This is a genomic window from Paenibacillus sp. sgz302164 (assembly GCF_056120505.1).
Map to the genome: position 1 here is coordinate 1 of NZ_JBVYOL010000008.1, position 57,671 is coordinate 57,671.

General features: G+C 53.9%; 51 protein-coding genes, 2 pseudogenes and 1 riboswitch (1 of these 54 running past the window's edge). Of the genes and pseudogenes, 40 read left to right on the forward strand and 13 right to left on the reverse strand.

The window, feature by feature from the left end; genetic code table 11:
• The 4 genes from AC0LWT_RS14625 to AC0LWT_RS14640 all read left to right on the forward strand — a co-directional run.
• Positions 1-222, forward strand: a 222-nt coding sequence (locus tag AC0LWT_RS14625) for a thiamine phosphate synthase (RefSeq protein WP_474681997.1), incomplete at its 5' end; no start/stop codon positions are given.
• A complete protein-coding gene (gene thiC, locus AC0LWT_RS14630; RefSeq protein WP_474681998.1) occupies positions 219-1,994 on the forward strand; it encodes a phosphomethylpyrimidine synthase ThiC in 1,776 nt (591 codons plus the stop codon). The genes AC0LWT_RS14625 and thiC, both read left to right, overlap by 4 nt.
• Positions 1,995-2,276: 282 nt before the next feature.
• Positions 2,277-2,879 (forward strand): ArsR/SmtB family transcription factor, encoded by a 603-nt coding sequence (locus AC0LWT_RS14635; RefSeq protein WP_474681999.1) that lies wholly within the window; start codon positions 2,277-2,279, stop codon positions 2,877-2,879.
• Between the two features lie 2 nt (positions 2,880-2,881).
• The gene (locus AC0LWT_RS14640) at positions 2,882-4,000 is read left to right on the forward strand and encodes an aminopeptidase (RefSeq protein ID WP_474682000.1); all 1,119 of its coding nucleotides are present in this window, start codon (positions 2,882-2,884) and stop codon (positions 3,998-4,000) included.
• Between the two features lie 278 nt (positions 4,001-4,278).
• On the opposite strand, the gene AC0LWT_RS14645 is transcribed toward AC0LWT_RS14640, so the two are convergent.
• Together AC0LWT_RS14645 and thrS are read right to left on the reverse strand one after the other, a co-directional pair.
• Positions 4,279-4,584, reverse strand: a complete 306-nt coding sequence (locus AC0LWT_RS14645; RefSeq protein ID WP_474682001.1) for a hypothetical protein — start codon at positions 4,582-4,584, stop codon at positions 4,279-4,281.
• Between the two features lie 470 nt (positions 4,585-5,054).
• Complete coding sequence (gene thrS, locus AC0LWT_RS14650) at positions 5,055-6,968, reverse strand: threonine--tRNA ligase (protein WP_474682002.1); 1,914 nt, start codon at positions 6,966-6,968, stop codon at positions 5,055-5,057.
• A 623-nt stretch (positions 6,969-7,591) separates the two neighbouring features.
• Between thrS and AC0LWT_RS14655 the strand changes: the two genes are divergently transcribed.
• The 4 genes and pseudogenes from AC0LWT_RS14655 to AC0LWT_RS14670 all read left to right on the forward strand — a co-directional run bounded on the left by AC0LWT_RS14655 (position 7,592) and on the right by AC0LWT_RS14670 (position 11,912).
• A complete protein-coding gene (locus tag AC0LWT_RS14655; protein WP_474682003.1) occupies positions 7,592-9,271 on the forward strand; it encodes a type 2 periplasmic-binding domain-containing protein in 1,680 nt (559 codons plus the stop codon).
• A gap of 84 nt (positions 9,272-9,355) precedes the next feature.
• The gene (locus tag AC0LWT_RS14660) at positions 9,356-10,321 is read left to right on the forward strand and encodes an ABC transporter permease (protein WP_474682004.1); all 966 of its coding nucleotides are present in this window, start codon (positions 9,356-9,358) and stop codon (positions 10,319-10,321) included.
• 21 nt (positions 10,322-10,342) lie between these two features.
• Positions 10,343-11,263 (forward strand): carbohydrate ABC transporter permease, encoded by a 921-nt coding sequence (locus tag AC0LWT_RS14665; RefSeq protein WP_474682005.1) that lies wholly within the window; start codon positions 10,343-10,345, stop codon positions 11,261-11,263.
• 18 nt (positions 11,264-11,281) lie between these two features.
• Positions 11,282-11,912: pseudogene (locus AC0LWT_RS14670) on the forward strand (SGNH/GDSL hydrolase family protein).
• Between the two features lie 94 nt (positions 11,913-12,006).
• On the opposite strand, the gene AC0LWT_RS14675 reads toward AC0LWT_RS14670, so the two are convergent.
• Together AC0LWT_RS14675 and AC0LWT_RS14680 are read right to left on the reverse strand one after the other, a co-directional pair.
• Positions 12,007-12,396: a hypothetical protein gene (locus tag AC0LWT_RS14675; protein WP_474682006.1), complete on the reverse strand. Its 390-nt coding sequence runs from the start codon at positions 12,394-12,396 to the stop codon at positions 12,007-12,009.
• A 154-nt stretch (positions 12,397-12,550) separates the two neighbouring features.
• Positions 12,551-12,892: a winged helix-turn-helix transcriptional regulator gene (locus tag AC0LWT_RS14680; protein WP_474682267.1), complete on the reverse strand. Its 342-nt coding sequence runs from the start codon at positions 12,890-12,892 to the stop codon at positions 12,551-12,553.
• A gap of 160 nt (positions 12,893-13,052) precedes the next feature.
• Between AC0LWT_RS14680 and AC0LWT_RS14685 the strand changes: the two genes are divergently transcribed.
• From AC0LWT_RS14685 to AC0LWT_RS14700, 4 genes are all read left to right on the forward strand, one after another.
• Entirely contained in the window at positions 13,053-14,222 is a 1,170-nt protein-coding gene (locus AC0LWT_RS14685) for an MFS transporter (RefSeq protein ID WP_474682007.1), read from the forward strand.
• Positions 14,223-14,766: 544 nt separating this feature from the next.
• Positions 14,767-16,566, forward strand: a complete 1,800-nt coding sequence (locus AC0LWT_RS14690; RefSeq protein ID WP_474682008.1) for a sensor histidine kinase — start codon at positions 14,767-14,769, stop codon at positions 16,564-16,566.
• Entirely contained in the window at positions 16,559-17,290 is a 732-nt protein-coding gene (locus AC0LWT_RS14695; protein ID WP_474682009.1) for a response regulator transcription factor, read from the forward strand. Before AC0LWT_RS14690 ends, AC0LWT_RS14695 begins: the two co-directional genes overlap by 8 nt.
• A gap of 34 nt (positions 17,291-17,324) precedes the next feature.
• Positions 17,325-18,956: an extracellular solute-binding protein gene (locus tag AC0LWT_RS14700; RefSeq protein WP_474682010.1), complete on the forward strand. Its 1,632-nt coding sequence runs from the start codon at positions 17,325-17,327 to the stop codon at positions 18,954-18,956.
• Between the two features lie 85 nt (positions 18,957-19,041).
• Here the strand turns inward: AC0LWT_RS14700 and AC0LWT_RS14705 are convergent, their stop codons facing one another.
• A complete protein-coding gene (locus tag AC0LWT_RS14705) occupies positions 19,042-19,893 on the reverse strand; it encodes a helix-turn-helix domain-containing protein (RefSeq protein WP_474682011.1) in 852 nt (283 codons plus the stop codon).
• Positions 19,894-20,049: 156 nt separating this feature from the next.
• On the opposite strand from AC0LWT_RS14705, the gene AC0LWT_RS14710 reads away from it, so the two are divergent.
• Positions 20,050-20,904, forward strand: coding sequence for a sugar phosphate isomerase/epimerase family protein (locus AC0LWT_RS14710; RefSeq protein ID WP_474682012.1), 855 nt, complete (start codon positions 20,050-20,052; stop codon positions 20,902-20,904).
• A 218-nt stretch (positions 20,905-21,122) separates the two neighbouring features.
• Complete coding sequence (locus AC0LWT_RS14715; protein WP_474682013.1) at positions 21,123-22,127, forward strand: AI-2E family transporter; 1,005 nt, start codon at positions 21,123-21,125, stop codon at positions 22,125-22,127.
• Between the two features lie 157 nt (positions 22,128-22,284).
• Here AC0LWT_RS14715 and AC0LWT_RS14720 read toward each other — a convergent pair whose 3' ends face one another.
• On the reverse strand, positions 22,285-23,091 hold the full coding sequence (locus AC0LWT_RS14720; protein ID WP_474682014.1) for a hypothetical protein: 807 nt from the start codon (positions 23,089-23,091) through the stop codon (positions 22,285-22,287).
• Positions 23,092-23,285: 194 nt separating this feature from the next.
• Between AC0LWT_RS14720 and AC0LWT_RS14725 the strand changes: the two genes are divergently transcribed.
• The 6 genes from AC0LWT_RS14725 to AC0LWT_RS14750 all read left to right on the forward strand — a co-directional run bounded on the left by AC0LWT_RS14725 (position 23,286) and on the right by AC0LWT_RS14750 (position 29,721).
• Positions 23,286-23,636, forward strand: a complete 351-nt coding sequence (locus AC0LWT_RS14725; RefSeq protein WP_474682015.1) for a hypothetical protein — start codon at positions 23,286-23,288, stop codon at positions 23,634-23,636.
• 271 nt (positions 23,637-23,907) lie between these two features.
• Positions 23,908-24,342, forward strand: coding sequence for a MarR family winged helix-turn-helix transcriptional regulator (locus AC0LWT_RS14730; protein WP_474682268.1), 435 nt, complete (start codon positions 23,908-23,910; stop codon positions 24,340-24,342).
• On the forward strand, positions 24,339-24,998 hold the full coding sequence (locus AC0LWT_RS14735; RefSeq protein WP_474682016.1) for an HlyD family secretion protein: 660 nt from the start codon (positions 24,339-24,341) through the stop codon (positions 24,996-24,998). Before AC0LWT_RS14730 ends, AC0LWT_RS14735 begins: the two co-directional genes overlap by 4 nt.
• A gap of 11 nt (positions 24,999-25,009) precedes the next feature.
• A complete protein-coding gene (locus tag AC0LWT_RS14740) occupies positions 25,010-26,326 on the forward strand; it encodes an efflux RND transporter periplasmic adaptor subunit (RefSeq protein ID WP_474682017.1) in 1,317 nt (438 codons plus the stop codon).
• A gap of 14 nt (positions 26,327-26,340) precedes the next feature.
• Positions 26,341-27,951, forward strand: a complete 1,611-nt coding sequence (locus AC0LWT_RS14745; RefSeq protein WP_474682018.1) for a DHA2 family efflux MFS transporter permease subunit — start codon at positions 26,341-26,343, stop codon at positions 27,949-27,951.
• Positions 27,952-27,981: 30 nt separating this feature from the next.
• Positions 27,982-29,721 (forward strand): hypothetical protein, encoded by a 1,740-nt coding sequence (locus AC0LWT_RS14750; protein WP_474682019.1) that lies wholly within the window; start codon positions 27,982-27,984, stop codon positions 29,719-29,721.
• Positions 29,722-30,114: 393 nt separating this feature from the next.
• Here AC0LWT_RS14750 and AC0LWT_RS14755 read toward each other — a convergent pair whose 3' ends face one another.
• Positions 30,115-30,285 (reverse strand): hypothetical protein, encoded by a 171-nt coding sequence (locus AC0LWT_RS14755; protein ID WP_474682020.1) that lies wholly within the window; start codon positions 30,283-30,285, stop codon positions 30,115-30,117.
• A 466-nt stretch (positions 30,286-30,751) separates the two neighbouring features.
• Between AC0LWT_RS14755 and AC0LWT_RS14760 the strand changes: the two genes are divergently transcribed.
• The gene (locus tag AC0LWT_RS14760) at positions 30,752-31,762 is read left to right on the forward strand and encodes an LLM class flavin-dependent oxidoreductase (RefSeq protein WP_474682021.1); all 1,011 of its coding nucleotides are present in this window, start codon (positions 30,752-30,754) and stop codon (positions 31,760-31,762) included.
• A gap of 155 nt (positions 31,763-31,917) precedes the next feature.
• On the opposite strand, the pseudogene AC0LWT_RS38965 reads toward AC0LWT_RS14760, so the two are convergent.
• Together AC0LWT_RS38965 and AC0LWT_RS14770 are read right to left on the reverse strand one after the other, a co-directional pair.
• Positions 31,918-32,013: pseudogene (locus tag AC0LWT_RS38965) on the reverse strand (hypothetical protein); the annotation flags it as partial.
• Position 32,014: 1 nt separating this feature from the next.
• Entirely contained in the window at positions 32,015-32,326 is a 312-nt protein-coding gene (locus AC0LWT_RS14770) for a hypothetical protein (protein ID WP_474682023.1), read from the reverse strand.
• A 154-nt stretch (positions 32,327-32,480) separates the two neighbouring features.
• On the opposite strand from AC0LWT_RS14770, the gene infC reads away from it, so the two are divergent.
• The 8 genes from infC (at position 32,481) to bcbE (ending at position 42,410) form a co-directional block, all read left to right on the forward strand.
• Entirely contained in the window at positions 32,481-32,966 is a 486-nt protein-coding gene (gene infC / locus AC0LWT_RS14775) for a translation initiation factor IF-3 (RefSeq protein ID WP_474682024.1), read from the forward strand.
• A 191-nt stretch (positions 32,967-33,157) separates the two neighbouring features.
• Positions 33,158-34,666 carry an MDR family MFS transporter gene (locus AC0LWT_RS14780; RefSeq protein ID WP_474682025.1) on the forward strand — a complete coding sequence of 503 codons (1,509 nt, stop codon included), beginning with the start codon at positions 33,158-33,160 and terminating at the stop codon, positions 34,664-34,666.
• A gap of 324 nt (positions 34,667-34,990) precedes the next feature.
• Positions 34,991-35,083: riboswitch (cyclic di-GMP riboswitch) on the forward strand.
• Between the two features lie 86 nt (positions 35,084-35,169).
• Positions 35,170-37,542 (forward strand): EAL domain-containing protein, encoded by a 2,373-nt coding sequence (locus AC0LWT_RS14785; RefSeq protein ID WP_474682026.1) that lies wholly within the window; start codon positions 35,170-35,172, stop codon positions 37,540-37,542.
• Positions 37,543-37,663: 121 nt separating this feature from the next.
• Positions 37,664-38,158, forward strand: coding sequence for a hypothetical protein (locus AC0LWT_RS14790; protein ID WP_474682027.1), 495 nt, complete (start codon positions 37,664-37,666; stop codon positions 38,156-38,158).
• Between the two features lie 6 nt (positions 38,159-38,164).
• The gene (locus AC0LWT_RS14795) at positions 38,165-38,683 is read left to right on the forward strand and encodes a hypothetical protein (RefSeq protein ID WP_474682028.1); all 519 of its coding nucleotides are present in this window, start codon (positions 38,165-38,167) and stop codon (positions 38,681-38,683) included.
• A 113-nt stretch (positions 38,684-38,796) separates the two neighbouring features.
• Positions 38,797-39,732 (forward strand): MBL fold metallo-hydrolase, encoded by a 936-nt coding sequence (locus AC0LWT_RS14800; protein WP_474682029.1) that lies wholly within the window; start codon positions 38,797-38,799, stop codon positions 39,730-39,732.
• A 43-nt stretch (positions 39,733-39,775) separates the two neighbouring features.
• Positions 39,776-41,023 (forward strand): M48 family metallopeptidase, encoded by a 1,248-nt coding sequence (locus AC0LWT_RS14805; protein ID WP_474682030.1) that lies wholly within the window; start codon positions 39,776-39,778, stop codon positions 41,021-41,023.
• Between the two features lie 115 nt (positions 41,024-41,138).
• Positions 41,139-42,410 (forward strand): bacillibactin exporter BcbE, encoded by a 1,272-nt coding sequence (bcbE, locus tag AC0LWT_RS14810; protein ID WP_474682031.1) that lies wholly within the window; start codon positions 41,139-41,141, stop codon positions 42,408-42,410.
• Between the two features lie 904 nt (positions 42,411-43,314).
• On the opposite strand, the gene AC0LWT_RS14815 is transcribed toward bcbE, so the two are convergent.
• The 4 genes from AC0LWT_RS14815 to AC0LWT_RS14830 form a co-directional block, all read right to left on the reverse strand.
• Positions 43,315-44,457, reverse strand: a complete 1,143-nt coding sequence (locus AC0LWT_RS14815) for a virulence factor (RefSeq protein ID WP_474682032.1) — start codon at positions 44,455-44,457, stop codon at positions 43,315-43,317.
• 90 nt (positions 44,458-44,547) lie between these two features.
• Positions 44,548-45,135, reverse strand: a complete 588-nt coding sequence (locus AC0LWT_RS14820; protein WP_474682033.1) for a guanylate kinase — start codon at positions 45,133-45,135, stop codon at positions 44,548-44,550.
• 162 nt (positions 45,136-45,297) lie between these two features.
• Positions 45,298-47,940, reverse strand: coding sequence for a DEAD/DEAH box helicase (locus AC0LWT_RS14825; protein WP_474682034.1), 2,643 nt, complete (start codon positions 47,938-47,940; stop codon positions 45,298-45,300).
• A 113-nt stretch (positions 47,941-48,053) separates the two neighbouring features.
• Positions 48,054-48,749, reverse strand: coding sequence for a YhcN/YlaJ family sporulation lipoprotein (locus tag AC0LWT_RS14830; protein WP_474682035.1), 696 nt, complete (start codon positions 48,747-48,749; stop codon positions 48,054-48,056).
• 291 nt (positions 48,750-49,040) lie between these two features.
• Between AC0LWT_RS14830 and coxB the strand changes: the two genes are divergently transcribed.
• The 11 genes from coxB to AC0LWT_RS14885 all read left to right on the forward strand — a co-directional run.
• On the forward strand, positions 49,041-50,057 hold the full coding sequence (coxB, locus tag AC0LWT_RS14835) for a cytochrome c oxidase subunit II (RefSeq protein ID WP_474682036.1): 1,017 nt from the start codon (positions 49,041-49,043) through the stop codon (positions 50,055-50,057).
• 30 nt (positions 50,058-50,087) lie between these two features.
• Positions 50,088-51,956, forward strand: a complete 1,869-nt coding sequence (gene ctaD / locus AC0LWT_RS14840) for a cytochrome c oxidase subunit I (RefSeq protein ID WP_474682037.1) — start codon at positions 50,088-50,090, stop codon at positions 51,954-51,956.
• Positions 51,953-52,567 (forward strand): cytochrome (ubi)quinol oxidase subunit III, encoded by a 615-nt coding sequence (locus AC0LWT_RS14845; protein WP_474682038.1) that lies wholly within the window; start codon positions 51,953-51,955, stop codon positions 52,565-52,567. The genes ctaD and AC0LWT_RS14845 overlap by 4 nt, the downstream gene beginning before the upstream one ends.
• Before the next feature lies 1 nt (position 52,568).
• Positions 52,569-52,886: a cytochrome C oxidase subunit IV family protein gene (locus tag AC0LWT_RS14850; RefSeq protein ID WP_474682039.1), complete on the forward strand. Its 318-nt coding sequence runs from the start codon at positions 52,569-52,571 to the stop codon at positions 52,884-52,886.
• A 109-nt stretch (positions 52,887-52,995) separates the two neighbouring features.
• Positions 52,996-53,856, forward strand: a complete 861-nt coding sequence (locus AC0LWT_RS14855) for a cytochrome c oxidase assembly protein (protein ID WP_474682040.1) — start codon at positions 52,996-52,998, stop codon at positions 53,854-53,856.
• Between the two features lie 18 nt (positions 53,857-53,874).
• Complete coding sequence (locus AC0LWT_RS14860; protein ID WP_474682041.1) at positions 53,875-54,330, forward strand: DUF420 domain-containing protein; 456 nt, start codon at positions 53,875-53,877, stop codon at positions 54,328-54,330.
• 101 nt (positions 54,331-54,431) lie between these two features.
• Positions 54,432-54,794, forward strand: a complete 363-nt coding sequence (locus AC0LWT_RS14865; protein ID WP_474682042.1) for a group I truncated hemoglobin — start codon at positions 54,432-54,434, stop codon at positions 54,792-54,794.
• A gap of 169 nt (positions 54,795-54,963) precedes the next feature.
• Positions 54,964-55,698 carry a hypothetical protein gene (locus AC0LWT_RS14870; protein ID WP_474682043.1) on the forward strand — a complete coding sequence of 245 codons (735 nt, stop codon included), beginning with the start codon at positions 54,964-54,966 and terminating at the stop codon, positions 55,696-55,698.
• Positions 55,691-56,113, forward strand: a complete 423-nt coding sequence (locus AC0LWT_RS14875) for a GntR family transcriptional regulator (protein ID WP_474682044.1) — start codon at positions 55,691-55,693, stop codon at positions 56,111-56,113. The genes AC0LWT_RS14870 and AC0LWT_RS14875 overlap by 8 nt, the downstream gene beginning before the upstream one ends.
• Positions 56,110-57,036 (forward strand): ABC transporter ATP-binding protein, encoded by a 927-nt coding sequence (locus AC0LWT_RS14880; RefSeq protein ID WP_474682045.1) that lies wholly within the window; start codon positions 56,110-56,112, stop codon positions 57,034-57,036. The genes AC0LWT_RS14875 and AC0LWT_RS14880 overlap by 4 nt, the downstream gene beginning before the upstream one ends.
• Positions 57,033-57,671, forward strand: the 5' portion of a protein-coding gene (locus AC0LWT_RS14885) for an ABC transporter ATP-binding protein (protein WP_474682046.1). 267 nt of this gene lie beyond the right edge of the window; only the first 639 of its 906 coding nucleotides appear in the window; the start codon lies at positions 57,033-57,035; its stop codon lies off the right edge, out of view. Before AC0LWT_RS14880 ends, AC0LWT_RS14885 begins: the two co-directional genes overlap by 4 nt.

Genomic DNA, 57,671 nt, shown 5'->3' on the forward strand with positions numbered 1-57,671 from the left:
CGTGCGGTCATGGGGCCCGCAGAGCTGGTGCGGATGCGCGAGGGCGGCATCCGGCTGCCGCTTGTCGGTATCGGCGGGATCGATGCCGCAGGCGCCGCGGCCGTCCTCCGCGGAGGCGCGGACGGCGTTGCGGTCGTGAGCGCGATCACCCAAGCGCGCTCGCCCAAGGAAGCTGCCGCAGAGCTGCTTGCGGCAATCAAAAACTGGAGGGATCGGCCATGACGGCAAACGGAACCAAAACTATTCAAATATCTGCTTTTCCGGGCAGCAGTAAAGTATACGTGCAGGGCTCTAGACCCGATATCCGGGTGCCGATGAGGGAAATCGCGCTCGGAGCTTCCACGAATATGTTCGGGGAAGCAGAGGCGAACGAGCCGGTCCGCGTCTACGATACGAGCGGTCCGTATACCGATGCCGAGCAGCAGATCGACATTCGCCGGGGGCTGCCGGCGGGTCGTCTGCCCTGGATCGAAGAGCGCAGGGACGTGGAAGCTTACATCGGCCGTGAGGTCAAGCCTGAAGACAACGGTCTTTCCGCGGAGAGCGCGAAGGGAGCGGCGGAAGTGTTTCCGGGCCTGCATCGCAGGCCGCTGCGGGCCAAATCCGGCTGCAATGTGACCCAGATGCACTACGCCCGCAAAGGCATCATAACGCCGGAGATGGAGTACATCGCCATCCGCGAGAACGTCAAGCCGGAATTCGTCCGCGACGAAGTGGCCAGGGGCCGGGCGATCATTCCTTCCAATATCAATCACCCGGAGAGCGAGCCGATGATTATCGGGCGCAATTTTTTAGTGAAAATTAATGCTAACATCGGAAACTCTGCGGTCGCGTCCTCCATTGAAGAAGAAGTGGAGAAAATGACTTGGGCGACAAGGTGGGGCGCCGACACGATCATGGATTTGTCCACCGGCAAAAATATTCATACGACCCGCGAATGGATCATTCGCAACTCGCCGGTTCCCGTAGGCACGGTGCCGCTGTACCAGGCGCTGGAAAAAGTGAACGGCAAGGCCGAAGATCTGACGTGGGAAGTGTACCGCGACACGCTGATCGAGCAGGCGGAGCAGGGCGTCAGCTATTTTACGATCCACGCAGGGGTGCTGCTGCGCTACATCCCGATGACGGCAAAGCGCGTGACCGGGATCGTCTCGCGCGGCGGATCGATTATGGCTGCCTGGTGTCTGGCTCATCACAAGGAAAACTTCCTCTATACGCATTTCGAGGATATTTGCGAAATTATGAAAGCTTACGACGTCGCATTCTCGCTGGGCGACGGTCTGCGCCCCGGATCGATCGCCGATGCGAACGACGAGGCGCAGTTTGCCGAGCTCGAAACGCTGGGCGAGCTGACGGAGATCGCCTGGAGGCATGACGTCCAGGTGATGATCGAAGGACCGGGGCACGTGCCGATGCACCAGATCAAAGAGAACATGGACCGCCAGCTTGAAGTGTGCAAGGAAGCGCCGTTCTACACGCTGGGGCCGCTGACGACGGACATCGCGCCGGGCTACGACCACATCACCTCCGCCATCGGGGCGGCGATGATCGGCTGGTTCGGCACCGCGATGCTGTGCTATGTGACGCCGAAAGAGCACCTCGGCCTGCCGAACAAGAACGATGTGCGCGAAGGCGTCATCGCGTACAAAATCGCCGCGCACGCCGCAGATCTGGCCAAAGGCCATCCGGGTGCGCAGGATCGCGACAACGCGCTGTCGAAGGCGCGCTTTGAATTTCGCTGGCGTGACCAGTTCGGCCTGTCGCTCGATCCCGAACGCGCGGCCGAGTACCACGACGAGACGCTCCCCGCCGAGGGCGCGAAGACCGCGCATTTTTGCTCTATGTGCGGCCCGAAATTTTGCAGCATGAAAATTACCCAGGATATTCGCTCGTACGCCCATGCCAGGGGCCTCGAAGAGGAGACGGCGCTGAGCAGCGGCATGGAGGAAAAAGCGCAGCAATTCCGCGAAGCCGGGAGCCGGATATACGGTTAGCCGCAGATCGCGGGCACGTTGTTTCAGCCGGTATGAAGGGCCGGATAATTGGCATAAGGAGAAGGGACGTTCGTGTCATGGATGACAGAAACGTCCCTTTTTGCTACCATAAAGAAAGAAACTTGACTCCATGAATTTGGTGAAGCGCTTCCAAACTATTTTTGATTTATAGGCCTTTTCGTCGATTGACAATGCTTTTGCTGCGCATTATGATACGGTTAAAAAGATTTGACCGTTGTCTAATAAATGATTTTCAGAAGATAGAGAGGGGTCGAATCACACATGCTGCCGATTTATATTATTGAAGATCTTGAACAATTAAAAACAGTGAGCGATCCGCTGCGCGCGAAAGTGCTGCTGTTTTTGATCGAGAAAGCCTACACGGGGCAGCAGCTTGCCAAGCTGCTGGAGATGGCGCGCGCGAAGGTGCATTATCATTTGAACGAACTGGAGAAGCACGGTTTTATTTCCGTCGTCCGGACAGAGCTCAAAAACGGCATCGTGCAAAAGTTTTACCGTGCCGTCGCCCGGGGCTTTGTACCTAGTGAAGAGCTGCTTCCGTACGTCTCCGAAGTGGAGAACTACTACCGCGAAGCGACGCTTGGCGTCCTTGGCCGCGCAAGGCTGAGAGCGATCCAGGCGCCGGAGGAGGCGTTCCAGATTCCTTCGCCCGACCGCAAGCAATGGCCGCGAATGGCGACTCAGCTTGAGGTGAAGATGAGCAAGGAAAAGTTCGCCGCGTGGCTGAGCAAATTCCGTTCTATGATCTATGAGCTTGATCAGCATCAGGAAGAGAACGGCGAGTGGTTTTATTTGACGACGGTCGGTTTCCAGATCAACGAGCCGTCTTTTGAAATTGAGCCCCAAGAGGAAAAGGAGAAATAGAGATGCTGGATCCCAGACTAACAAGGCTTGCGGATGTGCTGGTGAATTATTCGGTTAAAGCGCAGCCCGGCGAAAACGTTTTGATTGAGGCTTACGGGATAGACGCCATATTTGTAAAAGAACTGGTGAAAAAGGTTCACGAAGCGGGCGCGCATCCTTATGTCAACCTGCGGGACCATACCGTGATGCGGCAGCTGATTATGGACAGCACGGAAGCGCAGATGGCGCAATGGGCGGAAGCGGACGCTTTTCAAATGAAGCAGATGCAGGGCTACATCGGGGTGCGCGGCGGCGCCAACATGTACGAAATGTCCGCCGGCATTCCGGCTGACCGGATGAAGCTGTACAACTCGATTTATTATCAGCGGGTGCATTTCGATGTCCGGGTGAAGGATACGAGATGGGTCGTGCTGCGCTATCCGACTCCTTCGATGGCACAGCTTGCCGGGATGAGTACGGAGGCGTTTGAGAACTTCTACTTCGACGTGTGCACGATGGACTACGGCAAAATGTCCAAGGCGATGGACGCGCTCAAAAATTTGATGGACCGCACGGACAAGGTTCGTCTCGTCGGCCCGGGTACGGATCTTACGTTCTCGATCAAAGGGATCGGCGCGGTCAAATGCGACGGCGGGCTGAACATCCCGGACGGCGAAGTGTATTCGGCGCCCGTGCGCGAGTCGGTGAACGGCGTGATCTCGTACAATACGCCAACCCCGCATGACGGCTTTACGTTCGAGAACATCCGCTTTGAGTTCGAGAACGGCAAAATCGTGAAGGCGACGTCGAACGATACCGTCCGCATCAACGAAGTTCTGGACATCGACGAGGGCGCGCGGTATGTCGGCGAATTCGCCATCGGCGTCAACCCGTACATCCAGCACCCTATGAAGGATACGCTGTTCGACGAGAAAATCGACGGCAGCTTCCACTTCACGCCGGGGAACTGCTATGACGATGCTTACAACGGCAACAAGTCCTCGCTGCATTGGGACATCGTGTGCATCCAGCGCCCCGAATACGGCGGCGGCGAAATCTGGTTCGACGACGTGTTGATCCGTAAGGACGGCGTTTTCGTGCTGCCGGAGCTGCTGCAATTGAACCCCGAGAATTTGAAATAAGACAGCTGGCAGCCAGTAGTGCAAGGCGTCTTAAAATAAACTCAAATGCGGTAAAGAGACTGTCCCAAAAGCGTTCGAATAGTACGGGAACAGCGCAAAAATCGAGCAAAAGGACCTCAAATTCCACTACCGGGTGGAGGGTGAGGTCCTTTCTTTAGGTCAAAGCAAAGTAGGATATAGAAAATCATCAATTGATTTTTGGAACAACCCTTTTCTGGGGCAGCTCCTTTTTGGGACAACCCCTTTTTGTCGTTTGGGGGACTAGACTTCGAAGGACCTTAAAGGCCTTTGACAGCACGACCATTCGAAAGGCGGTCTGGGGCGGCTCGGAGTGGTTCGGGATGGCTCGGCAGCTTGTAAAACCTGCAAAAGTGCAGGCTTTTTGGACGGAACCGGCCCGTTTCAAGGAAAAGCCTGCAAATGTGCAGGAATTTCCCGCCGATGATGGGTTTGAGGCCCCATTCGGCCGGAAAACCTGCACTTTTGCAGGCATTTTTCGAAGCATGCGCATTACGGCGCAAAAAGATGTATTTTTGCAGGCTTTTTGCACTCTGCGCATTGGCAGGGCTACCTGGCCCCAGCATAGGCCCAGCCGTCCCAACTGGTATGATGCCCAACAGGTCAAGCGGCTCCGGCGGGCCCAGCATGTATAGTTGGCCCAGGGGTTCCAGCGCTGACCGGTGTGCAAAGCTACACTAGCGGGCACGACGGGTACAGCAGGCCAAGCGGCTCCGGCAAGCCCAGTATGCACAGTGGCCCAGAGGTACTAATGCTGTCCAGCCGGCTCCCAGCATCCCCAGCCGTTCCGCGGCCAAACGTCCCCAGCGTGCCAAACTGGCACAGTCGGCCCAGACGTCCCAGCGTGCACTACGGGGCCCAGCGTGGCCCAAGGCCTTAACGGCCCCAGCCAGCCCCAGCGGCCCCCAACCACCGCGCGCGAACCCGCGGGGGCGCGCAGCATGGCGGCGGTCGCCCCCCTACGCTCCTCGCCCCGGGCAAAAGGGCGGCTGCGCTTTTGCCCGACGTTCACGAGCGGCCCCCGGAGTATCCCGAATTATTTCCGCATGCGAATCTCTTCGATCATTAGCCCTACGATTTCATCGATGCTGTGGCTGCCAAGGTCGCCTTCGTTCCGTTTTCTTACGGAAACTTGGCCGGATTGTTTCTCGTTCTCGCCGACGACGAGCATATAAGGCACTTTTTCCAGCTGCGCCTGGCGGATTTTGTAGCCGAGCTTCTCGCTGCGGCCGTCGACCTCGATCCGAATACCCGCAGCCTGGAACTGTTCCTTGACATGGTTGGCATAGTCCCAATCATTCTCGGATACGGGCACCAGCTTGGCCTGAACCGGAGCCAGCCAAAGCGGAAACGCCCCGGCAAAATGCTCCGTAATAATGCCCATGAACCGGTCGATGGAGCCGTACACGGCGCGGTGAATTACGACCGGGCGGTGCTTTTGGTTGTTGTCGCCGACGTATGTGAGATCGAATTTCTCCGGCATTTGGAAATCCAGCTGAATCGTGCCGCACTGCCAGCTCCGCTTGAGCGCGTCGAGAATGTGAAAATCGATTTTCGGCCCGTAGAAGGCCCCGTCGCCCTCATTGATGCGGTAGGCGATGCCGCGGCGGTCCAGCACATTTTGCAGGGACTGCTCCGCCTGCGCCCACAGCTCCTCGGAGCCCATGGAGTCTTCGGGTCTTGTCGAAAGCTCGATTGTGTAATCGAAGCCGAACACTTGATACGCCTGATCGATGAGCGCGATGACCGCGCCGATCTCGTCTTCGATCTGGTCGGGGCGGACAAACAGATGGGCGTCATCCTGGCAAAAAGTACGGACCCGCATCATGCCGTTCAGCGCCCCGGAAAATTCATGCCTGTGCACTTGACCGAATTCGGCCATGCGGATCGGCAGCTCCCGGTAGGAGCGCAGACCGTTTTTGAAAATAAGCATATGTCCGGGGCAGTTCATCGGCTTCAGTGCGAACCGCGACTCATCGACGTCGGTGAAATACATGTTGTCTTTGTAGTGATCCCAATGGCCGGATTGCTCCCACATCCGGTTGTTCATCATGAGCGGTGTGCGGACTTCATCGTAGCCGTGCTGCCTGAGCAGTTCGCGCGAGAAGTTTTCCAGCTCTGTACGAACGACCATGCCTTTGGGCAAAAAGAACGGCATTCCCGGCGCTTCCTCGGAGAACATGAACAGGTCAAGCTCTTTGCCCAGCTTCCGGTGATCACGTTTGCGGGCTTCCTCCAGCATGTGCAGGTGGTTCTCGAGTTCCGACTTTTTCAAAAAAGCCGTGCCGTAAATGCGCTGCAGCATCTTGTTGCCGGAATCTCCGCGCCAGTAAGCGCCGGCTACGCTCAGCAGCTTGAAAGCTTTGATTCGGCCCGTCGACGGCAGGTGCGGGCCGCGGCACAAATCGACGAACTCGCCTTGCTCGTACAGGCTGATCACCGATTCCTCCGGCAGGTCGCGAATCAGCTCCAGCTTCAGAGGATCGTCAAGCGCCTCGAACACGGCTTGCGCCTCGGAGCGGCTGACCACGCGGCGGACGATAGCCAAGTCTTCCTGGATGATGGCTTGCATTTGCTTTTCGATAGCGGCCAAGTCGTCAACCGAAATCGGCTCGGGAAGATCGACATCGTAGTAAAAGCCGTCTTCGATGACGGGGCCGATACCAAGCTTCACCGACGCTTGGCCGTAAAGCCGCTTTAGGGCTTGAGCCAGCAAATGGGCTGTGCTGTGCCGGTGAATGTACCGCCCGCCCGGGCTATCGAGTGTCACGATCTCAACCTGGCTGTCGCTGAGAATGGGTTCGCTCAAGTCGACGAGCTTTCCGTCTACCTTGCCGGCTATGGCGTTTTTCATCAAGCCAGAGCCGATCGATGCCGCCACTTGCCGGACGGTGGTTCCCGCTGCATACCTCCGAATTGTTCCGTCTGCCAATACTGCCTTGATTTCCATGAAAAACGCCTCCATCTCCCTCATTTTTTACCACATAAGAATGTATAAGTTCTTTACAGCGCTAAAGCGCGCAGAACAGCATTCTTATTGGCGAATAAACCTACCTCTGAACGCGGTCGCTCATCTTCGAAAAGACCTCGATAGAGGTTTATCTCATATCAAATCGAACGCAAAAAAACGCCTCTATCCCGGAAGGGACGAGTGCGTTCAGCTCGTGGTTCCACCCTAATTCGACCTGCAGCCGCGGCATCGCCGGGCGGTTCGCCACAGCATGCGGATGCAAGGTCCTCATTTGGAATCCGGTAACGGGGATCAATCGGTGTCGCCTACTGCCGCAGCACGGAGAAGCGGGTTCGGCGCCACAGCTGCAAAGGGGTAATTCCGATCCGGTCTCCGAAGAAGCTCGCAGCGAATGCTTCTCTCTCTGGGCGGTCCGTGAAGGAAATCGTGTCTTTGGTCTTGGCCTTATATGTTGCTTGATTCAAAACTATAAATGAATGCATGCGGAAAAGTCAAGAGGAAATCCATTAGATCTTTCCGGTATTGTTCTTAGCATTGTCGGGTTTTTGGTTCGCCCGCCCCCCTTTATACTTAAGGAGCCATTACAAAAGGGAGGTATTGATTTGAAAAAGAGAAAAGCGCTTACAACGATCGTAGCGGCTTCCTTGTCGCTCACTATGCTCAGCGCGTGCGGGAGCCAGCCGGAACCGGCGGCGACGCAGCCCAATTCAACGGACGGCAAGCAGACCGCGCAGTCGGCAGCCGGTAAAAAAGACCCGGTAACGTTTACTTATTTTCTTAACGCTCCCGGGGATAACGTGCCGGAGCATACGAAGCTGGGCGATATGATTACGGAGAAAACGGGCGTAACGATCAAATACGAGCGTCTTGTCGGCGAGATCGAGCAGAAGCTCGGGGTGATGATCGCCGGGGGCGATTATCCGGATTTGATCTACGCCGGCGATAAAATGTTCAAGCTGATCGATGCGAAAGCGCTGATCCCGCTGGAAGATCTGATCGAGAAGCACGCCCCGAACATCAAAAAGATTTACGGCCCTTACTGGGAACGCATCAAAGCGGCGGACGGCCACATTTATGCGCTGCCTTACGCGGCCCCGACCGGCAAGCCGAACAAATGGGTGAACGCGGCGTTCTGGGTGCAGAAGGAAGTGCTCAAGGATGCGGGTTATCCGAAAATCACCACGTTCGACCAGTATGTAGACCTGCTGCGCAATTACGCTAAAAAGTATCCGAAAATCGACGGAGCGGACACGATTCCGTTTGAAATTTTGACCTACGATTTCCGCAATTTCACGCTCACGACCGCGATGCAGTTCCTGGCCGGAGGGCCGAACGATTCACGGGCGATGGTGAACCCGGATACGAACGGGCTGACGTTCTACCAGACGGACGAGAACATCACGAAGAAATATTATTCCAAGCTTAACGATATGTACAACGAAGGCTTGGTCGATAAAGAAGCATTCGTGATGAACTACGACCAATATTTGGCCAAACTGTCGAGTGGACGCGTGCTCGGGATGTTCGACCAATCGTGGCAGTTCCAGGATGCGACGGCCGCTTTGAAGCAGCAGGGCAAGCTGGACCGCATGTACGCTCCGCTGCAGCTGACGTTCGACGACAGCATCAAAGGCGACTATCTCGATACGCCGACGATGAACTACGGCTTCGGCTTCGGGATTTCGATCAACTGCAAAGACCCTGTCCGCGCCATCGAGTTTGCCGACTTCATGGCCAGCGACGAGATGCAAACGCTTAAAAACTGGGGCGTAAAAGACGAGGACTACAAAGTCAACGACAAAGGCCGCTTTTACCGGACCCAGGAGCAGCGCGATTTCTTCAAGGTCAAAGAAAACTTCAAGAACTGGAGCGGAGAGGTGCTGTATTTCTGGCCGGGCTCATCGGGCACGCTGCCGGACGGCAACAACTACGATCCGGGCTTTCAGCCGGAGGAGATCGCTGCGGATTATACGGATACGGATAAGGCGATTCTCAAATCCTACGGCGTTCAGACGTACGCGGACCTGTTCAATCCGCCGAATTTGAAGCGGAAATATTTCCCGATTTGGAGCATCGAGCTTTCCGACAAGGCCAAGGTGTTTGATCAAAAATTAAACGACATTAACAAAAAATTTCCGCCGCAAATGGTCGTCGCCAAGTCCAAGGCCGATTTTGACAAAAGCTGGAGCGACTACGTAGGCACGGTGAACAAGCTGGATGTCAAGGGTTGGATGGACGAATTGACGCAAAAGGTGAAGGATCGCCAGGAAAAGTGGAAATAAGGGATTGAAAAGTTCGGCGCAGGGCCAGGCCGCTCGGGGCATCCCTGCGCCGATTCGCATTTTGTCAGGAGGGGAAGGGAACACATGGATGTAGTTACCGAACGCACTGCAGGCAAGCCCAAGGCGGACAAAGCCGGCAAGGCCGGAACGGTCTGGAAAAGAATAAAGCAGCAAAAATTGCTGCTGCTGATGTCCGTGCCTTTTGTCGCCTACGTCATCCTGTTCAACTATGTGCCGATCTGGGGATGGCTGATGGCGTTCCAGAATTACAAGCTGGGCAGCTCTATTTTGCACAACGAGTGGACGGGGTTGGATCATTTCCGGGAATTGTTTCAGGATGAGGCTTTCTTCCGCATTATCCGCAATACGCTGGCGATGAGCGTCATTAATCTCGTATTCGGCTTCGTCAGCTCGATCGCTCTGGCTCTTATGCTGAACGAGGTGCGGCAAGCTTTTTTCAAGAGGATCGTGCAGACGGTCAGCTATCTTCCGCATTTTATTTCGTGGGTCGTTGCGGCGAACCTGATCATTACCATGCTTTCTCTGGACGGCATCGTCAATGGGCTTCTGCTGAAGCTGCATATCATTCGGGAGCCGATTCTGCTGCTGTCCCAGCCGCACGCGTTCTGGTGGATCATCGGAGCTTCCAACGTATGGAAGGAAGTGGGCTGGAGCGCCATCATTTATTTGGCTGCGATGTCCATGATCGATCCGGCGCTGTACGAGGCTGCGAGCATGGACGGGGCCGGCCGTTTCCGCAAAATGTGGAGCATTACGCTGCCCGGGATCCGGCCGATTATCGTCATTTTGCTGATTATGAGCATCGGGCACATTCTGGATGCCGGATTCGAGCAGCAGTACTTGATGCAAAACAGCATGGTGACGGATTACGCGGAAACGATCGATATTTTCGTCCTGAAATACGGCATTAATTTATCCCGTTATTCGTTCGCTACAGCGGCGGGGATTTTCAAAACTGTGATCAGCATCGTTTTGCTGATGGCCGCGAACCAGGCCGCAAAGCGGTTGGGCCAGGAGAGGCTTTATTAATTTTTGTGGAGAGGTGCGACTATGAATCCAGCGATGGCAAGCCTGAAAAAAAGAGGATTCGGAGACATCCTCTTCGATATGGTGAATGCGCTGCTTCTGCTCTGCATTCTGGTAGTCACTTTGTATCCGTTCGTCAATACGGCTGCGGTGTCGCTCAATCAGGCGACGGATACGACGCTCGGCAGCACGTTCTTGTGGCCGCGCAAATTTACGCTTTACAATTACGAGTCGATTTTTAAAGATAATACGATCTACCACGCCTTTCTCATCTCCGTGCTGCGCACCGTAATCGGAACGGTTACAAGCGTCTTTTGTACGGCGATGCTCGCGTATACGATCAGCCGCAAAGATTTTGTGCTGCGCCGGGCGATTTCCATGATTTTTGTGTTCACGATGTATTTCAGCGGCGGTCTGATTCCAGTCTACATGCTGATGAAAAATTTGCAGCTGACCAATTCGTTCTGGGTGTACATCGTGCCGGGGCTCGTCGGAGCCTTCAACCTGATCGTCATCCGCTCGTTTATCGAAGGGCTGCCGGAAAGCCTGGTCGAGTCGGCCAAAATGGACGGAGCGAACGACTTCACGGTGTTCATCCGCATCATCCTTCCGCTCAGTATGCCGGCTATCGCTACCGTCGCCCTGTTCGTCGCGGTCGGGCAGTGGAACAGCTGGTTCGATACGTTTTTGTACAATTCGTCCAAAATCAACCTGTCCACGCTGCAGTACGAGCTGATGAAAAAGCTGCAGTCCGCGAATCTGAGCATCGGCGGGTCGGCGACGTCCGCGTTCGCCAACAGCAAAAACGCCTCCGCCAACATGGTGACGCCGACTTCGGTCCGCGCCGCCATTACGATGCTTGCGACGGTGCCGATTCTCGTCGTGTATCCGTTTTTGCAAAAATATTTTGTCAAGGGGCTCACGCTTGGCGGGGTAAAAGAGTAGAAAAGGAGAGGTTGGCATATGCTGCAAATGAAAAATAACGGTACCGTCCTCTTTCAGGGGGACAGCATTACGGACTGCGGCAGGGACCGCAGCGACGGGGCGAGCTTGGGTCACGGCTATGCGTATTTGGTAGCCGCCGAGTTCCGCAGGAAATACCCGGACAAGCAAATATCGATTCTGAACCGGGGAATAGGAGGGGATCGCGTCGTCGATCTGGAGAAGCGGTGGGAAGCGGATTGCCTGCGCCTCAATCCTTCGTGGGATATCCGTATTGATCGGCATCAACGATACGTGGAGACGATACGACCGGCAGGAGCCGACTGCTGCCGAAGCTTACTACGAGGGCTACCGGAGGCTGCTGGCCCGCGCTAAAGAGCATACGGACGCCGAAATCGTCCTTCTGGAGCCGTTCGTGCTGCCGCATCCGAAGGACCGCAAACAGTGGAGGGAGGACCTCGATCCCAAAATTCAAGCGGTCCGCGAATTGGCTAGGGAGTTCCGCACCAGCTACGTTCCGCTGGACGGCCTGTTCGCCGCAGCCTGCGCCAAGACAGCGCCCGCATATTGGGCGGAGGACGGCGTCCATCCGACTTTGGCCGGGCACGCGCTGATCGCGGACGCATGGATGCGGACGATGGAGCGCGGCTAGGAGTCTGTCCGATGACCCACGTAGAAGGTTAATGCACAAAAGTAACTCCGTCGGACAGACTCCCTGGAGTCTGTCCGATGACCCACGTAGAAGGTTAATGCACAAAAATAACTCCGTCGGACAGACTCCTAGATGGAAGAAGCCGCTTAAGAGCGGCCGGCTGGTTGTTGACAGACCCACAGGCCAGAGCCTGTGGTCGACCGACCGCCGTCATGCAGTGCAACACCGCGCGCTGGGAGCTGCGCGCGGTGCGAATAGTCCGCCTGGCCGGGCGGTGCGGTGCGAAGAAAACCTGCAAAAATACATCTTTTTGTCGGTGATACAGCGGTCGCGAGACAATTCCTGCAATTGTGCAGGCTTTTTGCCGAGCGCAGGGCCTCAGATTCATTTTCATCGAAAATTCCTGCACTTTCGCAGGCTTTTCGCCAAAATGAGCCTTTTTTTCAGAAAAAGCCTGCACTTTCGCAGGCTTTTCCTTTGCCAAGCAACCTCAAGCCCCCCCTCCCCCACTGTACAGCACAAACTACTTGCTGGGACAGGCGCGGGGTTGGGGAGCACGTCTGCGCACCCTCTCCAGCTCCTCAAACCATGTTGGAGCGCTGTCACTTTCTCGGGCTATCTGCCTGCTGTTCTTATTTTTAAGGGCGGCCGGCTTTTTCTGTTTTTCCTGCATTTCCCCATTTTAATGCCCACTTTTCCATTTCTTTTAATGCCGATTGGAAGTCCCTCCCTTTTTCCGTGAGAGAGTATTCTACGGTTACAGGTACGGTTGGGAACACTTCCCGCCGGACGATGCCGTTATGTTCCAGGTGGCGCAGTGCATCCGTCAGAGACTGGGTTTTGATGACGGCTACTTTTCGCTGCAGCTGTTTAAAGCGTGCCGGGCCTTTGCATAGTTCATCGATGATCATGAATGCCCATTTGGCGCCAAGTATTCGCAGTACGTCGCAGATTGGGGTGCTTTCCGCAGGTTCCTCCATCAACTCGTTCAAGCGATCATCCCCTTACAAAAAGTTAGTTAGTCAAAATATCAGGACTATATCCAAATACTTTGCCTTCTTACATTATGATAGCGGCATTATTATAATGTCAATAAAAGCGGAGCCATACCAAAAGTATTGGCGGAGAGGACTGATAACCATGAATCGGATGTACATTTATCTTCTTACGTTAGGCGTGTTTTTGACAGCGACTTCAGAGTTGGTCGTGGCCGGAATTCTGGGTGTCATTGCCGCCGATATGCGCATTTCCATCGCCCAAGCCGGGCAATTCGTAACCGCATATTCGCTGGCGTTTGCGATAGGCACCCCTATTCTCGTTACTCTCACAGCACGGATGGGGCGCAAAAGAGTGCTGGCAAGCGCCCTGATTATTTTTATCGCCGGGTGCCTGGTTTCTTTCGCAAGCTCGCACTATTTGATCCTGATGATTTCCCGAATCATTCTTGGCTTGAGCTCGGGCATGTACCTCGTTGTGACGTTCGGCTCGGTTGCCAAATTGGTTCCTCCCGAAAAAATCGGCGGCGCAATCGGCACGGTTGTTCTTGGCTTCAGCAGCGCCATGGTGTTGGGCGTACCGCTGGGCATCGCTATTGCCAACTGGATGAATTGGCAGGTCATTTTCGTTATCCTGGGTGCTGCCAGCTTGCTCGTTCTGATCGGAATCGTCCGCCTGCTTCCCGAGATTGAAGGGGATGCTCCGGTATCGTTCAAGCAGCAATTTGCCATACTGGGAAATTCCGTTATCGTCAGCGGGCTGCTTTTCGTCTTTTTCAGGGAAACGGGGGGCTCGGTCATGTTTACGTATTTAACTCCGTTTTTGCAAACCGTCTTCCACATGAAAATGTCCGGCATTGGCCTGTTGATGCTGACTTTGGGCATTGTCGGCGCGATCGGCTCGCGGCTTGGCGGGTATGGAGTCGATAAGTGGGGGGCCGTTCGGGTAATTTCTTGCGGTCTAGCCGTTCATGTCGCAGCCCTCGCTTTGCTGCCTGTGTTTGCGGCGTCGCAGGCTGTCGGACTCTTTTTGATAACCGTTATGATGACCGCCATGTTTGTGACCGGGCCAGCGATTCAAACCTATTTTATTCAACAGGCTCCGCAGTCGTCCAATTTCGTGCTCAGCCTGAATACGTCGGTCATTCATCTCGGTTTGGCGAGCGGAGCGGGGGCGGGAGGACTGCTGGCCGATTCCGCTTCCACGGTTTTATACCATCCCTGGGCCGCCGGTTTTATGATAGCGCTGGGACTTGTGATTGCCGCCGTTTCGTTTTCATTGAGCAGAAGGAACAGTAGTGCAAAAATGGCATAAAGCTGGCCGGACTATCCGGGCTGCCCGGGAAACTCGGTAATCAGTTATCCGTCCGAAGGCGGTAAAGCCGCCTGCGAAGTAGCTTGGCCGCCCGCAAAGCCTGCAAAAGTGCAGGCTTTTTCGATGGAAACGGCCCGTTCTGGCTAAAAACCTGCGAAAGTACAGGAATTTCCGCTGAAAGTGAATCTGAGTCCATATAATCGGTGAAAAGCCTGCACTTTTGCAGGAATTGTTCGTGGCCAGCGTTCAAGGACAGAAATTCCTGTATTTTTGCAGGTTTTCTTTGTGCAGCCAACCAGATTCCGGCTATTGCCTTTGACTTGGGGGGCAAAAGTCTGCGAATGCACAGATCCCAGCGCACGCAGAAGCATCGCATGACGGCGGTCAGCGCACGGCGTTTTTATCCTGTCGAGCCTGCCGAATAGTTAACAGCAGAAAATGGTGTTATTCAGCACTTCGTTATGCTAAAATTAGCATAATGCAATAATTCATACATGAATTATTATTGAATATTTGAAAGCGGATTCAGAAGGCGTGGGGTTGCGTGATCAGACGGTCGTTGATGCTTAGATGGAATAACATCCGCTTGCGGAACAAGCTTTTGATTTTGTATTTTGTCGCCGTGTTTGTCCCCGTCATTTTTACGAATGCGGCTTTTTACGGGATTACGGCCGAAAATGTGAAAGCGCAAAAAGTGTCCGATTTGCAGCGTGCGCTGGAAAAAAACAGGGACAGCTTCCGCAAAGTCATGGACGGTATTATCGGGATCACCTCGGTGTTGTACACGGACAGTGTGCTTAGCGACGCGCTAGATAAGCGTTATGCAAACACGAACGAGATGCTCACCGCCTACAACTCAATTATGAACAACTCGTTAAACCGGTATGTTCCGATCAATAAACAGTTTTACAACGCATATTTGTACACGAATAACGAGACGCTGATCAGCTCCGGCGTGCTCAGGTTTATCGACAAGCGGACGGAGAACGAGGAATGGTTGAGGCGCTTGCAGGCGAGTCCGGTCATTGGAGAGTTACAAATTTACACGAACAAGTATGAAAGCGCTGTTTCCCCGCAGGATGCGATCAAACCGGGGCAGCCGTATCTCAGCGTCATTCGGAAGCTGGATTTTTTCCGCGGAAGCGAGTCGTACACCAAGCTGCTGAAAATCGATATCCTCCCGCAATTCGTCAAAGATACGCTGCAGGACAGCTCCTTTCAGGGCAAAATATTTTTGGTGAACGGAGAGGGGACTGTCGTTTACGCTTCGAGCGAGAGCGATGTCCCGTTGGAGCGGCAGATGAAGGATAAGGAAAGCCTGGTCATCGCGAGCTCTTTCGACAACGTGAACTATTTGAAAGGCTGGCAGATGATCGGGATTTATCCGCAGGGGCAATTGGTGGGAGCACTGCAGCAATCGCGCTTGTCCTTCGTGTACTTGACATGTGCTAACCTGCTCGTGCCCAGCTTGATCATTATGTTCCTCTCTCGTTCGCTGAACTCGCGCATCGTGCTGCTGTGGAAGCAGATGAAGCTCGTGAAAAATCAGAACTTCAACCCGGTCCGCGTGGAACAGGCCAACGATGAAATCGGTCAGTTGACCGAAGAATTCAACCGCATGACCGTGCAGATCAGCGAACTGATCCGGGACGTGTACGTGGCGGAGCTGGACCGCAGGCAGGCGCAGTTGAACGCGCTGCAGAGCCAGATCAACCCGCACTTTCTGTTCAATACGCTGGAAACGATCCGCATGAACAGCATCGTCAAAAACGAGCCGGAGACAGCGGCCGTCATCAAGCGGCTGGCCCGCAGCTTCCGCCGGACGCTGACATGGGGCAACGATTCGATACCGATCCGCGAGGAGATGGAATTCATTCTGGACTTTCTGGAAATTCAGAAATTCCGTTTCGAGCACCGGCTGTCCTACGAGCTGGATATCGATGAGGGGGCGCTGTCCGTATGCGTGCCGAAGATGAGCATATTGCCTATCGTCGAGAACGCATGCATTCACGGCATTGAAAACCTGGAAAAGGCCGGGCTGATCCGGGTCGCCGCCCGCTGCCAGGACGGCTGCGTCTGCTTCGAAGTGTCCGACAACGGCGCCGGCATGGATGCGGAGAGGGTGGAGGAGCTCCTCGGATCGATCAGAGGCGATGCGGATTCAGGCGACCACGTAGGATTAAAAAATGTGTATGACCGGCTTAAGCTTTATTACGACGAAGACTTCAGCTTGACGTTTGCGTCGGAGCCGGGCAAGGGAACTACGGTGAAGCTGCGGTTTCCGGTCCGCCGCCCGGCCGGTCATGAGGAATCCGTACCCGTAAGGAGGAATTTGCATGTATAGAACGCTTCTTGTAGAAGACGAGCGCAAGATGAGAGAAGGCTTGAAACGCATCGTTCCCTGGCAGGAGCACGGTTTTGACTTGTGCGGCGATGTAGAGAACGGGCGCGAGGCGCTTGCTTTTATCGAGCAGGAGAAGCCGGATTTGGTCATTACCGATGTGCGCATGCCGGTTTTGAACGGGCTGGAGCTGATGATGGAGGTATCCGGCCGCATCGACTGCCAGTTCATTTTCATCTCGGGGTTCAGCGAATTCGATTATGTCAAGGTGGCCCTTCGCTACGGGGCGATCGATTATTTGCTGAAGCCGCTCGACGAAGATCAGCTTGTCGAGGCGCTGACGCGGGCCAGACAGCGGCTTGACCGGGAAGCGCTCCTGTCTCCTGCTCCCGTTTCACCGGCCTCCGCCAGCGGGGCGGTAGACGAAGTCATCTCGTACGTCCGCGACAAGTACAGCAGCCACATTACGATCAAGGAGATCGCCGGCAAACTGTATATGCACCCCATTTATTTGGGCCAGTTGTTTAAAAAGAAGACGGGCGTCTATTTCAACGATTTCGTCCATCAAACCCGGATCGAAGAAGCGCAGCGGCTGCTCCACTCAACGACGAAAAAAGTGTTCGAAATCGCGCTGCAGGTCGGCTATAGCGACACCGACTATTTCGTCCAGCAGTTCAAAAAAGCGACGGGCTGCACGCCTTCCCAATACCGGATCGGCATCGGCTGAGCGAGCGCGGCGGCCAAGGGCAGGGGGAGTGAATATGAAAAAAAGAGCGCTTTCAGCATGGTTGGCTCTATCGTTGCCGGTGTTTTTTCTAAGCGCATGCGGTCAGGGAGCGGCTCCCGCCGAGCCCTGGAAACAAGCGCCCGTCACCTTCACTTATTTTCTCAACGCCCCGGGAGATCCCGTGCCTGAGCATACCAAGCTGGGGGACATAATTGCGGCAAAAACGGGCGTGACCATCGCCTATGAGCGCATCGTCGGCGAAATCGAGCAAAAGCTCGGCGTCATGATCGCCGGCGGCGATTATCCGGACCTCATCTACGGCGGCGATAAAATGTTTATTTTGATCGACGCGAAAGCGCTGATTCCGCTGGAAGATTTGATTGAAGCCCATGCGCCGAACATCAAAAAAATTTACGGTCCGTACTGGGACCGCATCAAGGCCGCGGACGGGCACATTTACGCACTCCCTTTCGGCGTGCCGGCCGGTCAGCCGAGCCGGACGATCAATGCGGCTTTTTGGGTGCAGAAGAAAGTATTGAAAGAGGCCGGCTATCCGTCAATCAAGACGTTCGACCAATATGCGGAGCTGCTTAAACATTACGCCAAGCGGCACCCCCGGACCGAGGACGGAGCGGCAACGATTCCTTTTGAAATATTGACCTACGATTCCCGCAATTTCACGCTTACGACGGCGATGCAGTTTTTGGCAGGGGGGCCCAACGATTCGCGCGCGATGATTAATCCCGGGACGAATGAGCTGAATTTTTACCAAACGGACGAAAACATCACCAAACGCTACTACGCCAAGCTAAACGAAATGTTTAACGAGGGATTGATCGACAAGGAAGCGTTCGTGATGAACTACGATCAATATTTGGCCAAGCTGTCCAGCGGCCGGGTGCTCGGGATGTTCGATCAATACTGGCAGTTTCAGGATGCGCAAATGGTGCTGAAGCAGCAGGGGAAATGGGACGAGATGTACGCGCCGCTGCAGCTCACCTTCGATGAGGGCGTGAGGGCGGATTATTTGGATACGCCGATGATGAATTACGGCTTCGGCTTCGGCATCTCAATCAACTGTGCCGATCCGGTCCGCGCCATCGAGTTTGCCGATTTCATGGCCGGCGAGCAGTCGCAGGTGATGCGGCGCTGGGGCGTGCAAGGCGAGGATTACATGGTAAACGCACAGGGGCGCTTTTACCGTACGGAAGAGCAGCGGGCTTTCTTCAAAAGCAAGGAGAACCGGAACAGCTGGAGCGGCGACATTCTGTACTTTTGGCCGGGATCGTCGGGCACGATGCCGGACGGCAACAGCTACGATCCGCAAACCCAGCCGGAGGAAAAAGCGGCCGATTACAGCAACGCGGACAAAGAGCTGCTGAAGGCGTACGGCGTTTCGTCCTACGAGGAGCTGTTCAACCCGCCTGATGCGAGGCGCAAATATTTTCCGGCCTGGAGCATCGAGCTTTCCGCCAAAGGCAAAGTGTTCGAGCAAAAGCTGAAAGATATCAACAAAAAATATCCGCCGCAAATGGTCGTAGCCGGCTCGCAGGACGAATTTGAAAAGCTCTGGAGCGAATACGTCGAAAGCGTCCGGCACCTTGATGTCCAGGGCTGGCTGGACGAGCTGAAGCGGAAAATAACGGAGCGCCAGGAAAAATGGTGAAGCCCGCTGAGCGTCCCGGCCCGGTCCGGCCTGGGGATCGGGAGTCTGTCCGGCGGAGCCCCTGCCGAGTTCATCCGGCAGTCTCTTAGCTCCGCCGCTGCAGCGCCTGATACTGCCTTGGCGGAAGGCCGACGATCTTTTTGAACGTGCGGATGAAGTTCGAATAGTCGTTGAAGCCCGCCTGCTGGCAGGTGTCGGTCACGGTGCAGCCCTTGCGGAGCAGCAGCTTGGCTCTGGCGATGCGCTTGAACAAGATGTGCTCGTGAATCGTACTGCCCGTATGCTTCTTGAACAGCCGGCACAAGTAAGAGCGGTTCATGAACACGACGTGTTCCAGTTGTTCCAGGGACAGATCCTGCTCCAAATTCTCGTCGATGTAGGCGAGGAGCGAGATCAATTTGTCGGGCATCATCGTCTGCTCGTCCTGCTTGTCCTGGCCCTGGAAGACGCGGTTGATGAAAACGAGCAGTTCAATGAAAGCGGATACGTACAAAATATCCGAGCCTGCGGGGGCATTCGGACGGCTTAATGTTTCCATGCGTTCGTACAGCTTCATAATGGTATCGATCTGCTGGGGCGTCAGCCGCATGCGGTTCCGTTCGCCGGAAGGCCGGTTCGCAAAGCAGTCAAGCAGCTCAAAGCCCGGGGAACTGAACTGCCCGATCAGCTTCGGATTGAAGTGGATGACGATCACCTCGTACCTCTGCCTTTTGGTCTGAAAATTCGCCCTGTGCAGCTCGCTGCTGTTCATGATGAGCAGATCGCCGTATTGCAGCGGATACACCTGTTTTTCTATAAAATAATGGACTTGGCCTGTCAGGAAAAAGTAGATTTCGTACAAATCCTGATGCATATGGAATTCGAAAGGAGTCGGGTCATACGTAACGGAATGCCTGAAATTGATCGACTGCTGCAAATTGCGGTAAAGCTCTTGCATCGGCACTGTCCTCCAAAAAAATGTGAAGTCAAAAAAAGCAAGTTAATGCCCAATTATTGCAAAGAATACGGTTTTATTATACTGCAAAATAAGGGTAAGCGATACTGAATTACGACTTTCATATGGGTTTCCAAAATAAGGGAGGCATTCATAAGGATGAAACTTTCTGTATTCACGGTTTCCGTACCGGATTTAACGCCGGAGCAACTGGCTAAAGCGGCAAAAGCCGCGGGTATCGACGGCATCGAGTGGCGCTACAAGGAAGTGCCGGCCGGCGCGGCGGAAGAAAAGCCTTCTTTCTGGAGAAATAATTTGTGCTCCATCGACCCCGCATCTTCGGATGAGGAGCTTGAGCGCTTTCGTCTGGCGGCTGCCGAGCACGGGCTTGTCAATTTGAGCGTTACGCCGTACTTGACCTGCGGGGATGTCGCGGGTACCGAGCGGGTCATGCAGGTCGCCAAGCGTCTGGGCGCGGGCTTTATCCGCGTCGGCGTTCCGGGATACGACGGCAGCCGCAACTACAATGACTTATTCAGCGAAGCCGTGAATTATTTGCATCATGTGCAGGAGCTTTCCCGGCAGTACGGGGTCAAAGGGCTCATCGAGATTCACCACAAAACGATAGCGCCAAGCGCGGGACTGGCTCACCGCCTCGTCTCCGGCTTTCATCCGGACGCGATCGGGGTGCTGCATGATGCGGGCAACATGGTGCACGAAGGTTTTGAAAATTTCCGCATGGGCCTTGAGCTGCTTGGGCCGTATTTGGCTCACGTGCATGTCAAGAACGCCAAGTGGCTGCCGAGCGGCGAGCGCCGGGACGGCGTAGAGCTGTGGCATAGCGATTGGGCGCCGCTGGATGAAGGGATCGTCAACTGGAAGCTGCTGCTCGACGACCTTAAAGCAGTGGGCTACGACGGCTACCTCGGCATCGAGGATTTCAGCTCGCAATTCCCGTCCGAGGAAATGCTGCTGAACTTTTCGCGCAAAGTTAACGGATGGCTTGGGGCATAAACATTTATCGAGTAAGCGCTTGGCTTAAGGCGGCATTGCCTTGGCCGGGCGCTTTTTGTTGTTTTGCGGCCCGTCATGTTGCGATAGTCCAGCCATTTTGTGTAAGATGAAATACAGATAATAACAGCGATGAGAGGTGCGCCGCGCAGCTGGCTCGCAAACCGCCTTGGCTTACGCCGGTGCGGTCGCGGAGACATGAATGGAGATGAGTGGGTGAAATGGAAGGCTTGAAGCAGTTTCTTGCGAATTTAACGGTGCGAAGGTTTCTGATTCTTGGCATTATATGCTTGCTGCTGTTCAGCATCAGGGATATGATGAATTTGGTTCTTCTGACTTTTTTGATCGCCTACATCATGAACAGTCTTCAAAGATCGCTTTCCAAATTTTTAAGCAAGTATATGGTGATCAACAGCAAGGTCATCATCATTTTGCTGTACGCGGCCGTAGTCACCGGACTTGTGTTCGCGATCGCGACTTACTTGCCGAAAGTGCTGCACCAAATCAAGCAATTGAAAGATATATTAACGGGATTAACGAGTTTGCCCGCGCCTGAAGACGAGTTTTTGCGGTATTTGTACAAAACGGTGAAGGATTTGGACATTCAGTCCTATGTCAAGCACGGGTTCGAATACATTTTGCGAATCAGCAACTGGAGCACGACTTTTCTGCTCGCGATGGTGCTGAGCCTCGTCTTTATTTTGGAAAAAACGAGAATCGTCGGGTTTACCTCCCGCCTGAAAACGAGCAAGATCGCCTGGCTGTATAACGAACTGGAGTTTTTCGGCAAAAAGTTCATGCTCTCCTTCGGCAAAGTGATCGAGGCGCAAATTTTGATCGCGCTGTTCAATACCGGTTTTACGATCATTGTCTTGTGGATTTTCGGGTTTCCTTACCTGTTCGCGCTTTCGATCATGATCTTTCTGCTAAGTCTGATTCCGGTGGCGGGCTTCATCATTTCGCTGATCCCGCTGAGCATTATCGGATACAACATAGGCGGGCTGACGATGGTCATCTACGTGCTGATCATGATCGCCGTGCTGCACGTTTTGGAAGGCTACCTGCTGAATCCGAAGCTGATGTCGTCCAAAACGAATCTCCCGATGTTCTACACGCTGATCGTCCTTCTGTTCTCCGAGCACTACATCGGGATATGGGGCCTGATCCTGGGCATTCCGATTTTCGTCTTTTTGCTGGACATCCTGGACGTCGATACGAAAAAATGACCGGATGGCCGCGGGAGGTTCGCGGGCCCGCGGGCAGGTCGATGAGAGACCTGCCTGCGGGGCGAGCACTTGGCCATGCCCGGCGGCAGGCGGCTCGTGGAAGGCCGGCCCAAGGGGCTGCGATAAGGCCCCGGGGCCGGCCGTAAAGCCGCGGCTGCTAGGCGTAAAAGCGTAAAAGCGTAAAAGCGTAAAAGCGTAAAAGCGTAAAAGCGTAAAAGCGTAAAAGCGTAAAAGCGTAAAAGCGTAAAAGCGTAAAAGCGTAAAAGCGTAAAAGCGTAAAAGCGTAAAAGCGTAAAAGCGTAAAAGCGTAAAAGCGTAAAAGCGTAAAAGCGTAAAAGCGTAAAAGCGTAAAAGCGTAAAAGCGTAAAAGCGTAAAAGCGTAAAAGCGTAAAAGCGTAAAAGCGTAAAAGCGTAAAAGCGTAAAAGCGTAAAAGCGTAAAAGCGTAAAAGCGTAAAAGCGTAAAAGCGTAAAAGCGTAAAAGCGTAAAAGCGTAAAAGCGTAAAAGCGTAAAAGCGTAAAAGCGTAAAAGCGTAAAAGCGTAAAAGCGTAAAAGCGTAAAAGCGTAAAAGCGTAAAAGCGTAAAAGCGTAAAAGCGTAAAAGCGTAAAAGCGTAAAAGCGTAAAAGCGTAAAAGCGTAAAAGCGTAAAAGCGTAAAAGCGTAAAAGCGTAAAAGCGTAAAAGCGTAAAAGCGTAAAAGCGTAAAAGCGTAAAAGCGTAAAAGCGTAAAAGCGTAAAAGCGTAAAAGCGTAAAAGCGTAAAAGCGTAAAAGCGTAAAAGCGTAAAAGCGTAAAAGCGTAAAAGCGTAAAAGCGTAAAAGCGTAAAAGCGTAAAAGCGTAAAAGCGTAAAAGCGTAAAAGCGTAAAGGCGTAAAGGCGTAAAGGCGTAAAAGCCATAAAGCTTTAAAGGCGTAAAGCTCAAGGCTGTTAAAGACGCAAACCGCAAACCACAAAACCACAAAACCACAAAACCACAAAACCACAAAACCACAAAACCGTAAAAGACCGCAAACCGGGGTCATCTTTGCCCCTCAGGGGAGCGCCTAATTTTGACGCGGCCGCTCTTTTCCAACCCGCGCCCCTCATGGCTCGGACTGCGGTGCTGCACGGCTGGGGCCTGAGGCGGCTTGGCAAGCCGGGCCAGGGAGAAAGCCTGCAAAAGTGCAGGCTTTTTTCACAAAAAAGGTCCATTTTGGCGAAAAGCCTGCGAAAGTGCAGGAATTTCCGACGAAAATGAACCTGAGCCCATGCGCAGGGTGGAAAAACCTGCACAATTGCAGGAATTTTTCGCTGCTGGCGGATCAACGAGCAAAAGCCTGCACAATTGCAGGAATTTTTCTCTGCCGGCGGATCAACGAGCAAAAACCTGCACAGTTGCAGGTTTTCTCAGCGCAGCCAGGCAGAGACTGTGCTATCGGCTCTGGTGCGGGGGTTCCTCAACAGCCTGATCATTGCAGGCAGGAATGTATCGCTCGCTGCGAACGCATCAAGGAGCGAAAAGCTGCGCTTTAGCGGGTTTTTTGAGGATGCCGGTACCGTCTTGGCCGCCCCTTCTACTGGGGTTTATCGGACAGACTCCAGGCCAAGACCTGAACAAGCTGAATATCGAACATTCAAAGTCACTCGAAACCCGAGTGACTTTTTTCATAATTTTTTTACACAAAACATATTCACAAGATAGGATTCGCGTGCTATGATATGTAACAGCAAAATATTTCGTGTACGAAATATTAGAGTGCGAAATATATCGATGGCAACATAAGGGGGGAATGAATTGGATTCAGTGAGAGAGCTTGCGACAATTATTATGAAACTTCATAAATTGCGCATGGCTTTGCTGCTTCGGGAATTGAAGGATATAGAACTGACGGGACCACAGCTGTTTATATTGAGGGAATTATTTTTAAATGAGCCCCGCAAGCTGAGCGACCTTGCGAAGTCGGTAGGTTTAAGCAACAGCACGGTATCGGGGATCGCGGATCGTCTGGAACGGAACGGCCTGATCGAACGGCAAAGAGATGAGCAGGATCGCCGCATCGTCTGGATTCGGACGACGAACTTTTGCCAAAGTTTCAAAAAGGATCGTCTGGAAACGATTAACGGCGAGTTATATGCCGGTATTGAAGCCGCATTTACACCGGAGCAAATCGATATGTGCAAAGATGTGTTAACAAAGATGATGGAACATTTAGAGAAAAAGCTGGAGGGAACGGAATGAATAGAAAAATCATATTGATCGTTATTCTCGTCATTATGGTGTTGAGCGGCGGGGGTATCGGAGGCTACTACTGGTATCAAGGTGCGAATTTCGTCACTACGGACGATGCCCGCATTGCCGGAGACATTTACCGGGTGATGCCTCGTATTTCGGGTAAAATCAATACGCTCGGCGTCAAAGTGGGCGATACGGTTGTAGCCGATCAAATCGTCGGTCAACAGGATATTACGAATTTATCGAACAGCCTGCTCGATCAGGCGGCGCTGCGCGCTCCTATCGGCGGTACGATCATTCAAACTGCCGCCAAAGTCGGCGAAGTCGTTTCGCCGGGACAGTCCGTTGCCATGATCGTAGATAAAAATGCGCTATATGTTTCGGCCGATATCGAAGAAACGAAAATCAAGAAGATCAAGGTCGGCCAGCCGGTAACGTTTACTCTGGATACATATGCCGGAAAGGAATTCCAAGGCAAAGTGTATGAAATCGGCCAGGCAACGGCGTCCACGTTCTCATTGCTGCCTTCCACAACGACAAGCGGCAATTTTACAAAAGTTACTCAACGCATGAACGTAAAGATATCCATCGACGATCATCAGGGACTCGATCTGGCTCCCGGCATGAATGCTGCAATTAAAATCCATATCAAAGGGGAGTAAGGTGAGCACCCATGAAAAAACATTTGAATGTTATGTTATCGATAAGCGTACTTGCCGGAGCCATGATGATGGTCAGCGGCTGCGGAAGCGCACCGACGAACGCCGCTTCCTCTGACGTGCCGAGCGTCAAAGTGATCACTCTCGGAAGCACGGCTGCAGCCGGAGCAAGCGGGAAGCTCGCTGCCGACCAGACGGTGCAGGTCGTATCCAAAATCAGCGGCAAAATCGCCAGCGTAGCTGTCGAGGAAGGCGCCAAAGTGAAAAAGGGCGACGTGCTCGTGCAGCTCGATACGGACGATCTGACGCAGCAGCTGGACCAGGCGCAGGCCGGGCTGACCGCTTCGCAAGCGAAGCTGGCGGATACGGAAGCCGGGGCGCGCTCCCAGGACATCCAGGCGGCGCAAGCGGCCGTCGAGCAGGCCAAAGCGGCGTCAAGCCAAGCGGCTGCCGGCGTAGCGCAAGCGCAAGCGGCATATGATCTGGTTACGAAAAACTATAACCATGCGAAAAACTTTTTCGATCAGGGCGATGTCACCCAGGATGATCTGGATAAAGTGACTTTGGACTATCAAAAGGCCAAATCGGCCTATGATTCTGCGGTTTCGCAGCAGCAGGCCGCGAGTGCGCAGCTGTCCGGAGCGCAGGCGAAGCTAAGCTTGCTGAAAGAAGGCGCGACGTCCAATACGCTGGAAGCTCTCAAAGCGGATGTGACCCGCACGCAAGCGTCGCTCAATCTGGCGCAAATCGCAGTGAACAATGCGGCTGTCGTCTCGCCGATCGACGGCGTTATCGTCAAGAAAAACGTCAATGCCGGCGAAATGGCGCAAGCAGGGTCGCCTCTGCTGACGGTGGTGAGCATGGATCAGGTGAAAGTCGAAGTCAGCGTGCCTGAGGATATGGTAGGCTCCGTCAAGCAGGGAACCAAAGCGACGGTGCTCGTGCCGAGCATTCCGGGCAAAACGTTCGAAGGAACGGTCACTTTCGTGAGCCCCGTATCCGATACGAACAACAATACGTTCCCGGTTAAGCTGACCGTCGGCAACGCGGACGGAGCGCTGCATGCGGGAGCCGTCGCCAGCGTTGCGTTTGGCGGAAGCGGCGGCGAGAGCCGTTTGGAAATTCCGAAGGCGGCCGTCGTTCAAAAGAACGGCAAGTCGGTCGTTTACAAATTGAGCGGTGATACGGTTCATCCGGTCGAACTGCAGACGGAAGATAAAAATCAGGATTGGGTCTATCTCAAAGGGGACGCGAGCCTGAAAGCAAATGATAAAATCGTCGTAAATCCAGGCGATAAGCTCGCGGACGGCGCCAAGGTGCGCGCCGAGTAAAGGGGGATACGAGCATGTCAGCAACAGCGACCCCTGCAACTGAAGGGCAAGTGGAAGATAAGATCACGGGATACCAGTGGCTTGCCTTGATGGTATTGATTTTGGGCACGTTCCTTGCCATTCTCGACAACAGTTTGATGAACGTTGCATTGCCCAAGCTGATGGCCGTATTCGGCTCCTCGCAAACGGACATCGAATGGGTCGTTACCGGGTACATGCTGGCCTCGGCGGTCGTTGTGCCGATGGGCGGTTTTTTATCCGACCGGTTCGGCTATAAGACGACGTTTTTGTCGACGGTCGTTGCCTTTATTATCGGATCTATTTTATGCGGTGTGGCCTGGAGCGATACGAGCCTCATCGTTTTCAGGATCATTCAAGGCTTGGGCGGAGGCTTCATCATGCCAGTCGGGATGGCGATGCTGTATCAGATCATGCCCCGCAGCAAAATCCAGGTAGCGATGGGCATCTGGGGAATCGCCGCCATGGCGGCGCCCGCGATGGGGCCTACGCTCAGCGGATATTTGGTCGACAACTTCAGCTGGCGCTACTTGTTTTACATCAACGTTCCGATCGGCATTCTGGCGGTGGCTCTGGGTTTTATTATTTTACAGGAGACGCCGAGACGGACAGGGCTCAAGTTTGATTTTACGGGCAGTATTTTATCGATGATCGTCTTCGGTACGCTGCTGCTCGCTTTAACCGACGGCCAGACGGACGGATGGACTTCCTTTTATATTGTCGGCTTGTTCTTTATTTCGTTTTTCAGTTTTGTGCTGCTCATCTGGGTGGAGCTGGGCAAAGAAAATCCGATCATGGATTTCCGGCTGTTCAAAAACTCCGTTTTTTCCCTTAGTACGGCAGCGTCCAGCTTCGTCATGATTTCGATGCAGGGCGGCATTTATTTGATGCCGATTTTCATGCAAAGCGTATCGGGTCTGACGCCGATGCAGACAGGGCTCGTCATGATGCCGCAATCGATTGCGATGGCGTTCATGATGCCGATTGCCGGCAGATTGGTGACCAAGTACGGCATCGTTCCGCTCGGCGTAGTCGGGCTGGCGATTATCGGGTTCAGTACGCTGGAACTGCACGTGCTTTCCCAGCAAACGTCCATGCACTGGATCAGCGGCCTGCTAATTATTCGCGGTATCGGAATCGGCTTATGCATGATGCCGTTGTCTTCCGCAGGGATGAATACATTGCCGAACCATATGATCGGCAGAGCGTCTTCCGTCTCCAACGTCGTTCGGAACGTTATGGCATCACTCGGCATCGCGGTGCTAACAAGCATTATGAGCAACAAATCCACACAGTACGGGACAAAATTCAATGAACTTATTTCTTCCAATTCACCGGCATACGCGGATTTCCAAAGCAATGTCGTGCACCGTTACTTGGAGCTTGGCACCGATACGGGCTCTGCAACCAGCGGCGTGATCGGCGTCCTGTATTCCCTGGTGTCCAAAGAAGCTCTGACCAGAGCGATTACCGATACGCTTGTCATATCTGCCATTCCTGCCTTTCTTTCCATCGTGCTGGTCCTGTTCCTGAGACAGAAGAAAAAGGAGAAGGCGGCGCAGCAAGAAGGCTCTGAAGCTCAACATCATGTTATGGTCGAAATGTAAAACAGCTTAAAGAAGGAAGGAATCTTACCGATGAAAATCCAATTCAAACAAGTTGCGATGACTGTACTTTTGTCCTCCTCCCTGCTCATATCCGGGCTGCCCGCCCTGGCTGACGGTACGGCTTCCGCAGCAGTCGCAGCGCCATTAGCCGCATATGATTTGAACAGCAGCCTGCATGTTTCCGTAGAAGGAGTTTTCAACGAAAAAACATCCTCGGGCGTGCGCCTTGGCGCGGTAATCCGCGTCAACAATACGAGCGATCAAACCGTGCGTATTCCCGACCACGAGCTGCGCCTTGCAACGAGCGACGGCACTGTGTATACGCTGCGTCCGAGCAGCGGCAACGCTCATGGCGTGCAGCCGAACTCCGAGGTGGAATTGACCTATATGAAGGTCATCAACCGCCAAACGGAAGTCAGCCTGACCGATTTGTCACTGGTTGACGTCAACTACGACGTGTATCCGAAGCAGGAGACGACGCTGTTCACTGTACCAGTAGGCGCAACGTCCTGGAACGGCAGCCGCTCTACGTTTCAGGATACAGCCTTGATCAAGGCATGGGGAGATACTTTTGCCATTCCTACTCTTGAATCGGCTTTGACATACAAGCCTGTCGACATCAGCAGAAGCAACACCAATCAAGGGGCCGCTTATTTGGTCAAGCTGTTGGTGGAGAATCCGTCCGAGCAGACGGAAACGGTACCTGCCTTGCAACTGGACGGCAAAAGCAAAACGAACGTATACACAGGCAAGCAAGTAGAAGCAAGCGGTGTAACATTGGAGCCGGGCGAGAAAAAATATATCCACTTCGCCATCAATGCGGAGATGGATACCGTGCTGGAAAGCCTCAACGTGCTGACCCCGGAAACTTTTACGCAAGCAGACGCTTCAGGCAAAACGACAACGTCGAGCTTTAGCGTAGGCAAGCTGAACATTCAACTGCCAGGCGGCAAGCCGGCGGCTGCCAGCTACAAATACGGCGATCCGATTGCTTTTGAAAAGTGGAACTCCGTCATCAATCAAGATCTTAACGTTTCGCTGGTTGAGCTTCATGTGGCGGATAACCATGATCAGGGCAACAAGCTTGCTATCGCCAAGTTTAAATTAAACAACAAAGGGCAAAGTCCTGTTCCGGTTCCCGCTTTCCAAACCGAAATTACGAGCCCGACCGGCTACGATTACGCAGGCGAGAGACAAAAAGATGCGCAGCAAAGCGTAGCGCCCGGAAGCTCCGTCGTCGTCAGCTATGCTTTCGTGCTCCCGGCTTCAGAGACGAGCGACACGTTCGCGATGAAGCTGCAGGACGTGGTTACAGGAGCTGCCGACGGCGGCACTGCGCCGACTTACAAATCGACGATCGCGTCTTACAAAGTTACGGCGCAAGGCAACGAGGACAGTCATAAAATCGGTCTGTATCCATATACTGTGGATATCAAGGGTTCTTCCTTAACGCAAACATGGGCCGTCGGATCAGCGAACAAATTCACGTACCGCTTGTGGCTGTCGCTGGGCATCGAACAAGATTCGAACGTGCTGGTCGGCAAAGACTTCTCCAAGCTGAAATTCGAGCTTGTTGACGGCAGCGGCAGCAGCCTGGGCACGCAGTCGTTCCCGCTGACAGGAACCGGCCGCCTCGTGAGCGGCGATCAGAAGCTGTTCTTTACGAACATCACGACGGATCAAAATGAAAACAATGTCAGTGTCAAAGTATATGAATCGATCGACACGCCGACAGGCGAAGTGGATCGGCTTATTACCGAATTGAAATAAGAGCGGGGGGACCTATCGGGCTGTTTCCATAAAGGTATCAGCAAGTGAGCCGGTCCCGGACGATGCGACAAGACGCCTCCAACACCACGATGCAAGTGGGGATGAGGCGTCTTTTTTTGCGGCGCTGAAGGCGCCCCGAAGCGGCGGGAGCGGTGCGGAGGCGCCGTGGCGGTTCGGGATGGTGGTCGACGACAGATGCCCGTCGAAGGCGTTGCGGTCCGGTGGTCGACGACAGATGCCCGTCGTGGCGTTGAGGTCCGGTGGTCGACGACAGCTTCCCGCCGTGGCGGTTCGGGATGGTGGTCGACGACAGTTGCCCGCCGTGGCGGTACGGTCCGGTGGTCGACGACAACTGCCCGCCGTGGCGTTGCTTGCCGCTGACCGCCGAACAGCTTACTCGCTAAAAATCACCGGCCACGCGCCGAAAACCTGCAAAAGTGCATCTTTTTGCTCGTTGATGCTCTGGCTGGGAATAATTCCTGCAAATCTGCAGTTTTTTTCGCTAATTATCGAGATTGGCCCTGGTTTGATGGGAAATTCCTGCACAATTGCAGGTTTTTCCACTAAACGCCCCGTTTCCGGTGAAAAAGCCTGCACTTTTGCAGGTTTTGGAGTCGGAAGGGGAGACCGCCATGAAGGAAGGGGCAGCACCACTGCTGCTCAGATCGCTGCGTCGTCTTAGGGAGCACCCAACGGGCGACTAGCCCGCAGTTAAACTTATGGTAGCATCATGTAACCGTGGCTTACAGAACGAAATCTGCTTGTCGGACCGTTGGAAGACAAGGTTTTCATGCAAATAACGGTGGAGGCCCAGCGGTGGAGTGCCAGCTGTGAAAGCACAACCGTGGGGGCCAGAAACTTTTGTTGCTGCAGACCCTTTTATGAGTTTGCGCGCGGTGCTGCGCTGCATGACGGCGGTCGGTCGGCCACTTTCATCGTTCCGTGTGAGGGAGGGGCGCAACTTTTTGCGGGTGCGGCTGGTATAATCGAGGTATCGCCTTGGGGCGATGGGAAAAGTAGGGGGTACGAGATGCTCAAGCTTAGTGTATTGGACCACTCTCCGGTTGCGACGGGGACTACGCATAGTGAAGCGATCCGCCAGACGATTCGGCTTGCCGAGGCTGCCGACCGGCTGGGCTACACCCGGTTCTGGGTGTCGGAGCACCATAATTCGCAAGGGCTGGCAGGCTCCTCGCCGGAAGTGTTCATCTCCACGCTCGCTGCCCGTACGAACCGCATCCGGCTTGGCTCCGGAGGCGTCTTGCTGCCGCACTACAGCGCCTACAAGGTCGCTGAGAATTTTCGCTTGCTCGAGGCGCTTTATCCGGGACGCATCGACTTAGGGATCGGGCGTGCGCCGGGAGGCACGCCGCATACGGCCAGCGCGCTGCGGGGCGGCAGCGCGAATCTGTTCGAGGGACTTGACCGGTTCCCGGGTCAAGTCGCGGATTTGGTCCGGTTCCTCACCGATTCGGTGGAACCGGGGCATCCTTTTGAGGGAATCCGCGCCACCCCTTTGGTGGAACGGATGCCCCAGGTGTGGCTGCTCGGCTCCAGCGGGCAGAGCGGGATCTATGCGGCGCAGACAGGCGCGGCGTTCTGCTTTGCGCATTTCATCAACGGAGCGGGCGGACAGAAGGTGACGCGCAGCTACCGCAGCGCATTCCGGCCGTCCTCGCTGAATGTTGTGCCGCAGGCGATGGTCGGCGTCTACGTCGTATGCGCCGAGACGGAAGCGGAGGCGCAGTGGCTGGCGCGGTCGCTGGACCTGCAAATTCTGCGCGTGGAGAAGGGCCAGTTCCACGGCGTCCCGACGCCGGAGGAAGCGACCGCTTTTCCGTATTCCGAGTGGGATCAGACACGGATTCGGGACAACCGCAAGCGCATGATCATCGGCAACCCCGCGCAAGTGCGGGATCGGCTGCTCGCTTTGGCGGCAGACTACCAGGTGGACGAAGTGATGGTCGTGGCGGCAGGGTTTCACTTTGAAACGAGGCTGCGTACTTGCGAGCTGCTGGCGAGAGCGTTCCAATTGGTATGATCGCCGATGCCGCGTCCGGTCCCGGGAGTCAGTCTCAGGAGTTTGCCCGAAGAAGTTGCTATTGTGCATATAGCCGCTCAAGCTGCATAGAATCCGTCATTTCGCATAAGCACGCTGAGCAGCGTTTCGTCAGGCACCGTCCTAACGGCTGCTTCTTTGGGCCTTTTGGTGATCTCGCCGGTTACGACAAAAGCGAGTTCTTCGTTGCCGAACAGCGAGAGCACGCCGAGGAGCGTTTCGTCGGGCACTGTCCTAGCGGCCGCCTTTTTTGGGCCTTTTGGCGATCTCGCCGGTTACGACAAAGGCGAGTTCTTCGTTGCCGAACAGCGAGAGCACGCCGAGCAGCGTTTCGTCCGGCACTTCGCCGGCTTCTTCCTTGGGGACGGTCAGCTCAAGAGCTTGCTGCAGCAGGACGTTGTCCGTTTGATCGGGGTAGGCCTGACGGTACAATTCGGCTGGGTCAAGGCCGCGGTTGACGCACCATTGGGCGAATACGAGAATCATCATCTGCTCATCGCGCTGATAATTGCGGATAATTTGTTGTTCGAGTTCTTTTTGGCTCATAGCGGTTGGACATCTCCTTAGAGTTTTGCGTCAGCAAAACTTTCTTCGTAAGCATTGGCTTCGAGTTTTGCATAGCACAACTTTCTTAGTAAGCATAGGCTTGGATTTTTACGTTAGCTGGGTTCATTATAGCGAAAGAACAGGGGCATTCACAATGATCAAAAATGAAAAAATTAAAGCTTCCGAGGTGTGGCTCACCGGTGTTAACGGAGAGGATCTGGGTGTGGTCCCTACAACGGAAGCGCTCGCGCTGGCCAGGAAGCTGAAGGTCGATCTGATCTGCACGTCGCTGATGAGCAGCCCTCCGCCGTGCAAGCTGGCCGGAGCGGGTCAGGCGAAACAGGAGGCGCTGCAGGAAAAGCAGCAGGTGCGCAAACAGGAGCAGGGGGCGAAGGTGAAGGAAATCCGGCTCACGCCGCAGATCGAGGATCACGACCTGGAGACGAAAAAACGGCAGGCGGAGCGCATTCTCGGGGCCGGCGATGCCGTTCAGTTCGTCGTGCGCATCCAGGGCAAGGAAGGAGCGGCTGCGAAAGCGCTGCTGGAAACGCTGCTTCAAGATTTGCGAGCGCTCGGGCGCCCGCGGACGGGCATCCAGCTCAGCGGCAAGCAGGCGGCGGTGCAGGTTGATCCGCTCTGACGAAAGCCCGCATTCTATACAAACCGTGTTGCAGTCCACGGCGCATCCACGCGCCGTTGGCTGCAGCACGGTTTTTTTATCCGTAAATCCGCCTCGGGATGGAGGCGGCGATGCATCCGCGGCCGGTTTCAGCAAGCTTGAAAAGCGCTTATGATGGCAATAGTTATGGAATAGAAGAGAGGTATTGAACGATGAAGGAAAATAACAGATCACTCGTGCTGATCGGCCTGCTTCTCGGGCTTATTTTTGCCGAGCTGGACGAAACGGTCGTATCGACGGCTATGCCGACGATCATCCGTGAGCTGCAAGGATTGTCGCTTTACGGCTGGGTGGCGGGGGTATACATGCTTGCCGTGACCATATTTATGCCCATTTTAGGAAAGCTGGCGGATTTGTACGGGCGCAAACGCGTTTATTTAAGCTGCATGGCTTTGTTTTCTCTCGGTTCCATCATTTGCGGATTTGCGGACAGCATGACCGTTCTGCTGATCGGCAGGGGAATCCAAGGAATAGGCGCCGGCGGGCTGATGCCGTTGGCATTGGTAATTATAGGCGATACGTACCCGCTGGAGCAGCGCGCCAAAATTCAGAGCCTGTTCGGGCCGATGATGATCATTCCACAACTGCTGGGACCGACGCTGGGCGGTTATTTCGTGGATCATCTTAATTGGCATTGGGTGTTCCTGATCAACATCCCGGTCGGGATACTTGCAGCGTCGGTGATATTCGTAGGAATGCGCGAATCCAAAGGGGAGGAGAAGCGGTCCATCGACTGGATGGGGGCGTCTGCGCTCGTGCTGGCGCTGCTTTCCCTTCTGCTTGCGCCGGTGCTGATCGACAATCGGGGCTTGTCCTGGTCATCTCCGCTGATCATAGGGCTGCTTGCGCTTTCGGCCCTGTTTATCGCCCTCTTTATAAGGATTGAATCCAGAGCGGCGGAACCGATTATACCGCTGTCGTTGTTCCGCAACCGCAATGTGGTCGTATTGTCGCTGCTTGTGTTTATCGTAATGCTTGGATTGATGGGCGGAATAGCGGCGTTCCCGTTTTTCTCTCAGAACGTGATGGGCCTAAGTCCAACCGCTGCCGGATATTTGACGCTGGCGTTTATGGCCGGGGCGATTCCTTCGAGTATCCTGAACGGATTTCTGATTACCCGGATTCTGTACCGGAACTTGTTTATCGTCTGCTTCTTGCTGCCGATCGTCGGCGTCGGTTTGCTGTCTCAGGTTCATGCTGCGACAACGCCGCTGTACATCATTGTTACCTTTGTCCTGTTAGGACTCGGTATCGGGGCTTTATTCGGAGGAGATAACCTGATCGTTCAGGAATCCGTCGCCAAGGAGAACAGCGGCGTAGCGCTCGGAACCGTTCAGCTGTTCCAGTCGCTTGGAGCGACAATCGGATTAAGCGTCTTCGGCAGCCTGCTCGCTAACAAAATCAAAACCGGCGTTGCCGGGTTGGCCGGCGAGCTTCCTCCGGGCATGGCGGATCATATCGCGACAGGGGGAATTCCCGCGGGGATATCCGCCGATCTGGTAACGAAGATTCAAGCGGTATTTGTGAATTCGTTCCAGAGCATTTTTATCATCGCTTTGGGCTTTATGATCGCGGCTTTTGTTATCTGCTGGTTTCTGAAGAAGGAAGTGCTATCGAAAAAAGAGGCCGAAGCCGTTCCCGCCGCCGAGCTGCAAGCCTGACCATTCGGCAAAATAGAGGTCTGACTGGGTCTGACTGCCGGCTTGCAGCGCCGAGGGCGCTTTGAAGAAGAGGTTCTGATTAGCTTGTGACAATAGGCTAAGGAAGGCCTCTTTTTCCTTTAACGAAAAGGGGGCGTTCATAGCTCCTCCGTTGTCGGATTTTGGCGGATTGTCGGCGGGGGGGCCGAAAAGTAAGCAGCCATCCGAGGAGCCGATAGCACCAGATATTTCATAATTAAGGATTTTATTGACGAAATTTGGTGATACGTGATATAAAATAACTAGGAACTTAGACCTATCATTCACAAATTTAAATATTTCTTAAAGAGATAAAGGCAAACTTGGCGAAAGCCAAGGACGCAAAGCTATAGGGGCTACACGAAAAGGATTCACATCGTATGCCAGCCAGTTTCCGCTTTAGGCCGCTGAGAAGGAACCTTAAAGCAAGGTTTCTTTTTTTTTGGTCGTTTATGACGGACTAACAAGATAATGAGGTGTGCTTCATGATCGCTTATTTAGTGTCCATACTCCTGTACATAGTACCAATTCTCTTGTTGCTCTACATGATGATCGAAATTTATCAGCGAAACCGGTACAACGGGCTGAATAAAATCGCGGCCTGTTTTTTCCTTGCCACCATGCTGTTTTTCATCGGGAATTTGCTGTTCAGCATCGCCCCGATCCAATACGCGGGCCGAATCGCGCTGCTGCTGTTTTATTTTCCGGCTTGCATCATCATGTGTCTGACGATGCATTTTTGCTTCAGGCTGACGGAGGGATTTCAATCGACTCCGCGGCCGGTTATGACGGCGATCTGCTACAGCCCGTTGGTTCCGGCCTCGCTGGTGTTTTTTCCGCCTCCATGGATAACGGTTCATTTCGTCCAGAACGGCATTTGGAAATACCAGGAACCCGGTGCAGGCCTAACAGCATTGATGCTGGGCAGCACGCTGTATACGGCCGTTGTTTGCATCGTCATCGTGACCGCAGGGTTCAGGTTCGTAAATCAATACGATTTGAACTTGAAGCGAAAGCAGATGCGCACGGTTTTGCTTGGCCTCCTTTTTTCGTTTGTTTGGGCGATAGCGTTTATATTCTTTAAAATGCCGGCTGTTATGCCAAGCGGCGTCAATTTTCCGGCATTAAGCAGTTTCGCGCTCATTATCTTCACTTTTTTCCTCAGATATGCCATGATCAAATATGATTTCCTGCCTTCCCTGGAACGGAAGTATCAGGCTCTGTACGAAATGTCGCCGTTAACGATGATCATTACGGACCAGGATGGAATTATTAAAGAGGCGAATCCGCAAGCGGCGCTGCTTTTTGAATGCACGCAGAAGGAATTGCTTCTTCGCCATGCGCAGGAGTTCATTTTTCCCCAGTCCCACAAGTCCTCGCGTTCGTTCGACCAGCCGGGTTTCGGGGAAGAAACGATCCAGGGGGACTATATCGTCGTCACGCGCAAAGGGGCGAAAAAGTACGTTAAGGCCGAGAGCAAATATTTTGAGGCGCAGGGCGATCTGCTGCAGTATGTGGTGCTGCTCGACGTTACGAAAGCCAAGGCGGCCGAAGAGCAGGCCGTGTATCTCGCTTACCACGATACGCTGACAGGCCTTATGAACCGCGCTCATTTCAACAACGAGCTGGAATCGCATTTATCCGAGGGCAGTCGTTCTTCCATTGCCATTATGCTGCTGGACTTGGACGGATTTAAGCAAATTAACGATACTCAAGGGCACGTTGTCGGGGATCATTTGTTGAAAAAAGTGGCCGACCAGTTGTCGCTGCTCGCGCCTCCGCAGGCGACGATCTTCCGATTGGGCGGGGACGAATTTGCGCTCATTATTCCCGGATTGAAGGGCAAGGAGCAGATCCACGGCTGGGCGAATCAAATACTCGCAGGCTTCAAAATGCCTTTTGCTTATCAGGATAAAGCGTTCTACGTTACGTCCAGCATGGGCATTTGCTGGTCCCCTGAGCATGGCGTGAATCCGGACGAGCTGCTGCAATTCGCCGATATCGCGATGTATCAGGCGAAACGGCAGGGCAGAAACCAGTTCGTGATGTACGAGCCGCAGCTGCATGACGAGGAACAGGGGCGATATTTGATCAATTCGGGGGTGCGGCAAGGTTTGGAGGAAGGCGAGTTCTCGCTTCATTACCAGCCCCAAATCGACGTGCGGACAGGCGCGGTTATGGGGGTCGAGGCGCTGATCCGCTGGAATCGTCCCGGCATCGGTTTTGTTCCGCCCGGCGATTTTATTCCGCTAGCCGAAGAGTCGGGCATTATTGTGGAGATCGGGTATTGGGTGCTCGATACCGCATGTCTTCAGCTTCAGCGCTGGCTGGAAGCGGGGATTGCGCCGTTTTCGATGTCCATCAATTTGTCGGCCAGGCAGTTCCTCGACCCGAACTTTTCGCGCCGGCTGACGGATACGCTGCATCGAACGGGCATTGATCCGAGCCTGCTCTGCCTGGAGATTACCGAGAACACGGCAATGAGCGACAGCGAAAATGTGACGAACATTTGCAGCGAGATTATGAATTTGGGCGTGAAGCTGTCCATTGACGACTTTGGTACGGGATATTCTTCCTTATCGCTGCTCAAACGGCTATCCGTCCATTCCATCAAAATCGACCGCTCCTTTGTGAAAGATATGCTGGAAAGCGAACATGACCGCGCCATCATCAACGCGATTATTGCGATGTCGCACAGTCTCGGGAAGCGGGTCGTGGCCGAAGGCGTAGAGGAGCAGGGCCAATGGGATATGTTGTATGGGCTTGGATGCGACGAGATTCAAGGCTATTATATAAGCAGACCGCTTGCAGCCGGGGATTTGGTCGGATTTTTAAGCAAAAATAAAGTGGGAGTCTGAAGCTGCTCGCGCAGCGGCGGACTTCTTTGGATTTTTCCGGGGAAACCGGATGTGGTAACATAGAATATAGGAAGGGAAAGCTGCAATCGAGGAACGAAGCCTGGAAACTTGAGGGAGAGCTATGAACAAACACGAAGAAGAAAAGAAGGCGCTCGAGCGAACGGCCATCGACATATTTGTGGAGTTGTACAATCTCAATCATCGGCTTCCGTTCAGGCTGCTGCAGCAGCAGGAAAAGCCAGACGCACTGCTGGAGGACGCCAGCCTGAACAAAAAGGGGCTCGAAGTGACGCATCTTTTTTATGACACCGAAGAAGCAAGGCTTATGATGGCGCGCTCGGAGCTTACGCTTCCCGGAACGGAAGTGCCGGACCGGTTTATTCAATCGATCAACGATAGAGTGCGCAGCAAAGTTGAGAAGTTTGCGGACTATTCGCACGATTATCCGTGCGCACTGCTAATACGCAATTTATCGTTATTTTTCGGCATGTCCGACGTGCTGCGCAGGAAAGAGAAGCTTAAGCTGCCCCGTGGGCATTTTACGGAAGTGTGGCTGCTCTCGCGGGATTTTACCCCGGATTGGCTGCTCATTAATTTATATGAAACGGAAGGTTGAAGCGCATTGGAGGAACTGGAGCAAGTGACGGCGGCCCTGGAGTCCGCGGGGATCGACTGTGCGTTAGGCGGGAGCGGGATGATGCATAGTCTCGGTTTGACGGAAACCGTGAACGACTGGGACTTGACGACGGACGCTCCCATGGATAAGGTGCTCGCGAGCTTGACGGCGTTCAAGGCGGCGCCGCAGCGTGTCGGCGATTTTCCTTTCGCCAGCGATTATTTGATTAGAGTGGAGACGCAGGGCAAGGCGATCGAAATTATCGGCGGCTTCAAAATTCATGCCAAAGACGGCGTCGTCTGCATTCCGACCGTCGCTTCGCATCGCTGGAAAGGGATTGCCGTCGGCTCGCCGGAAGTTTGGGCCGTCGCCTATGAACTGATGAACCGCCCGTTGAAGGCGGAGCGGCTCTGGCGCTATTTGGATATCCATGGAGCGGATCCCGGCGCAGTCAATCAGCTCGAAAGCCCCGCCATTCCGGCTGAAATCCGAAACCGCCTGCGGCAGCTGGCGGAAAAAAAGTAAAGGCCTCCGCCTACGATGCCGGGGGTTTTTTTGCTGCTTGCAGAATATGGTGCTAAACTGGTTGTACTTAGGGTAGGCGGGAGAAGCATATCCTTAGAGGGAGGCAAAACCGGATGGCTGGAAAATTTTCAAATATGGACAATATAAGCAATGATCATTCTTTCCGCGATGTGATGAAGTGGATGCGGAACAGGCCGAAGAAGAACGTCGATTACCAGGTTCCGCAGCACCGGAATAAAAGTCCCCGCTTTTTGCAGGAAAACCGTGCGGAAGAAACGATTACGTGGATCGGACATTCGACGTTTCTTATTCAAAAAGAAGGCATGAACATCGTCACGGACCCCGTATGGGCAAAAAGAATGGGTACTGCCAGACGGTTGACCGAGCCCGGATTATCCGTTCAGGATATGCCGCAGGCGGATGTAATTCTGATTTCGCACGCCCACTACGATCATTTGGACATTCCATCTCTCCGCTCGTTAAGGGGCAATCCGACTATACTCGTACCCGAGGGCCTTGGCCCGATGATCAGACGCAAAGGCTTCCAACAGGTGTTAGAGCTGCCGTGGTGGGGATTTGCCCAGGTCGGGAGCCTGGAGTTTCACTTCGTTCCCGCGCAGCATTGGACGCGCAGAACGCTTTGGGATACCAACTCTTCCCATTGGGGAGGGTGGGTGATCAAGAAGGAAGGCGCAGGCGAAGAAGCCGTTTATTTTGCCGGAGACAGCGGTTATTTCCGCGGTTTTAAAGAAATTGGCTCCAGATATCGGATACATACCGCTATTATGCCTATCGGGGCATATGATCCCGTATGGTTCATGCAAGTGTCTCATATGACGCCCGAGGAGGCCGTACAAGCTTTTTGCGATGTGCAGGCCAAAGTATTCATCCCTATGCATTACGGAACGTTCAAGCTGGCTGACGATACGCCAAAAGAAGCGTTGGAGCGGCTGGAGAAAGAATGGTCCCGGAAAATGGCCGGCTCCGGGGACCTGCGGATTCTTGAACTGGGCGAGACCGCGCTAAGCCCGGTAATCGTACCGGTATAAAGGCAGTACTAGCAGTATTAGCGGTTTGTGGAGGAGGACTGTTATGAAACGCATGTACACGCTGCTTGTGATCGTTTTCGGAGTATACGCTTTAGCGGTAAGCCTCTATTTGTTGAAAGGCGACTTGTTCGGCATTCCGAACGGGCTCGCAGCTACGGAAGCGGACCCGCATACGTTTATGACCGCGCAGGAGATCGCAAAAGCGGAATCGCTGTCGCGCATCCATTCGCTGGCGTATTTTTTAACCTCTCCGCTGCAAATGGGGCTGCTGCTCGCGCTGCTGGGCGTATCCGTACGTTTTCGCAATGCGGCCGAGCGGTGGTTCCGCAAGCCTTTTTGGCAGTCGATCGTCTATGTGACACTGTTTTTGCTGCTGATGGACGTGCTGTTTGTGCCGGTTGATTACTACTTGCTCAAAGTTGACCAAGCGTACGGCATATCCAACGAAACGATCGGGATGTTTTGGGGCGACCACGCCAAAGATTTTGTTATTAACACTTTCGGCACGCTCGTCATCGTCGGACTGTTCCGCTGGGTCATAAGACGCAGCCCGAACCGTTGGTGGCTGTGGTTTTGGCTCGCTTCGATTCCGCTTATTCTGTTTGTGACCTTTATCCAGCCCGTTGTGCTGGACCCGCTGTACAACGATTTTCAGCCGCTGCAAAATCAGGAACTGAGGCGCGATATTTTGGACCTGGCAGCCAAATCGGATATTCCGGCCCATCAGGTTTATCAAGTGAACATGTCGGAGCGCACGAATGCGATCAACGCTTATGTGAACGGCATCGGCGGCAACGCAAGAATCGTGCTGTGGGATACGATTTTGCAAAAACTGCAAAAAGACGAGATTTTGACCGTCATGGCTCATGAAATGGGGCATTATGCGGAGAAGCACATCTATTGGGGCATTCTGTTTGGCGTCGTTTTGAGCTTTATCGGGTTTTGGCTCGCCTTTCATGCTTATCGGTTCGCTGTCCGCCGCTGGGGCCCACTTTGGGGAATCCGCGAAGAACGCGACCTTGCCGCGCTGCCGATTTTGCTTTTGATAGCAACCTTTATGAATTTCGCATCGGCTCCGGCGCAAAATGCGTTCTCGCGCGTCATCGAACACAGGGCGGACATGTACTCGATGAAGATGACCGGCGCCGGCGCCGCCGCGGTGCGCGCTTTTCAGAAAATCGCCAAAGAGAACCTGAGTCCGGTTACGCAGCCTCCGCTCGTGCAGTGGTTCCGCGGCTCCCATCCGACTATACTCGAACGAATCTTGTACTTCAAGCAGTTTGAGCGCTGACCGATGATCGGGAATGACCTGCCTGAACGAAGGGAATAGTAGGTATGCTGACCAATCAACCGGACTGCCGGAGAGGCTTAGGGCAGCAACATTGGAACAGAACGGGTGTGCGCTCTTGGAGGAAGGAAAAAAATGGGACCTGATCTCGATTGCATCCATTCCGCTAATTATGACGCTGGGGAATTCCATGCTGATCCCAGTACTTCCGGCTATACGCGCCAAGCTTGGAGTGACTTCACTGCAGGTAAGCCTGATGATTACCGTTTACTCGGCGATTGCGATTGTTCTCATCCCGATTGCCGGCTATATTTCCGATAAAATCGGTAGGAAAAAAGTGATCATTCCGAGCTTGATCATAACGGGCATCGGAGGATTAGTATCCGGGCTGGCGGCAATGTGGATGCAGCAGCCGTATCTTCTGATTTTGATCGGACGGTTTATGCAGGGAGTGGGCGCGGCCGGCGCTGCGCCGATCGTGCTTCCGCTGGTAGGCGATCTGTTTAAAAAAGAAAGCGATGTAAGCAGCGGGCTGGGAATGATCGAAACGTCCAACACGCTTGGCAAAGTATTGAGTCCGATTCTAGGCTCGGCGCTCGCCGTGCTTGTATGGTACTTGCCATTTTTGGCCATCCCGGTGTTTTGCCTGATCTCCGTGCTGCTCGTCGGTTTTTTGGTTAAAACGCCCAAAAGCTCAGATCAGGAAACCGTCGAAAAAACCGGCTTCTCCAGCTTTTGGAGCTCGATAAAGTCGACTTTCCGCCAAAAGGGAAGATGGCTTTATGCGATTTTTGCGATCGGCGGCATCTGCATGTTCGTTGTTTTTGGCACGCTTTTCTACTTATCGGAACTGCTCGAAGAACAATTTCATTTGCTGGGAGTCTTAAAAGGCTGCGTGCTGGCGATCCCGCTGGCGGCGCTCTGCATAGCGTCTTTTGCGGCAGGCAGATGGATCGGGCAAAATAAACTGCGCATGAAATGGGTTACATTCTCGGGCATTGCGCTTTTATCCGTAAGCGTGTGGCTGTGCGGAATGATGCACCACATCAGTATGCTGCTCATCCTGCTCAGCCTGGCGGGCATCGGAATCGGCTCGGCGCTGCCCTGCCTGGATGCGATGATTACCGAAGGCATCGAGAAAAAAGAACGGGGGACGATCACCTCGATCTACAGCTCGATGCGCTTCATCGGCGTCGCCGCCGGCCCGCCGGCCGCTTCGCTGCTGATCAAAATATCGCCGAATGTGATGTTCTACACGATTTCCGGAACTTGCCTGGCAGCGGCGGTACTCGCGCTTCTCGCAATCCGCCCGAAGTCGGCATCGAAGGCAGGAGCCGAACCGGAGCCGGAGCCCGAGCCGGAACGGCAGAAGCAGAAAGCGCATGCCTGAAGCAAAAGGCCAGAAGCAAAGAGCATGCTGAAGCAAAAGGCCAGGAGCAAAGAGCATGCTGAAGCGCTAAAAGCACGCCTCGCCAAACCGGGAAGCCGGAGGGAGGGGGCGTGCTTTTTGTTGGCGTGAGGAGCGGCAACTGCTTGGCAAAGCGGAGAAAGCCTGCAAAAGTGCAGCTTTTTGCTCGCTGGGATGAATTAAAAGCACGCCCCGCCATGCCGGTAAGCCGGAGGGAGGGGGCGTGCTTTTTGTTGGCGTGAGGAAAGGCATCTGCTTGGCAGCGTGGAGAAAGCCTGCAAAAGTGCAGCTTTTTACGCGTTGATACGCTAGCTGGGAAGAATTCCTGCAAAAGTGCAGGCTTTCCGCAAAAACCTGGGCCTCAGCCCTATTTTGAGCAAAAATTCCTGCACAATTGCAGGTATTTCCTGAAATCGAGCCGTTTTAGCAGAAAAAGCCTGCACTTTCGCAGGCTTTTCGCAATTGGCAAGCATTAAACGAGCGGATGAGGCTTGCACACGTCACTCCACAGAAAATGAAGATAATTGGGATGCATTCTACTTGCCTATAAAGTGAGACTAGTACATAACTCATCCGCAAGAGGAGATGCATATGCTTGGCAGCGTGGAGAAAGCCTGCAAAAGTGCAGCTTATTAAGCGTTGATGCGCTAGCTGGGAAGAATTCCTGCAAAAGTACAGGCTTTCCGCAAAAACCTGGGCCTCGGCCCTATTATGAGCAAAAATTCCTGCACAATTGCAGGCTTTTCCTGAAATCGAGCCGTTTTAGCAGAAAAAGCCTGACAATTGCAGGCTTTTCGCAATTGGCAAGCATTAAACGAGCGGATGAGGCTGATAAGTCAAGCGCCTTGCCTCTACCCGCCGAGCTGCACCATCTGTGGAGTATGATTCAATCGTTGCGGCGCGTCATTTGCTGCCATACTGAGCCCTCCGCCGCGTGGCCGCCTTCGATGCGCTCAAGGGCAATCTTGACCTGCATCCGCACCTCGAATTCAGGATCGTCCGCCGCCTCGCGCAGCGCTTCGATGGCGGAGTCGTCGCCGACTTCGTATAAAAAGCGCGCCGCCCGCCAACGCACCAGCTTGTTGCGGTCTTTGAGCGCCTTCGCCATGGCCGGCATGGCGGCGGGGTCGCCGATGTCGGACAGCGTATCGCCTGCTGTCCGGCGCACGGCCGGCGTATCGTCCCCGAGGGCACGATACAGATAGGGCAGCACCTCGGGCTCCTTGATGTCCCCGAGGTAGACCGTCGCCAGCCGGCGGATCGACGTGTTCTCGTCCTGCAGAGCATGGACGAGCAGCGGCAGCGTCTCCAGCGACGGCTGAATCCGCTGAAGCGCGGCATAGCGCCGCTTCCAGTCCGGATGGCGCAGCTGCTCCGCCGCTGCGCCGATGTCGGTTTCGCCCGCGCCGGCATCCGCGGGCGCTTCGGCGGTCTCCCGCATCGCGAGGGAGACCAGATTCTCGACGCGGGCGGCGTCGTAGGAAGCGTCCAGCTCCTGGACGACTTCGCCCGCGATGTCTTTCAGCTCGCCGTAGCGCACGCCGAGCTCTTCGAGCTTCCGCTCCTTGATCAGGTTCGGGGATGCCGTGCCTGCGTGGACCGCCGCTTCGGTGAAGCGTTCCGGCATCGCGGGGGGGAATTCTTCCGCGCCGGCCCGAACCCTCACTTGGAGCGGGATGCCGCGAAACGTCTGCACCAGCACCTGCGCCTCGCCGTAAGCCGCCTCAGCGGCGGCTTGAGCCGGAGGCAGTCCGCTGTCCGCAGACGGCCCGGCTTCGCCGAATGCCTCGCGGGCTTTGGCCAGTATGAACTGCCAGTCGCCCTTCGGCGTCCGATCCACCGCGGCGAAATCCGCCGTATGAAAAATGCTGACGACGCCCGGGACGCCCAGCAGCTCGCGGATCGGCTGCGGCGCATGCCCGCTATCGTCTTTCGTGTAAGTCATCCGCACGCCGGCAGGCAGAGATTCGTCGAGGTTAAGCTTCATGGAGTTGGGGCTCGGCGTAGGTTCTATAGAAACGATTTTCATCTTGCAAAAGCTCCTTTCAAAATTGGCATTTAAAAAGACCCGGACGCACGAAGCGTCCAGGCCTGTTTATGACTAATGACTGGCTGCCCTTTAATCGAGTTCCAGCAAATTGCGGTTTAAATAATCGTCCAACGTTTTGGTCAGGTCGAAAACGGTGTGCGCCAAATCCACATTTTCAAAACTATGCTCGCATTTGTCGCGGTAAGCCAACTCATCCTCGTAGTAGGACAAATATGTTGCAATAGCATCTTCGGAATCGCCGCTCTCCCGCATCCTTTGCTCCAGGGTGTCTCTGCCGGCATAAATGCAAATCCGCACCAGATGTTCGCCGTACAATGCTTTGAGTGTCTCGGCGCCGGACCGGTTCAGAATCAGGTAAATGCTGCCGCTGGACTGGAACATGCGTTCGATATCCGCGCTTTTGATGCCATACAAATAATCGTTGATCGTTGTAATCTCAATGAATTCATGGTTCGCCTGCGCACTGGCAAATTGGTCTGCCGTAATAAAGTGGTAATCCTGTCCATCCACTTCCGTCGGTTTTTGCGGTCTTGTCGTGTACGAAATGACCTGCTTGATGCCGAGCGTCGACCCGGACATTTCCGCAACGGTTTTACGGCCGGCCCCATGGGGACCCGTAAATACAAAAATCATTTCTCTTTCCTTCAATGCGTACATGGAACATACCTCCTTATTTGGCAAATATGAGGGCATTCTACGTGCGTGGTTCGGTATGAAACGATTTTTGACTGTTGGATCGGATTAAACCGCTTTCTCATATTTTACACCCTAATTGACTATTGGTAAAGACACCGGTCGGCGGGCGAAAATGTGGAAAACCTATTTGTGCCCGCGTCCGCGTTGATTTTGTGCGCCGCGCCCTTGAGTTTTTCCCTGCCGGGGTGCGCGTTCCGCGCCTGCATTGCCGCTGCGCGCTCCGCGTCCCGAGCCGCCTCCGGCGCTCCGCGCCCCGCTTTCAGCTGCGCGTCTGGAACTGCTCCACCCGTCGCCGCCGGTACTGCCGCCGCGCCCTGCGAAGCCGCCATCGCGCCCTGCGCCCTGCTGCTCGGCCCTGCCTCTTCGCGTGCCCTCGGCCGCCCCGCCGCCGCGCGTTCCGCGCCCTGCGAAGCCGCCATCGCGCCCTGCGCCCTGCTGCTCGGCCCTGCCTCTCCGCGAGCTCTCAGCCGCTCCGCCGCCGCGCGTTCCGCGCTCCGCGAAGCCGCCATCGCGCCCTGCGCCCTGCTGCTCGGCCCTGCCTCTTCGCGTGCCCTCGGCCGCCCCGCCGCCGCGCGTTCCGCGCCCTGCGAAGCCGCCATCGCGCCCTGCGCCCTGCTGCTCGGCCCTGCCTCTCCGCGAGCTCTCAGCCGCTCCGCCGCCGCGCGTTCCGCGCTCCGCGAAGCCGCCATCGCGCCCTGCGCCCTGCTGCTCGGCCCTGCCTCTTCGCGTGCCCTCGGCCGCCCCGCCGCCGCGCGTTCCGCGCCCTGCGAAGCCGCCATCGCGCCCTGCGCCCTGCTGCTCGGCCCTGCCTCTCCGCGAGCTCTCAGCCGCTCCGCCGCCGCGCGTTCCGCGCTCCGCGAAGCCGCCATCGCGCCCTGCGCCCTGCTGCTCGGCCCTGCCTCTTCGCGTGCCCTCGGCCGCCCCGCCGCCGCGCGTTCCGCGCCCTGCGAAGCCGCCATCGCGCCCTGCGCCCTGCTGCTCGGCCCTGCCTCTCCGCGAGCTCTCAGCCGCTCCGCCGCCGCGCGTTCCGCGCTCCGCGAAGCCGCCATCGCGCCCTGCGCCCTGCTGCTCGGCCCTGCCTCTTCGCGTGCCCTCGGCCGCCCCGCCGCCGCGCGTTCCGCGCCCTGCGAAGCCGCCATCGCGCCCTGCGCCCGTCTGCTCGGCCCTGCCTCTTCGAGTGCCCTCGGCCGCCCCGCCGCCGCGCGTTCCGCGCGCTGCGAAGCCGCCATCGCGCGCTGCGCCCGTCTGCTCAGCCCTGCCTCTTCGCGTGCCCTCAGCGGCCCCGCCGCCGCGCGTCCCGCGTTCCGCGAAGCCGCCATCGCGCGCCGCGCCGTCGTGCTCGCCCCAGCTCTGCGCAGTGGCATTGCCCGCCCGCTGCTGTCCGCGCCCCGCGCCTGTCCGCTCAGCCCTGCCTCTTCGCGTGCTCTCAGCCGCCCCGCCGCCGCGCGTTCCGCGCCCTGCGAAGCCGCCATCGCGCGCTGCGCCGGCAGGCTCGCTCCAGCCCTTCGCGGCTGCATTACCCGCCGCGCGTCCTCTCCGCGCGCCCGCGTCCTGCGCGCCTCTGCTGCGGCGTCCGCCGGGCTGCTGCCCGGCTCCTTTGCGGGCGGAGCCTCTGCCCGGGCTGACTTCGTCCGCTGCCTCGGCACGGACCCGTCTTGGCGCATCCTGCTTGCGCAGCGGCATGCGGATGCCTTTTTCAATCAGCTCGATATAGAACATATCCCGCTGGGAAGCAAAAGTAACGGCTACGCCCGTTTGGCCGGCGCGTCCCGTCCGTCCGATCCGGTGAATGTAGCTTTCCGCATCGTGGGGGACATCATAATTGAAGACGTGCGTCACGCCTTCGACATCCAACCCCCGCGCGGCGATGTCCGTCGCTACGAGCAGCTCGACTTTTCCGTCGCGGAACCGTTTCATGACCTGCTCGCGCTTCGCCTGCGACAAATCCCCGTGCAGCTCGTCGGACGCGTAGCCTTCCTCCTGCAAAGCTTCGTTGAGCGCCGACGCTCTGCGCTTCGTCCGGCAAAAAATCATCGCCAGGTACGGTTTGTACTTGTCGATGGCTTCGCACAAAGCGTCCTGCTTGCCGCGGTCCGTCGTTTGCACCAGAACCTGCTCGATTTCTTTCAGTGTAATCTGTTTGGTTTCAATATGAATTTCCTGCGGGTTTCGCATATACGCTTTGGATAAATTCCGCACCTGCTGCGGCATCGTGGCCGAGAAGAGCAGGGTTTGGCGATGCGTCGAGGTTTGAGCGATAATATCCTGAACCTCCTGCAGAAAGCCCATATGCAGCATTTGATCCGCTTCGTCGAGGACAAGCATTTTCAGCTTATAGAATTGCAGGGATCCGCGGCGAAGATGATCAAGCAGTCTTCCCGGCGTTCCTACTACTATATGTATGTTTCCCTCAAGCTTTCTGAGCTGTCTTTCCACGTCCTGGCCGCCGTATGCGGCGAGTACGTTCGCACCGGTGACGGGCGCCAGCTTTTGCAGCTCGCTTGTGATCTGAATGGCCAGCTCCCGTGTCGGTGTCAAAATCAATGCTTGTACATCCGGCTTATCTACATTTACGATTTCCAGCATAGGCAACACGAAAGCAAGCGTTTTGCCGGTACCGGTCTGCGCTTGCGCGATAACATCGGTTCCGCTCATCAATGCGGGGATTGCTTCCCGCTGTATGGGCGTCGGTTCCACTACTCCGTTAGCTTTTAATTGTTTGACAAGACTATCGCGAATTTCTAATGAGGCAAATCCATTGGACATGGTTATCGGCCAGCTCCCTTTTCCTACTTATTGAATACCCCTCATTCTACAGGATAGCCCGCCAAATGAAAACAGGAGCCGGCGCCAGACCGCCTATTTATATAGAAGAAACTCTATTTAGGCAGCACCTGTTCGGTGCCGAAAACGTTCGTTACTACCCTGTTGAATTCGGGCAAAAAGGGCTGCAGCGAGTTGCCCTTCCAGCTTTCCTGGGCATAATTGTTCATTTTGTTCAAAAAATCGCGGTTTGCCGAAATGTATACGTCTCGCACGTTAGGCTGCAGTTTGCGGACTTTTTCGGCGATCCGCTGTTTGAACCGGTGCGCGAGGAAATCGTGATGGACGGCTGTTTCATAATTGTTGACGCCTATGTTCAGACTGTTGGAATCGATCGCATCGGTATCTCGCGCTATGTTATTGTAGATGCCCGCGACAGTTCCCTGATTTCCCGTTTCCGGAACGGTTCCTTTGGTGCCTGTAGCCGTATTGTCGATCATGAGGGCGACGTAGGCATTTTGGTCGGTCGTCATAACGATGGAAGTATTGACCCCGTTCAAAGAATTCAGCTGGTTCGACAGGAACTGGCTGTATTCCAGCTTTTTATTGTCGTGCGTCACGGGCCCGTACAGCTGCTGGGTTTGATATGCTCTCTCGGATTCGACCGCGCTTTTGGAAGGAGAACCGTAGTTGGTGTGATCCGGGCTTTTGCCGTATTGTCTGTCCTGTGCTCCGCATCCGGCGATGAACGTTATCAGGAATATGATTCCACAAATCGGAAATCCTATGTTTCTGAGCTGATTTGCAAACATATTTGATCCAGACCCCCTATGCAACTTTGTCATGCTTATAGGATGGGATGTTTGAGGGCTTTTATTCTCCCTGAATCTGTGACACTTCATGCATAAAGCGGGGGGTTAATGGAAATAACCATGGAGAGAAATTTGACACCGATAATCCGTTTAAGAACAATTTGTGAACTTCCTCAGAGCGATTGACAAAAACTTTTCACGAATTTATAGTTAATAAAGTGTGATTTGGTTGATTGACATGTGCATGGGCTTTGTGGTAAAAATATTGGTTCGAAAAGTGGGGTTGATACAATGAGTCGATGGAAAAAGTTATGGCGTCTAATACCCCTTTTTGCGGTAATGACGTTCTTGCTAACGGGGTGTGGAGACCCGACCCTGTCTGCTTTGAAGCCCAAAGGTCCGGTAGCGGAAGAGCAGCTTTTCTTGATGAAACTGAGTCTCTTTATCATGGTTTTTGTCGTAATTGTCGTTTTTGCAATTTATTTGTACGTTCTGGTTCGCTATCGCAAGCGTAAAGGCGACGACAGCATACCCAAGCAAGTGGAAGGCAACCACGTTCTCGAAATTATCTGGACAGTCGTTCCGATATTGCTGCTCCTGGTGCTTGCCGTTCCGACAGTATCGTACACATTCAAGCATTCGGCTGACCATACGAAGGACAAAGATGCCGTTCACGTCAAAGTAACCGCGCATCAGTTCTGGTGGCAGTTCGAATATCCCGATTACCAAATTGCGACTGCACAGGAATTGGTTATTCCTTCGAATAAAACGATCGCTTTCGAAGTGGTATCTGCGGATGTTAACCACGCATTCTGGGTTCCTTCGCTTGGCGGTAAGATCGATACGAATCCGGGAATTACGAATACGCTTTATTTGCAAGCGGATGAGATCAACACGTTCAAAGGCAAGTGCGCGGAGCTGTGCGGAGCTTCACACGCCTTGATGGATTTTGTCGTCACTTCCAAAAGCGAAGCGGATTTCAACGCCTGGGTTGAAAATATGAAAAAACCTGCCACCGTGCCTGCGTCAGCGGCCAAAGGCGAAGAGCTTTTCAAAGAAAACTGCATGAGCTGTCACGCAGTCAACGCCAGCGGACCCGGGGTCGCGCCTAACCTGAAAGGTTTCGCAGACCGCAAAATGCTTGCAGGTGTGCTGGAACATACTCCTGAGAATATGGAAAAATGGATACATAACCCGCAGGAAGAAAAACCGGGCAACAAGATGCCAGCTTTCGGCAAAAATGCCGGCGGTAAACTGGATGATGGACAGATTAAAGATATCGTTCAGTACTTGCAGACATTGAAATAATCACTTCTCGGGATAAAGGAGGTAAATACGTTGGCTCACTCTCACACAGCTAAAAGATACAGCGGACTGATGGATTGGCTCACGACTGTCGACCATAAGAAAATCGGTATCCTGTACTTGATCGCGGGCGGATTCTTCTTCCTCGTCGGAGGACTTGAAGCGATTCTCATTCGGATCCAGCTTGCGTACCCGTCTCAGCATATTTTCATCGGGGACACTTTTAACCAATTGACAACGATGCATGGAACGACGATGATCTTCTTTGCGGCGATGCCGGTCATCTTTGCTTTCATGAACGCCATCGTCCCTTTGCAGATCGGAGCACGCGACGTTGCGTTCCCGTTCGTGAACTCGCTTGGATTTTGGTTGTTCTTCCTGGGCGGCGTGCTCATGAACACAAGCTGGTTTTTGGGCGGAGCGCCTAGCGCCGGATGGACGGGTTACGCTCCGTTATCCACGATCACCACTGCCGATTGGGCGCAGACTTTGGAAAAAAATATCCAGGGTACCGACTTCTACGTCCTTGGTCTGCAAATTGCCGGTATCGGTACGCTGATCGGGGGGATTAACTTCCTCGTTACGATTATCAATATGCGTGCGCCTGGCATGACTTATATGCGTCTGCCGATGTTTACATGGACGGCATTTATTACTTCGGGTCTGATCGTGCTTGCATTCCCGGCGATTACGGTAGGACTTGTCGAGCTGATGTTCGACCGCGTGTTCGGAGGAGCGTTCTTCGATGCGGCAAGAGGCGGCAACAACGTGCTTTGGGAGCATCTGTTCTGGATTTTCGGACACCCCGAAGTTTACATTCTGATTCTTCCGGCTTTCGGTATTATTTCCGAGATCGTATCCACGTTCTCCAGAAAGCGTCTTTTCGGATACAGCTCCATGGTTTTTGCAACCGTTTTGATCGGATTTTTGGGCTTCATGGTTTGGGTTCACCATATGTTTACGACAGGATTGGGTCCTGTAGCCAACTCGATCTTCTCAATCGCTACTATGGCGATCGCAGTACCAACGGGCGTGAAAATCTTTAACTGGCTGTTCACGCTGTGGGGCGGGCAAATCCGCTTTACAACTGCAAACATTTTTGCAACTGCTTTTATCCCGACATTCGTCATGGGCGGAACTACCGGGGTTATGCTCGCGGTTCCCGCGGCGGATTTCCAGTACCACGATACATATTTCGTCGTAGCTCACTTCCACTACGTTATCGTAGGCGGTCTGGTGCTTGGCTTGTTTGCAGGTCTGTACTACTGGTGGCCGAAAATGTTCGGCCGCATGCTGAACGAAGCTTTGGGCAAAGTTCATTTCTGGACGTTCTTTATCGGTTTCCATCTGACGTTCTTCCCGCAGCATTTCCTTGGTTTGATGGGTATGCCTCGACGCGTATTTACTTACCAACCTGGGCATGATCTAGAGGTGGGCAACTTGGTCAGTACCATCGGCGCGTTCCTGATGGGTATCGGAACTTTGGTTTTCCTGATCAACATCATCGTTACATCCGTCAAGCCTAAGACGGCTCCTGCCGATCCGTGGGACGGACGTTCTCTGGAGTGGACGATTTCATCCCCTGCACCTGAGTACAACTTCAAGCAAACTCCGCTTGTTCGCGGTCAGGATGCATTGTGGAAAGAAAAAATGGCCGGCAACAAAGAGATGATCCCGGCAGAGCCCGTAGGTTCGATTCATATGCCGTCGCCATCGATCCTGCCTTTGGTTATGTCGCTCGGTTTGTTCATTGCAGGTTTCGGATTTATGTATAAAGACTTCTATGTTGCCGGAGCAGGCATCGCCGTTACATTAATCGCCATGTTCCTGCGTTCCGTATACGACGACCACGGCTGGCATATCGAACCGGAAGAGCTTGAAGACAAGGGGGTTAAGGCATGAGTACTCATCATACTGGCGTTTTGCCTGCCAACCCGGAAACGGCTACCCTTGAAGGGAAAAATAAAGTTCTTGGTTTCTGGCTATTTCTCGGCGCAGAGGTCGTATTATTCGGTTGTCTGTTTGCAACATACATCGCGCTTCGCAATCAAGTGCCTGACGGCCCTACGGCCCAGGAAATTTTCAAGCTTACAACCGTCGGCTGGTCGACCTTTATCTTGTTGACGAGCAGCTTGACGAGCGTGTTCGCTATCATTGCCATGCATCGCCAAAAGCTGGGTCAACTGCTGTTCTGGCTTTTGATCACCGTATTGTTCGGTCTTTCGTTCCTTGGTCTGGAGATTTACGAGTTTGTTGAGTACGTGCATGAAGGACATAAATTCACAACGAGCGCATTCGCTACATCTTTCTATACGCTCGTCGGTTTCCACGGAGCGCACGTAGCGTTCGGGATTTGCTGGATTACGCTGCTGATTTTGCAAGGCTTGAAAAAAGGACTGACCGTTGTAACCGCACCTAAGTTTTATGTTGCCTCGCTGTATTGGCACTTTATCGACTTGGTATGGGTATTCATCTTCACAGTAGTTTATCTGATGGGGAAGGTGGGTCATTAAGATGAGCAGCAATCTGCATGAAGCACCCGCATCGAACAAGCGGCAAAAGCACGAGTCGCCGTTGAATCACTATTTGTCTTACATTATTTCGATCATCCTTACGATGCTGGCATTTGCAATTGTACTGTACGGAGGATTGGATCGTTCCTTTATCTTCATCTTTATTGTTACCTTGGCGATCGTTCAGGCGTTGATCCAACTGTTGTTCTGGATGCATGCGAAGGAAAGAGGCCATCTGTTTCCGCTGATGTTTATCGGAGGGGGCGCTATCGTCGCTCTGACAGGCGTAATCGCGGCGGTTTACTGGATGTGGTGGTAACGAATTGGAAGAGGCAACTTTGTTTTTCAACAAAGTGCCTCCTCTTTTTTTAAGTGGCCTCTCCCATGAGGCCGGGATGCTGAGCTGTACTGAAAGGAGACAAATGGAAATGATGAGCCAAATAGGCGGATTTTTTGATCTGTGGAGTCCGGTATTGCTGCTGGTGCTTATTATTATCGGCTATGTATACAGCCGCTTGGTCGCTAAAGGGAATAAACCGTCTGCTGATGCGGAAGAAGTTACGTTAGGCCAAAAGAGCTCATTTTACACAGGGCTGGCTCTGTTCTACATCGGACAAGGAAGCCCGATCAATTATATCGGACATCACTATTTGTTCAGCATGCATATGCTGCAGCAAACGATCGTGTATTTGATCGTGCCGATTTTCATCTGGTCCGGCTTGCCGGCCTCGCTCATTCGCCCCCTTTTGAAAATTACAGCGGTAAGAGTGCTGTTCTCGTTTTTTACGAGACCGCTCATTGCGCTTTTCTTATTCAATATGCTGTTCTCGATTTACCATATGCCTTTCATTATGGACGGGCTCATGAAGAATGAACTGCTTTTGCTTGGCTACCATACGGTGCTGCTTGTAGCTGCGTTCATCATGTGGTTCCCGGTATTTTGCCCGATTCCGGAGCTCAACCGGCTCAGCGAGCTGAAGAAGATCGCTTACATTTTCGGCAATGGCGTGCTTCTGACGCCGGCTTGTGCGCTCATCATTTTCTCGGAAACGGTCATTTACGATATGTATCGGGATGTCGTGGTTCCATTTCCTCATTTGCCGCCGCTGGACGATCAGCAGCTTGGCGGGGTCATTATGAAAATTGTTCAAGAAATTGTCTATGGTTCCGTACTGGCGTATGTATTTTTTAAATGGTATCGTAGAGAAAGGAAAGAGGAAGACGATTCTGACTCCTTTAACCTTCAGGAGGGGGCGGAATCTCGCAATCCCAACTGGAATCGAGCGTAGAAAGAAAGGATTGGTAAGATGCACATTCTGCCAACTATCAGTACTCTATTCATCGTTATAAGCGCAATACTGGTCGGTTTTGGATGGTATCATATCGTCAAAGGAAACCGGCAGACTCATCAGAGACTGATGGTGTTTGGCGCTATTTTTGCTCTGGCTTTTTTCTTGATCTATGCGTCCAGAACGCTGTTTGCAGGAAATACGGCGTTCGGCGGTCCGGAAAGCTTGAAACTTCCGTATCACTTGTTTCTCTCTTTCCACATTACGCTGGCAACGGTAGGCGGTGTGCTGGGCTTGGTCACTTTGTGGCTTGCCTACAAGCAGCGTTTTCTGAAGCATAAGCGGATTGGCAGATGGGCGGCAATCATTTGGCTGCTCACAGCGCCGACCGGAGTAATCGTCTATGTGCTGCTGTATGTGTTATATCCGGGCGGGGAGACGAAGCCAGTGCTGGATGTCATTTTGGGACGATAGTAACTGGCAAAAAAGGTCGAATGTGTGATTTGAATCACATAGCTCGGCCTTTTTTTGTGGCATACTAAGTGAGCAAATTCAGACCAGGAGTGTGAGAAGCGATGGAAACTACAGCATTGTACGAAAAATTTGGCGGTGAAGATACAATTCGTAAAGTAGTTGATTACTTCTATGAATTGGTTTTGGCGGATGAAACCGTGAACGGCTTTTTCAAAAATACCGATATGGACAAGCAGAGGAAGCATCAGACGAAATTTATCAGCTTTGCGTTAGGCGGTCCGAATCAGTATACGGGAACGTCGATGGCTAAAGCGCATGCCGGCATGAATCTTCAACCGGCGCATTTTCAAGCGATTGCGACACATTTGCACGATGCATTGGCGCATTTTGGAGTCGGCGAAGCGGATATCGCACAGGTGCTAGCTAAGGTAGCGACGTTGAAGGACGATATATTGTACAAATAATCCGAACAGCAAAAAACGCAATAAGGCGAAGCCAATGGCGGGAAATCCGCTCGCGGGCTTTGCCTTTTTTTGTATATGTGGTTGCTTTTCGGTTTTTTCGTGTATATACTGTACATATCAATATACACAGTAGACACACTGAGGTGAGAGGATGTTTGGAGACCGGATTATGAAGGACGCTTGGTACTTGGCTTCGCATGAACTTAAGAATAAGTGGCTGGTGCATTTGGGAAGTATTTTGCTTTACGGGTACTGCGGTTTGGCTTTAAACACGATGGTTGGGCCTTTGACAGGAGCGTTGGACTCCAGAGCGGCATCGGTATTTTTGGCGCTTGCAAGCAATTTTTTTATACTGACGGTCGTTTCGAGTCTGGGATTTTCGCTTACTAAAGAGTATATGAGCTACTGGAAAACGGATGCGTTCACGAAAAGACTGTTTTTCTTGAAAACAATGGCAGTGTCGAATCGGGTCATTATTTACAGCCGTTTTTTACAAATTTTAATTATGGTCATCGCCATGTCGGTTGTATTTTATTCCTGCAATTACGCGATGCTGGCTATATTCGGCAGGACAGTCCCGGACTTGGGCGATTTTGTGAGTCTGGCACTGACTTGGATGGGGTATTCGATTATGATGGGGAGCCTGTGCGTGTACTGGGAATTAGGGGTTCATGGCAAAGCCTATTTATTACGCAGTCTCATACTGCTGCCTGTCTATGCGATCAGTGCATATTTGTTATGGATTGCGGCTGCCGGGCAGCCGATTTGGATCGTTACTATGGAGTGGGTGCGGCATTACGGGCTGTTGATTCCTGCGGTCTCGCTGCTTCTTGCGGCTGCTGCTGTGTACGTTAGCGGGAATATGCTGGCCAAAAGGCTGAATCAGCGTGATCTGCATGGATAAAGCGATGCATCATATACCGATACAAATATCCGCAGACAGCGCGGAGCCGATGTACCATCAGATTGAAGTTCAGCTCAGAGCGCTCATCTTGAGCGGGCAGCTGGCGGAAGGAACGCTGCTTCCTTCGATCCGCGAGTTTGCCGGCGATCTGTCGTGCAGCATCATTACGATCCGCAGGGTGTACCAGGATTTGGAGAACGAAGGGATTCTCCGGACGAGGCAGGGAACAGGCACTTTCGTGGCTCAGGTCGGGGCATCAATGAGAGAGCGCTACCGCAGGGATGCGGTGTCGGAAGCGATGAGGGCGGCGATCCGTACGGGACTTACGGTCAACTGCACGGCAGAAGAGCTCAGAGGTTTGTTTGAGGAAGCCCTTCGGCAAGAGATGAATGGCAAGGAGGAGAGCGATGTATGATGAACGGATCTGGTCAAACGTTGGCCGTATCGATTAAGGGCTTGCGCAAGACGCTCGATAAAATAAATATAGGCCCGATGGATTTGGAGGTAGAGCCCGGCTACATCGTTGCGATAGTAGGTCCGAACGGCTCGGGCAAAAGCTCTTTGTTCCGCCTGCTGATGAATGTCACAAAGCCGGAAGCCGGGGAAATCAGGCTGCTGGGCCGGCAGTACGAGCAGGATGAAATTGCGCTCAAGCGGCGGGTGGGCTACGTGTCGGAGTCCGAGGAATGGAGCGAATCGGGTTTCAAAACAGTAAAAGAACTGACCGAGTTCGTCGCTTATTGGTATCCGAATTGGGACGAGTCGCTGGTTCGCGATTTATTTGTGCGCTTCGGTCTGGACAACGGGCAGAAGCTGGCCCATTTATCGAAAGGGATGAAGCGCAAGCTGGCTTTTATTTATGCGATGGCCTACGATCCCGACGTTCTGCTGCTGGACGAACCGACGGCGGGGCTGGACCCGTTCGCCTGGCGGATGATGATGGACGAGATCGCAAACTTTATGGATCGTGGACAGAAGACGGTGCTACTCGCCACGCACATTCTGGACGAAGTGAAGCGCATGGCCGATTACGTGGCTTTTATACATCAAGGAAAGCTGCTTGGCATGTACGAGAAAGACGTGCTGCTGGACGGCTGGAAAAGGTTTTGGGTGGAGCGGTCCGAACAGCCGCTTTCACAGCTCGCCGGCGTCGTATCGCTTGAGGAGCGCGGCGGTTCCGCCACGGTGAAGATCGTCAGCAATGCGCCTGGCGAGACGGAGGCGGCATTGAAGCGGATCGGCGTGAAAATTTTGCAAACCCAGGCGGTGGAGCTGGATGAGATTCTCGGATTTTTGATGGACCGCCAAATGAGAGACGAAGGGCAGGGAGCAGAATGACATATCCGCTGCAGGTGGAGCATGTGACGAAGCAGTATGGTGAAAAAACGGCTGTTAACGGCATTAATCTTAACGTCAAGCAGGGAGAAATCTACGGTTTGCTGGGTGCGAACGGCGCGGGAAAAACGACGACGATGCGGATGGTGCTCGGACTTATATACCCGGATGCAGGGCGAATCGTTTGGAAAGGGCAAGGTTACCGCGAGGAATTAAGAAAGCTGCTCGGCTATTTGCCCGAAGAACGCGGCCTGTACCCGAAGATCAAGGTAAGCGAGCAGATCGTATATTTGGCGGAGCTGCGCGGTATGCCGCGCAAGCAGGCGGAGGCGAGCCTGAAGGCGTGGCTGGAGCGGTTCGAAGTGCCGGAGTATTACAATAAGAGGGTGGAAGAGCTATCCAAAGGGAACCAGCAAAAAATCCAGTTTATCGCCGCCGTCATCCACAATCCCGAGATTTTGATTCTGGACGAAGCGTTCAGCGGGTTGGATCCCGTGAACGTGGAACTGCTCAAGACGACTGTAAAAAGCTTGCGCGACGAAGGCAAAACGATTCTCTTTTCCAGCCATCGGATGGATCATGTCGAGGAGCTTTGCGAACATATTTGCATTTTGCACAAATCCAATACGGTCGTCCAA

Excerpts from the sequence above, each read along its gene's own strand:
- AC0LWT_RS14785 (WP_474682026.1), top strand. The coding sequence starts at position 35,170 with ATGATCGCTTATTTAGTGTCCATACTCCTGTACATAGTACCAATTCTC.
- AC0LWT_RS14855 (WP_474682040.1), top strand. The coding sequence starts at position 52,996 with ATGATGAGCCAAATAGGCGGATTTTTTGATCTGTGGAGTCCGGTATTG.
- AC0LWT_RS14705 (WP_474682011.1), bottom strand. The coding sequence starts at position 19,893 with ATGCAAGAGCTTTACCGCAATTTGCAGCAGTCGATCAATTTCAGGCAT.
- AC0LWT_RS14845 (WP_474682038.1), top strand. The coding sequence starts at position 51,953 with ATGAGTACTCATCATACTGGCGTTTTGCCTGCCAACCCGGAAACGGCT.
- AC0LWT_RS14760 (WP_474682021.1), top strand. The coding sequence starts at position 30,752 with ATGCTCAAGCTTAGTGTATTGGACCACTCTCCGGTTGCGACGGGGACT.
- AC0LWT_RS14805 (WP_474682030.1), top strand. The coding sequence starts at position 39,776 with ATGAAACGCATGTACACGCTGCTTGTGATCGTTTTCGGAGTATACGCT.
- AC0LWT_RS14770 (WP_474682023.1), bottom strand. The coding sequence starts at position 32,326 with ATGAGCCAAAAAGAACTCGAACAACAAATTATCCGCAATTATCAGCGC.
- thrS (WP_474682002.1), bottom strand. The coding sequence starts at position 6,968 with ATGGAAATCAAGGCAGTATTGGCAGACGGAACAATTCGGAGGTATGCA.
- coxB (WP_474682036.1), top strand. The coding sequence starts at position 49,041 with ATGAGTCGATGGAAAAAGTTATGGCGTCTAATACCCCTTTTTGCGGTA.
- AC0LWT_RS14750 (WP_474682019.1), top strand. The coding sequence starts at position 27,982 with ATGAAAATCCAATTCAAACAAGTTGCGATGACTGTACTTTTGTCCTCC.
- AC0LWT_RS14830 (WP_474682035.1), bottom strand. The coding sequence starts at position 48,749 with ATGTTTGCAAATCAGCTCAGAAACATAGGATTTCCGATTTGTGGAATC.
- AC0LWT_RS14825 (WP_474682034.1), bottom strand. The coding sequence starts at position 47,940 with ATGTCCAATGGATTTGCCTCATTAGAAATTCGCGATAGTCTTGTCAAA.
- AC0LWT_RS14880 (WP_474682045.1), top strand. The coding sequence starts at position 56,110 with ATGATGAACGGATCTGGTCAAACGTTGGCCGTATCGATTAAGGGCTTG.
- AC0LWT_RS14700 (WP_474682010.1), top strand. The coding sequence starts at position 17,325 with ATGAAAAAAAGAGCGCTTTCAGCATGGTTGGCTCTATCGTTGCCGGTG.
- AC0LWT_RS14695 (WP_474682009.1), top strand. The coding sequence starts at position 16,559 with ATGTATAGAACGCTTCTTGTAGAAGACGAGCGCAAGATGAGAGAAGGC.
- AC0LWT_RS14875 (WP_474682044.1), top strand. The coding sequence starts at position 55,691 with ATGGATAAAGCGATGCATCATATACCGATACAAATATCCGCAGACAGC.
- AC0LWT_RS14865 (WP_474682042.1), top strand. The coding sequence starts at position 54,432 with ATGGAAACTACAGCATTGTACGAAAAATTTGGCGGTGAAGATACAATT.
- AC0LWT_RS14710 (WP_474682012.1), top strand. The coding sequence starts at position 20,050 with ATGAAACTTTCTGTATTCACGGTTTCCGTACCGGATTTAACGCCGGAG.
- AC0LWT_RS14815 (WP_474682032.1), bottom strand. The coding sequence starts at position 44,457 with ATGAAAATCGTTTCTATAGAACCTACGCCGAGCCCCAACTCCATGAAG.
- AC0LWT_RS14680 (WP_474682267.1), bottom strand. The coding sequence starts at position 12,892 with ATGGAGGAACCTGCGGAAAGCACCCCAATCTGCGACGTACTGCGAATA.
- AC0LWT_RS14660 (WP_474682004.1), top strand. The coding sequence starts at position 9,356 with ATGGATGTAGTTACCGAACGCACTGCAGGCAAGCCCAAGGCGGACAAA.
- AC0LWT_RS14740 (WP_474682017.1), top strand. The coding sequence starts at position 25,010 with ATGAAAAAACATTTGAATGTTATGTTATCGATAAGCGTACTTGCCGGA.
- thiC (WP_474681998.1), top strand. The coding sequence starts at position 219 with ATGACGGCAAACGGAACCAAAACTATTCAAATATCTGCTTTTCCGGGC.
- AC0LWT_RS14640 (WP_474682000.1), top strand. The coding sequence starts at position 2,882 with ATGCTGGATCCCAGACTAACAAGGCTTGCGGATGTGCTGGTGAATTAT.
- AC0LWT_RS14870 (WP_474682043.1), top strand. The coding sequence starts at position 54,964 with ATGAAGGACGCTTGGTACTTGGCTTCGCATGAACTTAAGAATAAGTGG.
- AC0LWT_RS14665 (WP_474682005.1), top strand. The coding sequence starts at position 10,343 with ATGAATCCAGCGATGGCAAGCCTGAAAAAAAGAGGATTCGGAGACATC.
- AC0LWT_RS14850 (WP_474682039.1), top strand. The coding sequence starts at position 52,569 with ATGAGCAGCAATCTGCATGAAGCACCCGCATCGAACAAGCGGCAAAAG.
- AC0LWT_RS14780 (WP_474682025.1), top strand. The coding sequence starts at position 33,158 with ATGAAGGAAAATAACAGATCACTCGTGCTGATCGGCCTGCTTCTCGGG.
- AC0LWT_RS14800 (WP_474682029.1), top strand. The coding sequence starts at position 38,797 with ATGGCTGGAAAATTTTCAAATATGGACAATATAAGCAATGATCATTCT.
- AC0LWT_RS14820 (WP_474682033.1), bottom strand. The coding sequence starts at position 45,135 with ATGTACGCATTGAAGGAAAGAGAAATGATTTTTGTATTTACGGGTCCC.
- AC0LWT_RS14745 (WP_474682018.1), top strand. The coding sequence starts at position 26,341 with ATGTCAGCAACAGCGACCCCTGCAACTGAAGGGCAAGTGGAAGATAAG.
- AC0LWT_RS14685 (WP_474682007.1), top strand. The coding sequence starts at position 13,053 with ATGAATCGGATGTACATTTATCTTCTTACGTTAGGCGTGTTTTTGACA.
- AC0LWT_RS14645 (WP_474682001.1), bottom strand. The coding sequence starts at position 4,584 with ATGCTGGGGCCAGGTAGCCCTGCCAATGCGCAGAGTGCAAAAAGCCTG.
- AC0LWT_RS14860 (WP_474682041.1), top strand. The coding sequence starts at position 53,875 with ATGCACATTCTGCCAACTATCAGTACTCTATTCATCGTTATAAGCGCA.
- AC0LWT_RS14635 (WP_474681999.1), top strand. The coding sequence starts at position 2,277 with ATGCTGCCGATTTATATTATTGAAGATCTTGAACAATTAAAAACAGTG.
- AC0LWT_RS14790 (WP_474682027.1), top strand. The coding sequence starts at position 37,664 with ATGAACAAACACGAAGAAGAAAAGAAGGCGCTCGAGCGAACGGCCATC.
- infC (WP_474682024.1), top strand. The coding sequence starts at position 32,481 with ATGATCAAAAATGAAAAAATTAAAGCTTCCGAGGTGTGGCTCACCGGT.
- AC0LWT_RS14715 (WP_474682013.1), top strand. The coding sequence starts at position 21,123 with ATGGAAGGCTTGAAGCAGTTTCTTGCGAATTTAACGGTGCGAAGGTTT.
- AC0LWT_RS14735 (WP_474682016.1), top strand. The coding sequence starts at position 24,339 with ATGAATAGAAAAATCATATTGATCGTTATTCTCGTCATTATGGTGTTG.